The organism is Sphingomonas sp. TF3, assembly GCF_003985085.1.
Lineage (GTDB): Bacteria > Pseudomonadota > Alphaproteobacteria > Sphingomonadales > Sphingomonadaceae > Sphingomonas.
Map to the genome: position 1 here is coordinate 1 of NZ_RWKS01000006.1, position 56,632 is coordinate 56,632.

The 56,632-nt window shown below is 64.3% G+C and carries 56 protein-coding genes, 1 tRNA gene, 1 other RNA gene and 1 pseudogene (1 of these 59 cut by a window edge); 45 read left to right on the forward strand and 14 right to left on the reverse strand.

The genetic code is table 11. The features are described from left to right. The 3 genes from EJC47_RS06460 to EJC47_RS06470 form a co-directional block, all read left to right on the forward strand. Nucleotides 1–428 (forward strand): EAL domain-containing protein (locus tag EJC47_RS06460; protein ID WP_148110545.1); only part of this gene is annotated, 428 nt, incomplete at its 5' end. 71 nt (nt 429–499) lie between these two features. After that, complete coding sequence (locus EJC47_RS06465; protein ID WP_260591493.1) at nt 500–2,953, forward strand: ATP-binding protein; 2,454 nt, start codon at nt 500–502, stop codon at nt 2,951–2,953. A gap of 63 nt (nt 2,954–3,016) precedes the next feature. Continuing rightward, the gene (locus EJC47_RS06470) at nt 3,017–3,406 is read left to right on the forward strand and encodes a response regulator (RefSeq protein ID WP_033962951.1); all 390 of its coding nucleotides are present in this window, start codon (nt 3,017–3,019) and stop codon (nt 3,404–3,406) included. Nucleotides 3,407–3,508: 102 nt separating this feature from the next. Here the strand turns inward: EJC47_RS06470 and EJC47_RS06475 are convergent, their stop codons facing one another. Beyond that, entirely contained in the window at nt 3,509–4,249 is a 741-nt protein-coding gene (locus tag EJC47_RS06475; protein ID WP_052191946.1) for a Crp/Fnr family transcriptional regulator, read from the reverse strand. Nucleotides 4,250–4,301: 52 nt separating this feature from the next. On the opposite strand from EJC47_RS06475, the pseudogene EJC47_RS21550 reads away from it, so the two are divergent. The 8 genes and pseudogenes from EJC47_RS21550 to EJC47_RS06510 form a co-directional block, all read left to right on the forward strand. Further along, a pseudogene (locus EJC47_RS21550) lies at nt 4,302–4,640 on the forward strand (toll/interleukin-1 receptor domain-containing protein); the annotation flags it as partial. A gap of 78 nt (nt 4,641–4,718) precedes the next feature. Beyond that, nucleotides 4,719–5,381: a hypothetical protein gene (locus EJC47_RS21555; protein ID WP_409574477.1), complete on the forward strand. Its 663-nt coding sequence runs from the start codon at nt 4,719–4,721 to the stop codon at nt 5,379–5,381. Between the two features lie 156 nt (nt 5,382–5,537). Next, nucleotides 5,538–6,338 carry a hypothetical protein gene (locus EJC47_RS06485; protein WP_126846204.1) on the forward strand — a complete coding sequence of 267 codons (801 nt, stop codon included), beginning with the start codon at nt 5,538–5,540 and terminating at the stop codon, nt 6,336–6,338. Nucleotides 6,339–6,356: 18 nt separating this feature from the next. Further along, nucleotides 6,357–6,755: a hypothetical protein gene (locus tag EJC47_RS06490; protein ID WP_033962950.1), complete on the forward strand. Its 399-nt coding sequence runs from the start codon at nt 6,357–6,359 to the stop codon at nt 6,753–6,755. Nucleotides 6,756–6,769: 14 nt separating this feature from the next. Then, nucleotides 6,770–8,569 carry an adenylate/guanylate cyclase domain-containing protein gene (locus EJC47_RS06495; protein ID WP_126846206.1) on the forward strand — a complete coding sequence of 600 codons (1,800 nt, stop codon included), beginning with the start codon at nt 6,770–6,772 and terminating at the stop codon, nt 8,567–8,569. Nucleotides 8,570–8,797: 228 nt separating this feature from the next. After that, a complete protein-coding gene (locus EJC47_RS06500) occupies nt 8,798–9,415 on the forward strand; it encodes a hypothetical protein (RefSeq protein ID WP_126846208.1) in 618 nt (205 codons plus the stop codon). 38 nt (nt 9,416–9,453) lie between these two features. After that, a complete protein-coding gene (locus EJC47_RS06505; protein ID WP_126846210.1) occupies nt 9,454–9,936 on the forward strand; it encodes a hypothetical protein in 483 nt (160 codons plus the stop codon). A gap of 196 nt (nt 9,937–10,132) precedes the next feature. After that, complete coding sequence (locus tag EJC47_RS06510) at nt 10,133–11,293, forward strand: hypothetical protein (RefSeq protein ID WP_137902275.1); 1,161 nt, start codon at nt 10,133–10,135, stop codon at nt 11,291–11,293. Nucleotides 11,294–11,328: 35 nt separating this feature from the next. On the opposite strand, the gene EJC47_RS06515 is transcribed toward EJC47_RS06510, so the two are convergent. Further along, entirely contained in the window at nt 11,329–12,702 is a 1,374-nt protein-coding gene (locus tag EJC47_RS06515; RefSeq protein WP_260591494.1) for a S1 family peptidase, read from the reverse strand. A gap of 41 nt (nt 12,703–12,743) precedes the next feature. After that, nucleotides 12,744–13,850 (reverse strand): alanine dehydrogenase, encoded by a 1,107-nt coding sequence (gene ald / locus EJC47_RS06520; protein WP_033962942.1) that lies wholly within the window; start codon nt 13,848–13,850, stop codon nt 12,744–12,746. Between the two features lie 127 nt (nt 13,851–13,977). Between ald and EJC47_RS06525 the strand changes: the two genes are divergently transcribed. From EJC47_RS06525 to trxB, 6 genes are all read left to right on the forward strand, one after another. Continuing rightward, nucleotides 13,978–14,418, forward strand: coding sequence for an Lrp/AsnC family transcriptional regulator (locus EJC47_RS06525; protein WP_033962939.1), 441 nt, complete (start codon nt 13,978–13,980; stop codon nt 14,416–14,418). Nucleotides 14,419–14,552: 134 nt separating this feature from the next. Further along, a complete protein-coding gene (locus tag EJC47_RS06530) occupies nt 14,553–16,487 on the forward strand; it encodes a potassium transporter Kup (RefSeq protein WP_033962934.1) in 1,935 nt (644 codons plus the stop codon). Then, nucleotides 16,484–16,993: a 2'-5' RNA ligase family protein gene (locus EJC47_RS06535; RefSeq protein WP_033962932.1), complete on the forward strand. Its 510-nt coding sequence runs from the start codon at nt 16,484–16,486 to the stop codon at nt 16,991–16,993. Before EJC47_RS06530 ends, EJC47_RS06535 begins: the two co-directional genes overlap by 4 nt. 57 nt (nt 16,994–17,050) lie before the next feature. Next, nucleotides 17,051–17,127: transfer RNA gene (locus EJC47_RS06540), tRNA-Met, on the forward strand. A 110-nt stretch (nt 17,128–17,237) separates the two neighbouring features. Continuing rightward, complete coding sequence (locus tag EJC47_RS06545; RefSeq protein WP_126846214.1) at nt 17,238–17,618, forward strand: VOC family protein; 381 nt, start codon at nt 17,238–17,240, stop codon at nt 17,616–17,618. A gap of 103 nt (nt 17,619–17,721) precedes the next feature. Continuing rightward, nucleotides 17,722–18,690: a thioredoxin-disulfide reductase gene (trxB, locus tag EJC47_RS06550; RefSeq protein WP_126846216.1), complete on the forward strand. Its 969-nt coding sequence runs from the start codon at nt 17,722–17,724 to the stop codon at nt 18,688–18,690. A 10-nt stretch (nt 18,691–18,700) separates the two neighbouring features. Here trxB and EJC47_RS06555 read toward each other — a convergent pair whose 3' ends face one another. Genes EJC47_RS06555 through EJC47_RS06565 form a run of 3 tightly spaced genes read right to left on the reverse strand, consistent with a single transcriptional unit; the run spans nt 18,701 to nt 20,508 of the window. Then, nucleotides 18,701–19,495 (reverse strand): hydrolase 1, exosortase A system-associated, encoded by a 795-nt coding sequence (locus EJC47_RS06555; protein WP_033962929.1) that lies wholly within the window; start codon nt 19,493–19,495, stop codon nt 18,701–18,703. Further along, a complete protein-coding gene (locus EJC47_RS06560) occupies nt 19,483–20,217 on the reverse strand; it encodes a hypothetical protein (protein ID WP_126846218.1) in 735 nt (244 codons plus the stop codon). The genes EJC47_RS06555 and EJC47_RS06560 overlap by 13 nt, the downstream gene beginning before the upstream one ends. An 18-nt stretch (nt 20,218–20,235) precedes the next feature. Further along, on the reverse strand, nt 20,236–20,508 hold the full coding sequence (locus EJC47_RS06565; protein ID WP_033962926.1) for an acyl carrier protein: 273 nt from the start codon (nt 20,506–20,508) through the stop codon (nt 20,236–20,238). 115 nt (nt 20,509–20,623) lie between these two features. Here EJC47_RS06565 and EJC47_RS06570 point away from each other — a divergent pair, with 115 nt between their 5' ends. The 12 genes from EJC47_RS06570 (at nt 20,624) to EJC47_RS06625 (ending at nt 36,127) form a co-directional block, all read left to right on the forward strand. Then, a complete protein-coding gene (locus tag EJC47_RS06570; protein ID WP_185867578.1) occupies nt 20,624–22,123 on the forward strand; it encodes an acyl-CoA ligase (AMP-forming), exosortase A system-associated in 1,500 nt (499 codons plus the stop codon). Beyond that, nucleotides 22,120–23,352, forward strand: coding sequence for a pyridoxal-dependent decarboxylase, exosortase A system-associated (locus EJC47_RS06575; protein WP_126846220.1), 1,233 nt, complete (start codon nt 22,120–22,122; stop codon nt 23,350–23,352). Before EJC47_RS06570 ends, EJC47_RS06575 begins: the two co-directional genes overlap by 4 nt. A 105-nt stretch (nt 23,353–23,457) precedes the next feature. Next, nucleotides 23,458–24,102 (forward strand): XrtA/PEP-CTERM system exopolysaccharide export protein, encoded by a 645-nt coding sequence (locus EJC47_RS06580; RefSeq protein WP_126846222.1) that lies wholly within the window; start codon nt 23,458–23,460, stop codon nt 24,100–24,102. Between the two features lie 14 nt (nt 24,103–24,116). Then, the gene (locus tag EJC47_RS06585; RefSeq protein ID WP_126846224.1) at nt 24,117–25,631 is read left to right on the forward strand and encodes an XrtA system polysaccharide chain length determinant; all 1,515 of its coding nucleotides are present in this window, start codon (nt 24,117–24,119) and stop codon (nt 25,629–25,631) included. Further along, a complete protein-coding gene (locus EJC47_RS06590; protein WP_185867579.1) occupies nt 25,628–26,581 on the forward strand; it encodes an AAA family ATPase in 954 nt (317 codons plus the stop codon). The genes EJC47_RS06585 and EJC47_RS06590 overlap by 4 nt, the downstream gene beginning before the upstream one ends. After that, nucleotides 26,578–28,194 (forward strand): hypothetical protein, encoded by a 1,617-nt coding sequence (locus tag EJC47_RS06595; protein ID WP_126846226.1) that lies wholly within the window; start codon nt 26,578–26,580, stop codon nt 28,192–28,194. Before EJC47_RS06590 ends, EJC47_RS06595 begins: the two co-directional genes overlap by 4 nt. 38 nt (nt 28,195–28,232) lie before the next feature. Then, nucleotides 28,233–29,534, forward strand: a complete 1,302-nt coding sequence (locus EJC47_RS06600; protein WP_126846228.1) for an AAA family ATPase — start codon at nt 28,233–28,235, stop codon at nt 29,532–29,534. A 4-nt stretch (nt 29,535–29,538) separates the two neighbouring features. Then, nucleotides 29,539–30,393: an XrtA system polysaccharide deacetylase gene (locus EJC47_RS06605; protein ID WP_126846230.1), complete on the forward strand. Its 855-nt coding sequence runs from the start codon at nt 29,539–29,541 to the stop codon at nt 30,391–30,393. Beyond that, entirely contained in the window at nt 30,390–31,463 is a 1,074-nt protein-coding gene (locus tag EJC47_RS06610) for a FemAB family XrtA/PEP-CTERM system-associated protein (RefSeq protein WP_126846233.1), read from the forward strand. The genes EJC47_RS06605 and EJC47_RS06610 overlap by 4 nt, the downstream gene beginning before the upstream one ends. Beyond that, nucleotides 31,463–32,674, forward strand: coding sequence for a TIGR03087 family PEP-CTERM/XrtA system glycosyltransferase (locus tag EJC47_RS06615; protein ID WP_126846235.1), 1,212 nt, complete (start codon nt 31,463–31,465; stop codon nt 32,672–32,674). The genes EJC47_RS06610 and EJC47_RS06615 overlap by 1 nt, the downstream gene beginning before the upstream one ends. Nucleotides 32,675–32,678: 4 nt before the next feature. After that, the gene (gene xrtA, locus EJC47_RS06620) at nt 32,679–34,235 is read left to right on the forward strand and encodes an exosortase A (protein WP_260591495.1); all 1,557 of its coding nucleotides are present in this window, start codon (nt 32,679–32,681) and stop codon (nt 34,233–34,235) included. After that, a complete protein-coding gene (locus tag EJC47_RS06625) occupies nt 34,235–36,127 on the forward strand; it encodes an XrtA/PEP-CTERM system amidotransferase (protein ID WP_126846238.1) in 1,893 nt (630 codons plus the stop codon). Before xrtA ends, EJC47_RS06625 begins: the two co-directional genes overlap by 1 nt. 170 nt (nt 36,128–36,297) lie before the next feature. Here EJC47_RS06625 and EJC47_RS06630 read toward each other — a convergent pair whose 3' ends face one another. The 4 genes from EJC47_RS06630 to EJC47_RS06645 all read right to left on the reverse strand — a co-directional run bounded on the left by EJC47_RS06630 (nt 36,298) and on the right by EJC47_RS06645 (nt 40,232). After that, the gene (locus tag EJC47_RS06630) at nt 36,298–36,723 is read right to left on the reverse strand and encodes an MAPEG family protein (RefSeq protein ID WP_126846240.1); all 426 of its coding nucleotides are present in this window, start codon (nt 36,721–36,723) and stop codon (nt 36,298–36,300) included. A 74-nt stretch (nt 36,724–36,797) separates the two neighbouring features. Continuing rightward, nucleotides 36,798–37,781: an alpha/beta hydrolase gene (locus EJC47_RS06635; protein ID WP_126846242.1), complete on the reverse strand. Its 984-nt coding sequence runs from the start codon at nt 37,779–37,781 to the stop codon at nt 36,798–36,800. 38 nt (nt 37,782–37,819) lie between these two features. Further along, the gene (locus tag EJC47_RS06640) at nt 37,820–38,869 is read right to left on the reverse strand and encodes a 1,9-bis(guanidino)-5-aza-nonane synthase (RefSeq protein ID WP_126846244.1); all 1,050 of its coding nucleotides are present in this window, start codon (nt 38,867–38,869) and stop codon (nt 37,820–37,822) included. Between the two features lie 142 nt (nt 38,870–39,011). Beyond that, complete coding sequence (locus EJC47_RS06645) at nt 39,012–40,232, reverse strand: type III PLP-dependent enzyme (protein WP_126846246.1); 1,221 nt, start codon at nt 40,230–40,232, stop codon at nt 39,012–39,014. A 138-nt stretch (nt 40,233–40,370) separates the two neighbouring features. Here EJC47_RS06645 and EJC47_RS06650 point away from each other — a divergent pair, with 138 nt between their 5' ends. Beyond that, nucleotides 40,371–41,339 (forward strand): threonine ammonia-lyase, encoded by a 969-nt coding sequence (locus EJC47_RS06650; protein WP_260591496.1) that lies wholly within the window; start codon nt 40,371–40,373, stop codon nt 41,337–41,339. A gap of 105 nt (nt 41,340–41,444) precedes the next feature. Further along, nucleotides 41,445–41,612, forward strand: a complete 168-nt coding sequence (locus EJC47_RS20980) for a hypothetical protein (protein ID WP_185867594.1) — start codon at nt 41,445–41,447, stop codon at nt 41,610–41,612. A gap of 42 nt (nt 41,613–41,654) precedes the next feature. Here the strand turns inward: EJC47_RS20980 and EJC47_RS06655 are convergent, their stop codons facing one another. Further along, nucleotides 41,655–42,311, reverse strand: a complete 657-nt coding sequence (locus tag EJC47_RS06655; RefSeq protein ID WP_010402947.1) for an alpha/beta hydrolase — start codon at nt 42,309–42,311, stop codon at nt 41,655–41,657. Nucleotides 42,312–42,443: 132 nt separating this feature from the next. Between EJC47_RS06655 and EJC47_RS06660 the strand changes: the two genes are divergently transcribed. The 11 genes from EJC47_RS06660 (at nt 42,444) to EJC47_RS06710 (ending at nt 50,871) form a co-directional block, all read left to right on the forward strand. Further along, nucleotides 42,444–43,517, forward strand: a complete 1,074-nt coding sequence (locus EJC47_RS06660) for a cysteine desulfurase family protein (protein ID WP_126846506.1) — start codon at nt 42,444–42,446, stop codon at nt 43,515–43,517. Then, nucleotides 43,514–44,605, forward strand: a complete 1,092-nt coding sequence (locus EJC47_RS06665) for a cysteine desulfurase family protein (protein WP_126846248.1) — start codon at nt 43,514–43,516, stop codon at nt 44,603–44,605. The genes EJC47_RS06660 and EJC47_RS06665 overlap by 4 nt, the downstream gene beginning before the upstream one ends. Further along, entirely contained in the window at nt 44,602–44,934 is a 333-nt protein-coding gene (locus EJC47_RS06670; protein ID WP_126846250.1) for a 2Fe-2S iron-sulfur cluster-binding protein, read from the forward strand. Before EJC47_RS06665 ends, EJC47_RS06670 begins: the two co-directional genes overlap by 4 nt. Nucleotides 44,935–44,980: 46 nt before the next feature. Next, a complete protein-coding gene (locus EJC47_RS06675) occupies nt 44,981–45,202 on the forward strand; it encodes a hypothetical protein (protein WP_126846252.1) in 222 nt (73 codons plus the stop codon). A 62-nt stretch (nt 45,203–45,264) separates the two neighbouring features. After that, an RNA gene (ffs, locus tag EJC47_RS06680) (signal recognition particle sRNA small type) lies at nt 45,265–45,362 on the forward strand. 278 nt (nt 45,363–45,640) lie between these two features. Next, nucleotides 45,641–47,158, forward strand: coding sequence for an ABC1 kinase family protein (locus EJC47_RS06685; RefSeq protein ID WP_126846508.1), 1,518 nt, complete (start codon nt 45,641–45,643; stop codon nt 47,156–47,158). Nucleotides 47,159–47,266: 108 nt separating this feature from the next. After that, on the forward strand, nt 47,267–47,683 hold the full coding sequence (locus tag EJC47_RS06690) for a hypothetical protein (RefSeq protein WP_126846254.1): 417 nt from the start codon (nt 47,267–47,269) through the stop codon (nt 47,681–47,683). Nucleotides 47,684–47,782: 99 nt separating this feature from the next. Continuing rightward, nucleotides 47,783–48,253 carry a hypothetical protein gene (locus EJC47_RS06695; protein WP_126846257.1) on the forward strand — a complete coding sequence of 157 codons (471 nt, stop codon included), beginning with the start codon at nt 47,783–47,785 and terminating at the stop codon, nt 48,251–48,253. 278 nt (nt 48,254–48,531) lie between these two features. After that, the gene (locus tag EJC47_RS06700) at nt 48,532–50,232 is read left to right on the forward strand and encodes a DNA polymerase III subunit gamma/tau (protein WP_126846259.1); all 1,701 of its coding nucleotides are present in this window, start codon (nt 48,532–48,534) and stop codon (nt 50,230–50,232) included. Next, nucleotides 50,229–50,552 (forward strand): YbaB/EbfC family nucleoid-associated protein, encoded by a 324-nt coding sequence (locus EJC47_RS06705; RefSeq protein ID WP_033963779.1) that lies wholly within the window; start codon nt 50,229–50,231, stop codon nt 50,550–50,552. The genes EJC47_RS06700 and EJC47_RS06705 overlap by 4 nt, the downstream gene beginning before the upstream one ends. Before the next feature lie 70 nt (nt 50,553–50,622). Next, entirely contained in the window at nt 50,623–50,871 is a 249-nt protein-coding gene (locus EJC47_RS06710) for a hypothetical protein (protein ID WP_033963780.1), read from the forward strand. Nucleotides 50,872–50,874: 3 nt separating this feature from the next. On the opposite strand, the gene mtgA is transcribed toward EJC47_RS06710, so the two are convergent. The 3 genes from mtgA to EJC47_RS06725 all read right to left on the reverse strand — a co-directional run bounded on the left by mtgA (nt 50,875) and on the right by EJC47_RS06725 (nt 53,611). Then, the gene (gene mtgA, locus EJC47_RS06715; protein WP_260591497.1) at nt 50,875–51,636 is read right to left on the reverse strand and encodes a monofunctional biosynthetic peptidoglycan transglycosylase; all 762 of its coding nucleotides are present in this window, start codon (nt 51,634–51,636) and stop codon (nt 50,875–50,877) included. A 61-nt stretch (nt 51,637–51,697) separates the two neighbouring features. Next, on the reverse strand, nt 51,698–52,603 hold the full coding sequence (rpoH, locus tag EJC47_RS06720) for an RNA polymerase sigma factor RpoH (RefSeq protein WP_033963781.1): 906 nt from the start codon (nt 52,601–52,603) through the stop codon (nt 51,698–51,700). A gap of 57 nt (nt 52,604–52,660) precedes the next feature. Further along, nucleotides 52,661–53,611 carry an RluA family pseudouridine synthase gene (locus EJC47_RS06725; protein ID WP_126846261.1) on the reverse strand — a complete coding sequence of 317 codons (951 nt, stop codon included), beginning with the start codon at nt 53,609–53,611 and terminating at the stop codon, nt 52,661–52,663. A gap of 16 nt (nt 53,612–53,627) precedes the next feature. Here EJC47_RS06725 and EJC47_RS06730 point away from each other — a divergent pair, with 16 nt between their 5' ends. The 3 genes from EJC47_RS06730 to EJC47_RS06740 form a co-directional block, all read left to right on the forward strand. Continuing rightward, nucleotides 53,628–54,038, forward strand: a complete 411-nt coding sequence (locus tag EJC47_RS06730; protein WP_126846263.1) for a M67 family metallopeptidase — start codon at nt 53,628–53,630, stop codon at nt 54,036–54,038. Between the two features lie 86 nt (nt 54,039–54,124). Beyond that, nucleotides 54,125–54,769, forward strand: a complete 645-nt coding sequence (locus tag EJC47_RS06735) for a histidine phosphotransferase family protein (protein ID WP_126846265.1) — start codon at nt 54,125–54,127, stop codon at nt 54,767–54,769. Nucleotides 54,770–54,822: 53 nt separating this feature from the next. Then, nucleotides 54,823–56,632: the 5' portion of a chemotaxis protein CheA gene (locus EJC47_RS06740; protein WP_126846267.1), read on the forward strand. It continues 479 nt past the right edge of the window; only the first 1,810 of its 2,289 coding nucleotides appear in the window; its start codon is at nt 54,823–54,825; its stop codon lies off the right edge, out of view.

The following is a 56,632-nucleotide window of genomic DNA, read 5'->3' on the forward strand; positions in this document are numbered from 1 at the left end:
ATCCCGAATGCGCGATCTCCAATCTTCAGATTTTTGCAGATCGCGGTATCGTCATTGCGATCGACGATTACGGTGCCGGCTTGTCCTCGCTTGCCTATCTCAAGCAGCTCCCTGCACGCGAACTCAAGATCGACAAGATGTTCGTGCTTCAGCTGACCAGCAGCAATCGTGACCCGCTGATCGTACGCTCCACCATCGATCTCGCCCATGCTCTGGATATGGAAGTGACGGCGGAGGGCGTGGAGACCCAGGCAGCGATGGCGCTGCTTTCGGTCATGGGGTGTGACATGGTGCAGGGATATTTGATCAGCCGCCCGATATCGATCGATGCCTTTCGGTGTTTCCTGCACGAATATCGCGCGCGCCCCGCAGAGGATGACCGGCAATCGATGTTTAAGCGGCCTGCTACGTTTTGGAAAAGCGCTTAAGAACGCGATTTTCGGTCAGTTAGTGCGAATTTAAGGACTGTTCTGACAGTAAGGGTGCGATGAGGCACCTTATGTTCCGTTTGATCCTGGCGCTATCCCTGATGGCGGTCGGCGCGTGGGAGCTCGATCGGCCGGCCGTTGCGCAGAGCTTGGCGCAATGGGATGTCCGCTACGACGCGCTGGTGGCGGACGCCAAGGCACAAATGTTCGGCGACCCGTTGATCGCGATTGAACGCGCGAGAGCGGCGGAGGGCGTCGCGTCGCATCTCGCGATGGCGCGGCGCAATACGGCCGTGGCGACCGCGCAATGGCTTCAGGGCGAAGCATATCTGCGCCTGAACGACACAGCGCGGGCGGAGCCGCTCATCGAACGCGCGATTTCACTTGTCGCGAAACCCGCTTCGCCAACAAAACTCTATGGCGATCTATTGCTGTCGCGTGGCGGCTTGAGGTTGGCAAAAGCAGATGTCGCGGGGGCTCTGTCGGCGTATCAACAGGCGCATAACATCTTTCGAGATATTGGCGACGCGCGCAGCCGCGCTATCGCCATCGTCAGTATCGGTTTTCTCTACCAGGAGGCCGGTGACTTTAAAACGGCTCTACGATATTTTGATCAGTCGGCCGATATATATCACGGAGACCAGCGGCTTCTATTTTCTATTTATACGAACCGCGGCATTTGCTTGATGGATTTCAATAAAATTATCCAGGCGCAAACTGCCTTTCGAAAGGCGCTGGCGCTGGCGCACGATTTGAAAATGCCGGCACTGGAGGCGAATACGCTTCGGAATATCGCGCGGGCGCAATTGTTCGCGGGTCAGCGCGCGGCCGCCGAGCACAGCATCGCGCTTGGGTTACAAGCCGATCGTGGAACGGATGCCGCAACCTCCCGCAATCATTTCCTGGTGTTGTCGGCTTGGGCAGCGCGATTGCGCGGTAACCTTGCCGAGGCCCAACGTCTGATTGAGCGGGCTTTCGTCAACGTCGATGGGAACACTTCGACGCTCGACCTGCGCGAGGGCCATCTGGTCGCATACGACATTTACAAAAAGACCCACAATCAAGCTCAGGCGTTGGTCCATCTGGAAGCTCTGAAAGAAGTCGACGATAAAACCTCCAAGCTCGCCGCGTCTGCCAATACCGCGCTCGCCGCTGCTCGGTTCGATTTTGCGAACCAGGAACTGAAAATTGAGAAGCTGAAGCGCGCGCAGTTGCTCCGCAACATCGAAGATGCCCGAAACCGCGCACGCACCCAGCAAACGATCTTTGGCGGGCTCGCCGTGGCGACCGTCATCATCGTGTCGATGCTTGCCTTTGGCTTGGTCACGATCCGTCGCAGCCGCAACGAAGTCCGAGCTGCAAACGTCGATTTGGCAAAAACCAACGAAGCGCTTGGCCGGGCATTGGCCGCCAAGACGGAGTTCCTTGCGACGACCAGTCATGAAATTCGCACGCCGCTCAACGGGATCCTGGGCATGACTCAGGTTATGCTGGCCGATCGCGGCCTGGAGGAACACCTGCGCGACCGGATTGGCGTGGTTCACAGTGCCGGCGTGACGATGCGGGCGCTGGTGGATGACATTCTCGATGTCGCGAAGATGGAGACGGGCAACCTTACGATCGAACATGTGCCCTTTGACCTCAAGGGCATGTTGCGCGACGTTTCGCGGCTTTGGGAAGAGCAGGCGCGGGGGAAGGGGCTGGATTTTGTTCTCGATCTCCAATCTTGCCCCGAGTTCATCGAAGGCGATCCGGCAAGGATGCGGCAAATTGCCTTCAATCTGCTCTCTAACGCCCTGAAATTTACCGAGAGCGGCCAGATCACCGTCCGCGCCGCCGCCGAGGGGACGACCCTCCGGATCGGTGTCAGCGACACGGGGATCGGTATCCCAGCGGAGAAAATTGGCATTATCTTCGAATCGTTTCGTCAAGTCGATGCCGGCACGACGCGCAAATATGGCGGTACCGGGCTTGGGTTGACCATCTGTCAGAACCTCGCCCGTGCAATGGGCGGCGATGTGACCGTGGAGAGCGTGCCGGGTGCAGGTACGACGTTCACGCTTTCGCTGCCATTGGCGCTGGCAGCGGCTCCGACGATCGAGACGGCCTCGGCCGCTGCCACGCCGGAAGCGTTGCTGATCCTCGATCGCAATCCGATCTCGCGCAGTATGTTGCGCGCAGTCCTGGAAGCGCGCGCGGGCACGGTGCTGTTTGCAGCAAGCGTGGAGGAAGCGGTCGCCCGGATCGCGCAAGGCGGGGTCACCCGTGTTCTGATCGACGATGCGACAGTGCAGGCGGAGAGCGATGTCGACCTGGGCCTGGCGGCGCTGGGGGCGACCGGGGCGGTCACGACGTTGCTATGGCGCGCGCCGGATATCGAAGATTGCACACGCTTTGCGTCGGCGGGTATTGACCGCGTCATTGCCAAGCCTATCGCGGGTGCGGCGCTGGCGGCCGCGATGTTTGGAAATGCCGCGCCATCGGACGTTTCCGCATCGGAGGTGCTTGTAACGCAAGCGGCATGAAACGATAGAGATGCACACCATGGCGTATTTTTACTCTCGTGATTCCGTAGTGGAGTGCTCCCGGTGAACATTCTGTTCATCGAAGATGACCCGATGAATCGGCGCGTCGTGAAGGACATGCTCGATGTCGCTGGTGCGACGATGACCGGTGCGGAGAGCGGAGAAATTGGACTGGCGCTGATCGAGGCGCAGGATTTCGAGATCGTCCTGCTCGATTTACGGATGCCCGGTATGGACGGGTTTGAAACACTGCGGCGCATCCGTGCGCGCGGCGATGCCAAGGCGCATCTCCCGATCATCGTGGTGACTGCGGACACAGCGGTGGATTTGCGCGAGCGTTGCCTTGCACAAGGGGCAGACGAAGTGTTGTTCAAGCCCGTGGCGATGGATTCCCTCTTCGATGCGATCGGCCGAATGTTGGCCAAGGGCGCGGGCGACGGGATGATTGGATGACCTCAGCCGTCCCGTCCGGTTCGCTACAAAAGGGGAGCGGTCGGGACGCTGAACAGGCCGGAAGCTAAAGGTGGGCGCAGTGATGCGCGGTGCGAGCCGAGGTTATTCGGACAGCGACGCGTCCCCGCCCTGGCGCTCGATTTCCGCAGCGAGCGCGGATACGGCAGCGATTACGACATCCTTGCCGGTCCGGGCAATCAGGCCGAGCGCGGACAACCTCGCAAACTCCCGGCTGACGACTTCGCGTTGCGTTCCCACCAATACCGCCATCTCGGCATGTGTTGGAATGCCGATAATGCGGGCCCTGTCCTGCGCCACGCCGCTCGCCCGGGCCATCCGTAGCAATTCCATTTGCAGGCGGCACGGTGCCGGTATCGCACCCAGTCGGAAAACCTGGGCGCTGAGGCTGCGGACCATTGCGGTGAGATCTTCCAGCAGAGCTTGGGTGAAGCCCGGGCAGTCGGACAAAAGCGTTTTGACCAGCGTCTGGGGCAGCCGCCCGATCTCCGCCACGGTCAAAGCGAAGACGTTGGCCGATCGAGGTGCTCCGTCGATGGCGGCCAACTCCCCGAAATGCGCGCCCACTTCCAATCGGCGATATCCGATTTCACGACCGGCACGGGAAAACTGGTTCGCCAGCAAAGTTCCTGCAGCAACGATATAGACGTCTTCGCCAGGTTCCTGTGCCCGCACGACCTGCTCACCACGTTGATAGATCCGCCACACGGTGTGCGCGGCGACATGCGCGCGCTCTGCGCGACTCATGTGGCGGAACAGCGCGCAACGGTCCACAGCCGCTACTGCGGCTGGCGAGATTTGTTTTGATCCACCAACATCTTGCATCAAACGCTCAATGCCCTAGGCATTTCGCGTTGGCCAGCCGGGGGGCGAGTACGTGGCACAGTCTGGATCTTATATAGCGTTTATCAGTTACAGCCATAGCGATCGGTATTGGGCCGAGTGGCTGCACCGCACGCTGGAACGATACAGACCGCCGCGCCACATCGGCGCGGATTTGAATAAACCGACCCGCCTGCGTCCGATATTTCGCGACCAGGCGGAACTGTCGGCCGGGCCAGATCTTGGCGACTCGATCCGAAGCGCGCTGGATCGCTCTTCTCATTTGATTTTGTTGTGTTCTCCGTCGGCACTTGCGTCGCGTTGGGTCAATGCGGAATTGGCCCATTTTCTCACCACGCACTCGGTGGATCGCGTTCTGTGCGTGCTTGTCGGCGATTCGCAGCCCGGAAAGTCCCTGTTGGAGTGCCTCCCGGAGGGATTGCGCGAGGCTCTGCCTGTCGGACAGGAGCCCTTGGCCGCCGATTTGCGTGTTGGCGGGGACGGGCGACGGCTGGCCCGGTTGAAACTCGCGGCAGGACTGCTGGGCGTTGGGCTCGACCTCCTGGTACAGCGCGACGCGCGGCGGCGCACGCGCCTGATGATGGCGATTACCGCGGCTGCAGTGTCGCTGAGCGTTGCCTTTGGCGGGCTCGCGCTTGCCGCGATCGATGCCCGGCGGCTGGCTCAGCGCCAAGCCGCCGAAAGCGAGGATCTGGTCGCCTTCATGCTCGGCGATCTGCGCGGCAAGCTGGAGCCGGTGGGGCGACTGGACGTGCTCGACGGGGTTGGCCGCAAAGTGCTCGATCACTATGCCCGCATCGACGATGACCGTCTGGACGACCCTGCGCTGGCCCAGCAAGCAAAGGCGTTGACGCTGCTCGGTTCGATTCGCGTCAAACGTGCGGACTTGCCTGGTGCCGAACAGGCCTTTGCGAGCGCGGCGGCCACATCGGCGCGGCTGGTCGCGCGTGCGCCGCACGATGGCACCCGCCTGTTCGACCATGCGCAGAACGTATATTGGCTGGCGTTCGTGCAGTGGAAGCTGGATCACGTCGCAGCGGCTGAACGCGGCTTTGCGGAATATGCCCGGCTTGCCGATATGCTGGTGCAGATCGACCCCAAGCGTGCGGACTAGCGACTGGAGCCTGCCTATGCGCGGAGCAACCTGGGCACCCTCCTTCTGGAGCAAGGGCGTTATGCCGATGCGCTCGCCGCCTTTGAGGTGGCACGCTCCGGGTTTAAGAGTGCCAGCCAGAAGGCTCCGGGAGACAGTGATCGCCTGGCGGATCTGGTGGATGCACAAAACTGGGTTGCGGACGCGCAATTTCTTCTGGGGAATTTGCGGGAGGCCTATGTCGAACGCGCGACCGCCTCGACGATCCTGCACACCCAGTTCGCGAGCGATTCGGCAAACCGGCCTTTGGAAGAAAAGGTGTTTATTGCCGATATTGCCCTGGCGCGACGGGCGCTCGACCTTGGAAAACTGGACGAGAGTGCCGCGGTGCTGGGGCAGGCGCGGACAGGCCTCGCCAAGCTGGTCGCGTTTGATTCGGGCAATGCGGTGTGGCTGGGGGACACGGCGCTCGCCGATCTCGATGCAGTGGATTTGGCGCTTGCCAAGGGAGACCTTCCGGCGGCTCGCGCGGCGCACGCCGCCGCCCGGCAACGGATTGCCCGGCTGCGTTTGACCGGTGGGACAACCTGGCGCTGGAAGCCGCTGATCGAAGGGCGGTGGCGGCGCCAGGAGATCGAACTTTCGCAACGCTCGGGCGACCCCGACAGCGCCTTGCGGGCGGCCGCTTCCCTTTTGGCGGAGGTAACGGCGCACCCGCTCCGCAAACAACCGGGACAAGTCGCGATGCTGGTTGGCTTTGCGCGGCTCGCACGCGGGGAAGCAGATCTTGCAGTCGCAGCCTTAGCTCCGCTTGAATCGGTTTTGCCACCTGAAGGGCGCGATACGCTTGCTCGCGCATGGTTGAAACGTGGCGACGCGGAGCATGCGCAGAAAACCGTTCGAAGTCTTTACGCCTCGGGCTATCGGCGGCCAGATTTTCTTGCCTTTTGGAAGAAATCGGTTTTAAATGACAGTTAGTGACGACGGGGGATCATTATGACTCAAGTTTGGCCTGCACTGACAGCAGAAATTGTTATCGGAATCGATTCGACTTACAATTTTATGAATTATATCGATCCGGAAAACCCGGTTCCGCTGGTTCTGGCGGTCGATGAGCCAACCACCATCATATTTTCCCTGAAAGACGATCTCATTACATCCGGTTGGACGTTTCAGGATCGCCCTTTCGTTGTCGGTGCCGACTACAGTATAAATTTCTCCAGCTATAGCTGGCTTGATAACAGTGTTGGGGATGTTGCTGCCCCGAAGACGAAATTTCGCTTGGTTTTCCAATGTGCACGGCTTGGCGTGTATGAATATAGCTTGATGTTCGTCGATAGCCACGGCCAAAAAATCGGCCTCGATCCCAAGATTGAAAACGGTGGGGGTCAGTAAGACCGCTGCCGCCATTGCGTGATGCAGGAGTTGAGGATGCTCGTCTCGCCGCGCTGATCCGTCGCGGCGAGCATCTTGCTGCGTATGATCTGGCCTATCGACGCATCGAGCGCGATGGCGTTTCTCCAGCAATTGCGCATGCTGCGGTTCTCTGTCTGGCGCGATCCGGAGCGACCGATTTTGCGCGGCTTGAATATGCCCGCTGGCGCCTGGGTGGCGATCCGGACGATGCGGAGGCCGCGACGCTTGGTGCGCGCCTTCTAAAAGACGTCGCCCTGGCTTCGTCGGGGGCGCGACGCCGGGCTTTTGCGCGCGCGTCGGCTCTGCGGTACGCGGCAAGCGACGCGCGCCACGGCGGTCTATACAGCGCGATCAACGTTGCCACGATGAGTCTGATCGCGGGGGACAGGGATCGCGCGCGCCAGGCCGCCGAAAAGGTGCTGTCCAGCACGGTGGTCGAAGGGGACGCAACCGAATCTTATTATGCCCTCGCAAGCCGCGCAGAGGCGCAGGTCCTGCTTGGCGCGCCCGAGGCGGCGGCGGAAACGCTGGCGCAGGCAATCGCACGGTCGCCGCAGGATTATACCGCGCACGCATCGACCCTCGGGCAGATCGATATCATTTTGCAGGAGCTGGGTGCTCCCAACACATGGCTTGCCCCGCTGCGCCCGCCGCGCGTTGCGCATTTTACGGGGCGCATCTTCAACTTGCCAGAATCTCGCGATCAACCAACAGATCCGAGCGCGCGCCGGACCGAGGCACTGGCTGCGGAAATGCAGGGCGTGTTGCGCACGAACCGCGTCGGTTTCGCTTATGGGGGGCTGGCTGCCGGAGCGGACATTTTATGGGCTGAGGCGTTGGTTGCCTGCGGCGCAGAACTGCATGTGGTGTTGCCTACCTCTGTCGGCTCCTTCGTCGCAAATTCGGTTGCGCCCTTTGGGCAAGGCTGGGTCCGTCGCTTCGAGGCATGTCTTGCTTGCGCTCAGTCGGTTCGACTTGCGACCAAGGATCCATATGCCGGCGACGATCAGGTGTTCACCTATTCGAGCCAGTTTGCGATCGGTTGTGCCATCCTTCGCGCCGAGGCTTTGGCGACCGAAGCGGTCCAACTCGCGGTTTCTGGCGGAGACGCGCAATCCAACGTAGCTGCCGATCTGGCATATTGGGCCGCAGCACCGCGGCGGCAGGTCATCCTGACGCTCGATCGGGCACCCCTTCGAGTGGCTCCGCGCGCTCAGACTGCGCATCCGCCGACGGTGATGAAGGCGATGCTGTTTGTTGACGTGCGGGGTTTCGGCAGCTTGCGAGATGATCAGATTCCGGCGTTCTTCGGCGTTGTAATGGCGCAAATCGCGCAGGCGGTGGCGACGCTGGCGCGTAAGCCCGAACATATCGAGACATGGGGGGACGGGGTGTTCCTGGTGTTCGACCAGCCGGCCGATGCAGCGGAGGCGGCGTTGGCGATCCTGGCGGCGCACCGGCGACTGAACTTGCGCGCGCGTGGATTGCCGCGCTGGCTCGCGTTGCGCATCGGCGGGCATTACGGACCGGTCCACCTGCTGATGAATCCGATCCTGGGAAACCAGGCGGTGGTGGGCTCGCACGTCGTCGTTGCGGCCCGGATCGAACCGAATGTCGCGCCGGGATCGGTCTATGTCAGCGAAGCCTTTGCCGGGGCCCTTGCCACGTTCCATGCGGATCGCTTCCGATGCGGCTATGTTGGGCGGACCAAGGCTCGGCGCGACTTTGAACCCCTTTCGATCTTCAATGTCGTGCGCCGAGAGTGTCCCGATATGCGGAGCTGTGCGAGATAGCTTCGCGACCTGTGTGTTTTTTCACATCCTTTCGCGGCCGTAATGGGCACGGAAATCAAGAAGATCGCGTATTCTTCGAACGGCTGATTGTCCGGACGAGGGAAGGGGTTCCGACATGGATAATTCGCCCGATGCCTCTGTTCCTGGTCGACGGGTCGCGTTCTTCGCGGTTCCGCAGCGTGAAGGCTGCGGGCGCTCGGCGGTCGAGTGGCGATTTGGGGAAGCGCGGTGGCGATAGAGCTGAATTTCGTCAATAACTCCAACGATGCGAACAAGTCCGCCGTTGTTCTTTTCCAGAAGAACCTTGCGAGCACGCCGGACGACGCGCCGATCGCCTGGAAGGTGATTGCGGACTGTGCGCCGGGCCGAACACATCGTTTTATTTTCCCCACTGCCATAGAAGTCGTCGCAACCGATGAAGCCGGGGTGCCGACCGGTCCGGTGTCGGGCTGGGACGCGCAATATTTTGTGGTCGGCCACAATAGCTCCGACTGTGCGGTTGCGCTGGGGGCTGCGGAAGCCGCACCTGGCGAAGTTCATGTTCGCAACGCGTTACCGTATGCCCGTATTACCGCCAATGTCTTACGCGATGGCCGACTGCTCGCCATCAAGGCAGGCGTTCAGCCGCAGCAGATGGCGGTCTTCCAGCTCAAGCCGTCGCTGTGGGTGGGTACGGCGTCGGCGGTTTCGGAAGGGCAAGCGATCGATCCGCAAATGCTTTCCACCGTTAAAACTGAACTGTCCTTGCTCGGCTTGGCCAGCGCGGACATTGTGATGAGCGGCGGCGGCGGCGATGCCACTTCCACCCCGTTTCGCTTTTCCCTGCAAAACGTCGTCATGGCTTGAGTGGCGATGCAGGATCCTCGGGCGGAAAGGGATTGTCGTTGCTTCGCAACATGACCCGCTTCTGGACCGCCAACGACGGTCGCCTCGTATTCGAAATCATTTTCGACCGTGCGTGGCGCGCGGGGGATCTCGATCCGCCCGCTGTCGCGATTGTGCGATGTGCCTCGTCGCTCGACGAGCGCCACGAGGTCGCGATTTACGAAGATCGGCCAAGCTGGTTCGCCGTCGACTTCTCATCGGGCTACCATGTTCACGGCACGCTGCGGCAAATGGGGGACGTTTTGATCGAGGGGACGCCGTGTCTCACGATTTTTGCCGACATCCATTATCGGCAGCCAGGGCACGAACACCTGTTCCATTTTGACGGCGGCATGGTCGCCTGCCCAAGTGCTGCGCTGAATGAGCAGGGTACGCGTCACCGGCGGTATCCGGGGGAAGGTCGACCAGCATTCGCAGACTCGCGTCGCGGAGACGCCAAAACAGTGTCTTCTGCCAAAAATCCGCGGTTCCAATCCATATGACAATATATGTCGAAGTACGTTGGTAGATTTAATAATGTGATTTTGGGTATTTCAAATGCATTATAGTGATGTTCAATTTGTGTCGTACGTTGCAAATACGGTTGGATCCGATCCCGGCGGGGACGATTTTCAGAATATAGCCTTGGATGGCACTTCTCTCGATGTTGAGGCGCGATGCGCGTTGATGGCGCGTGCTATGGAAACCGCGCGTGAGGCGCTGGCTGCGACGTCGTCGTCGTGCGCGGGACCGGTGCTCAAAGTCTTCATGGCACCTGAATGTTTCTTCTACAGCCCGCGGCAGGCCTATCGAACGGACGATGTCCAGCGCACGATCGCGCGGTTGCAAGCGATAGCCGCGGGCGGTGAGTGGTCGGACTGGATTTTCAGCTTCGGCACGATCGTCGGCACCTCCGCGCCAACGGTCAACGGCGCGCCAGGTGCATTCTACAATTTCGCCTTGATCCAGGAAGGGGGCGGTGCCGGTGCCGGGCCGGCTGGCGCTCGTATCCTGGCAAAACCGCTGATCCGCCGCACGGAAGCGGACGTGGGCGATCACCGTGCAGGCGGGGAGGCGACCAAAGGACTGCCGAAAGGGCCGCGAGAGCAGCAGCTCTCTGTTTATGACGGAGCCGGAATTTTCACAATGCGGGGGCTGACTTGGGCGGCGGACGTCTGTCAGGACGCGTCGCGTGGCCTGGTGGTTCGTGCGCCGCAATTGCCGGGGGAGCCGCAGGTTCAGATTCAGTTGCATCCTTCGGCGGGGTCGAGGGTTTCGCCGGATGGGATTGTCGCGGTCCCGGGCGGATTCGTGTTCAATGTCGACGGGGCAGGGCAAGACACGGTATTGCGGCAGGTCGGCACCCCGGATCCGATCGCGCCATGCGTACGTGTCGGGGTCTCCGACGATGTTCTGGCGCTGTCGGCGGAGACGATAGCGGTCGATCGTCTCTATCCGCAGGGGCCGGGCGAGATCGTTATTTTCGATCCGCAGCCGCTTCCGCCAGCGACCGATGTTCAAGGCATGCGGCAGAGCCTGCTGTGGCGCGCAAGCGACAGTTACCAGTTTGTTTTCGATCTAATCTATGACGAATATGGCCGCTTCTCGACCATCCTGGTCGCGCCTCGTCGCCTGCCGATCGATATGTTCCATGGGAACAGCTATTTTCTGCCGCTCGACATCGCGACCTGCGACCCTCTCGATCAGCAGGTCGAGATCACCATGTACCTCGGCGGCGGTCGCGATGGCTATGATTTCGCGCTGTGGTGCAAGATCGCGGTCCCGGGATTTGTGTTCGAGGGGGTAGCGTTTCAGTTCGGTCTGGATTGGGCCGGTCCCGCACCGCAGACCATCTGGTGACGATGGGGGCCGCCCGGCCGGTTCGTGAAACGGCGTTATCGCTCGCCCGCCGGGTCGTAGCCGCCAGGCATTGTGCCAGCGGGGCTGCTGACGGGGACGTCGGGAGCCGGTAGCGGTTGGATCAGGGGTGGCACCTTCAGCAATTGCCAGCCCGGCGGTAGATAGTCGACCGACATATAGAAATAGAAGACGCAAGAGCCGTCGCCGCGATAGCTCGCGCCCTTCAGCACGCCGAGCGCGGTGGTGCCGCTGAATACGGGCGATCCGCTATCGCCGCCCTTGCAGGTCGGGCCGGCGACGGTGACCCAGGTCGGAAGGCACGCCCCGCCGCACAGATCCCCCGCCGGGGCGAAGTCGGTCAGTTGCACCAACGCGCAGCTATAGCCCGTGCGTTCCCCGCGGTGGCAGACGAAATCGCCCGCGCGCGTGCTGGCGCGCCCGCGCTCGCCGGTAACAGGGCGAAGACGGGTGCGCGCCGTATCGGCATAGAAGGTCGGGGGTAGCGGCGCGTCGGCGGCATTGATCTGCACGTCGCGATAGCCCCAGCCCCATTGGCCGACAAAGGGCAGCGGTGTCGAACCCGCCTGCGGATCGCGATAGACCAGGTCGTCGACGCAGTGCGCGGCGGTGGTGACACCGTAGCGGATGCCGTCGGTAACCGTGAAACCCGTCGTACAGAGATACCGCCGCCCATCGGCCGGGCTGACGCCCTCGACTCGCGAGCCGCCTTCGGGCGCGAGATTGACATCGACATGGTTGAGCACGCGGACCTGAACCGGCACCCCCGCAATCGCTTCCAGTCGGGTCTTGAGCGCGGCGGTGCCTGCAGGTGCGTCGGCGCTGCCGATCAGGATCGCGAGTTCGCCCGTGCGCGGATCGAGTCCCATGCCCGGCGGCGTCCGCAGCGCGGCGCGCAACGCCGCTTGATGGTTGGTCATCGCCCAGATGACCTGCTCGCGGGTGACGCGTGCGCCGGTGCGAAAGACGATCGGCAGCGTGATGCCGCCCGCAATGATGCTCTGCGCGGGAACCGGTGTCGCGCCGGTCAGCGAGACCAGGATGCGATACGCCGGGCGGTGTTCGATCGCGATGCCGGCCAATCGGTCGCGATAGTGCTCGGCGATCGCGTCGGTCACGGGGATGCTTGCATTTTGCGCGGTGAGACGTGCGATCGCTTCGGGTTGGGATACGCCGAACTGCCGCGCATATTCGGCAGCATCCTCGGCCATCGCCTCCGCCTCGGTCTCGAGCCGCGCCGTGACGGCGAGCGGTGCTGGCGGGGCCGCGACAGTCGGCACCGCGACGGGCTGCACGGCCCGATCGGCAGGACCGGGGGCGGGGGGAACGGCTTGCGCGCGGGCCTCGATCGGTGACAGGATCAGCGCGGCGGCAAGGAAAAGGATACGCACCAAAGCGCGATACCAGCTTTGCCCGGCCGCCGCGAGCGGTCTCAGTGTGTCCAGGCTTCGAACGGCAAGGCGAGCGCTTCGGCGACCGCCTGATGGCGGATTTTGCCGCCGGACACGTTCAGACCATTGGCGAGGTGCGGGTCGGCCGCCATCGCCGCTTCCGCTCCGTGCGCGGCGAGCTTCAGCACGAACGGCAGCGTGGCATTGTTGAGCGCGAAGGCCGAGGTGCGTGCGACCGCGCCCGGCATGTTGGCGACGCAATAATGGATGACGCCGTCGACTTCGAACACCGGGTTTTCATGCGTGGTGGCATGGCTGGTTTCGAAGCAACCGCCTTGGTCGATCGCGATGTCGACCATCACCGCGCCGCGCTTCATCGTCTTGACCATGTCGCGCGTCACCAGCTTGGGCGCTGCAGCCCCGGGCACCAGCACCGCGCCGATCACCAGATGTGCGTTCTTCACCGCTGCCGCGATCGCGGCCTTGCTGGCGTAAGCGGTCTTGATCTGGCTGCCGAAGAACATATCGAGCTCGGCCAAGCGTGCGTTCGATATGTCGTAGATGGTGACGTCGGCGCGCATGCCGACCGCCATTTGCGCGGCGTTGACGCCCGACACACCGCCGCCGAGAATCGCTACCTTGGCCGGGGCCACACCCGGCACGCCGCCGAGCAGGATGCCGCGACCGCCTTGTTCCTTTTCGAGATAATGCGCGCCGACTTGCACCGCCATGCGCCCGGCCACTTCGGACATCGGCTTGAGCAGCGGGAGCGACCGATCGTTGGCGGTGACCGTCTCATAGGCGATGCAGGTCGCACCCGAGCGCATCAGCCCTTCGGCCTGCGGCTTGTCGGCGGCGAGATGGAGGTAGGTGAACAGCAAATGGCGCGGCTCCAGCAACGCGATTTCGCTCGGCTGCGGTTCCTTGACCTTCACGATCATGTCCGACTGCGCGAAAACGCTGGCGGCGTCGGGCAGGATCGTCGCGCCCGCCGCGACATAGTCGGCATCGCTGAAATCGATGCCGAGGCCCGCGCCGGTCTGCACCGCTACGCTGTGACCGGCGGCAACAAGCTCGGCCACCGATGGTGGGGTCAGGCCGACACGATACTCATGATTCTTGATTTCCTTGGGTACGCCGATCCGCATCTATCTTCTCCTTGTTGGGGGCAGTGTACAGGAGGCGTGGCGTAATGTGCTTGCAAAGATCGCGCGTTCGGCTGCAGAAATGCAATGCTGTTGCGAAGCAGCGCATTTGTACACAATATGATCCCATATGGACAGTATTGACCGCAACATCGTCGCGCAGCTCGGCCTGGAATCGGGCCTCACCAGTGAGGAGCTAGGCGCAAGAGTCGGCCTGTCGCCATCCGCCGCGCACCGCCGGGTGAAGGCGCTGGAGCAGCACGGGATGATTCTTGGCTATCGCGCGCGGCTGTCGCGCGCGGCGCGGGGCAACCCCTCGACGGTGTTTGTGTCGGTTACGCTCACCGATCAGCGGCAGGCGACGATGCTGGCGTTCGAACAGGCGCTCGCGCAGACCACCCAAGTCGGCGAAGCCCATCTGATGAGCGGCGAATCGGACTATTTGCTCAAGGTGCTGGTGCGTGAAGACGACAGCTACGAGCGAATCCACCGCGAAGTGCTCTCGACCCTGCCCGGCGTGCATCGGCTGGTGACACAGTTCACCATTCGTACATTGGCGAGCGAGGAATGATGTACGTTTGGCCGTGGCGCGTGCCGTTGCGGGGGGCGGGGACGCGTGCTATTGCGCCGCACCATTGGGGCGTTTGAACAAGTGCCGTCATCCATGATTTCTCGATATGACATCCGGGCAAGAACAGCCTTCGCGTGAGCACTGATCAGGCCAGCGCGGGCAATTTGCCTGCTGCACCCGACTCGGTTGACGTCGGGCTTCACCCACACGGCAGAGACGGCGTCGCCAAGCTTGCGCTTGGTGCGATCGGCATCGTGTTCGGCGATATCGGCACCAGCCCGATCTACGCCTTCCGCGAGACGTTTTCCGGCCATCACAAGCTCGCGCTCGATACTGTCCACATCATGGGGGTGGTCAGCCTGATCTTCTGGTCGATGATGATCGTGGTGACCTTCAAATATGTCACCGTCATCATGCGTGCCGACAATAAAGGGGAGGGCGGCAGCCTAGCCCTGCTGGCGCTGGTCAACGGCCGCACCAAGAACAAGCGCTGGTCGCGCGGGATCGTGCTGCTTGGTGTGTTCGCCACGGCGCTGTTCTACGGCGATTCGATGATTACCCCGGCCGTGTCGGTGTTGTCGGCGATCGAGGGCGTCGCGATCGCGTCGCCTGGGCTCGGCAAGTTGGTGCTGCCGCTGGCAATGGCGATCATCATCGGTCTGTTCTCGATCCAGCGCAGCGGAACCGCGCGCGTTGGGCTGTTTTTCGGGCCCATCATGCTGCTATATTTCGCGGTGATAGCGACGCTTGGTCTCATCAGCATCGCGCATACCCCGCAAATCCTGTGGGCGTTCTCGCCGCATTACGCGCTGGAATTCTTCGCGCTCGATCCGGCGCGCGCCTTTTTGGCGCTGGGCTCGGTGGTGCTGGCGGTGACGGGCGCGGAAGCGCTCTACGCCGATATGGGGCATTTCGGCCGCAACCCGATCCGGGTGTCGTGGCTGTTTGTCGTGCTGCCGGCGCTGATGTTGAATTATATGGGCCAGGGTGCGTTGCTGTCGCGCATGGGGACGGCGGCGTTGGAAAGTCCGTTCTATCTGCTCGCGTCCGAGCATTTGCGGCTGCCGCTGGTGGCGCTGGCGACGGCGGCGGCGGTGATTGCGTCGCAAGCGGTGATTTCGGGCGCGTTTTCGGTGACGCAGCAAGCAATCCAGCTCGGCTTTGTGCCGCGGCTGCGGATCGAGCATACCAGCGCGGCGACGGCGGGGCAGATCTACATTCCGCTGGTCAATTGGCTGCTCGGCGTGATGGTGCTGTTGCTCGTCATCTTCTTCCGCACCTCGTCCAACCTCACCTCGGCTTATGGCATCGCGGTTACGGGGGCGATGTTGATCGACACCTGCCTACTGACGGTGGTGCTGTTCCGCCTGTGGAACTGGCCGGTTTATTATTCGGTTCCACTGCTTTCGCTGTTCTTCATCGTCGACGGTGCCTATTTTACTGCCAACCTGACCAAGGTGCCATCGGGCGGCTGGTTCCCGCTGCTGGTCGGCTTCATCATCTTCACCATCCTGACGACCTGGTCGAAGGGGCGGCAATTGATGATCGACCGGATGCGCGAATCGGCGATGCCGATCAAAATCTTCATCCAGTCCGCCGCCACCTCGGCCACGCGCGTGCCGGGCACGGCGGTGTTTATGACCGCCTCGCCCGAGGGCGTGCCGCACGCGTTGCTGCACAACCTCAAACACAACAAGGTGCTGCACGAGCGGATCATCCTGCTCACCGTCAAGATCGCGGACGTGCCCTATATCGCCGAGGGCGAGCGCTGCTCGCTGGAGGATCTGGGCGCGGGCTTTCATCGCATGATCCTGCGCTATGGTTTTATCGATGAGCCCGACGTGCCGCTGGCGCTCGCCAATGTGCATCGTTGCGGCGCTGATTTCCGGATGATCGACACCAGCTTCTTCCTGGCGCGGCAGAGCCTGTTGCCGTCGTCGCATCCGGGGATGATGATCTGGCGCGAAAAGCTGTTCGCATGGATGCTCCGCAATGCCGAGAGCGCGATGGAGTTCTTCCGCTTGCCGACCAATCGCGTAGTCGAGCTGGGCAGCCAGCTCGAGATTTGAGCCAGGTCGCGCCCATCATCGTCACCGCGCTGTTCGGACGCAGCGATGCGGCGTGGTTCGACGATTTGCGGACGCGCCATTTTCCGCCCGAACGCAATCAGCTGTCGGCGCATCTGACGATGTTCCATCATCTTGCGCCAAGCCTAGAGCGCGAGCTGAAGCAGCGTTTGGCAGGAGAAACGCGGCAGGTGGCGGCCCCGGATGCGCGAATCGCCGGCGTGATGTCGCTCGGCGGTGGGGTGGCCTTCCGAATCGACTGTCCGTCGCTGGAGGATATCCGCGATCGCCTGGCCGATGCCTTTGCTCCGGTGCTGACGCCGCAGGACCGCGCGCCGTGGCGTCCGCATGTGACCGTGCAGAACAAGGTCGACCCGCCCGTCGCCAAGGCCTTGCAGGCCGAATTGTCGCGCGATTTCCGTCCGCGGCCCGTTCGAATCGCGGGGTTGGCGGCATGGTGGTATCGTGGTGGCCCGTGGGAAATGCTGTCGCGCCATATGTTCGCTTGACCGCTTCGCCGCGCATTCCTATAGCCCGCGCCTCGCGAGTGATTAGCGCCTGCGCATGGCGAAGTAGCTCAGTTGGTTAGAGCACGGGAATCATAATCCTGGGGTCGGGGGTTCAAGTCCCTCCTTCGCTACCACTCGCGACCTATTCCGCCTCGATCGATGATTTCCCAACCGGAACGAATGCGCTAGCTGCAGCCGTGACGCCGCCGATCAAGCGCGGCGCAGCCTGGGAAAGGGAGCAGCTATGTTTAGCCACATCATGATCGGATCGAATGATCTCGAGGCATCGCGTAAATTCTACGATGCCACGCTCGGCGCACTGGGTGCGCGGGCGGGTTCCGACAATCACGGTCGTATTTTCTATATGCACAATGGCGGGATTTTGCTGGTCACCAAGCCGATCAACGGCGAACCTGCATGCCACGCCAATGGCGGCACGATCGGGTTCGCGGCATCCTCGCCGGAGCAGGCCGACGCGTGGCATGCGGCGGGCGTCGCCGCCGGTGGTACGCCGATCGAGGACGATCCGGGTATCCGCGAAAACGGTGGGATGAAGCTCTATCTCGCATATCTGCGGGATCCCGCAGGCAACAAGGTCTGCGCGATGTATCGCTACGCTGCCTGATGTTGGCGGTGACGGGCCTCTTGCGCACCGTTATCGATCCACCATGTTGCCAGTCGGCCCGTCGCTGCCCTAGAGGCGGCGGGCCGACAGGACGAAAGCGACCATGACCACCCACAAGACGCGCATGTTGATTCTGGGCTCCGGCCCGGCCGGCCTTTCCGCTGCCATTTATGGCGCGCGGGCCGGCATGAAGCCGATTCTCGTGCAGGGCATCCAGCCCGGCGGCCAGTTGATGACCACCACCGATGTGGAAAATTACCCCGGCTTCGCCGACGTCATCCAGGGGCCCTGGCTGATGGAGCAGATGCAGAAGCAGGCCGAGCATGTCGGGACGACCCTGATGTACGACACCGTGGTGGAGGTCGATTTCAGCCAGCGTCCGTTCCGCCTGGTCGGCGATAGCGGTGACATTTACGAAGGCGATGTGCTCATTATCGCGACGGGCGCACAGGCCAAGTGGCTTGGGCTCGACAGCGAAGACGCGCTGAAAGGCAAGGGCGTCAGCGCGTGCGCGACGTGCGACGGCTTCTTCTATCGCGGCAAGAAGGTTGCGGTGATCGGCGGTGGAAACACTGCGGTCGAGGAAGCGCTGTACCTCACCAACCATTCGCCCGACGTGACGCTAATCCATCGTCGCGATTCATTCCGCGCCGAGAAGATTCTTCAGGAGCGGCTGTTCGCGCACAAGGGCATCACGGTCCTGTGGAACAAGGAAGTCGCCGAATTCGTCGACGGTGGCGGCACTGCCGGGCTCGTCGCGCTGGAACTGATCGACACCGTGACGGGCGAGCGGTCGCGTCTGGAGACCGAGGGCGGGTTCGTCGCGATCGGCCATCATCCGGCGACCGAATTGTTCCGCGGGCATTTGAAGCTGGATGCCGATCATTACATCTGGGTCGAGACGGGCTCGACACGCACCAGCGTGCCCGGGGTGTTCGCCTGCGGCGACGTTATGGACAAAGTGTACCGGCAGGCGGTCACGGCGGCTGGCACGGGCTGCATGGCGGCGCTGGACGCCGAGCGCTTCCTTGCCGAGGCCGAGTTCGAAATGGTGGCCGAGGCGGCGGAGTAAGGCTCTCCGCTCAGGCCGTTTTGGCCGGGCGGGACAGCGCCGCGACGATCTGCTGCTCCAGCCACTCCGCGTCGTGGGGGTGGGCGAAGCTGTGGCTGGCGGTCTCACAGACGTGGATCGACAGCGGCAGTTTGCTGGCGCGGGCGGCTTCGGCAAAGGCAAGCGCGGTGTTGTCGTGGCGCGCGAGGAGGATCGTGGTGCAACCACGCCATGCGGCAAGCGCGCCGAACAGCTCCATTGCGAGTGGGTTGGCAACCTTGGTTTGATTGCGAGCAATTTTCCTCAAGCCATTGAATAAGTATCGAAGATTTACGCCTCCGCGAGCCAGTCGGACCCACTCCCGCGGATTTTTGAGCTTGGTCGCATAGTGCGCGCGGATCGCCGCGGCAGGAGGAAGGGCGTCGTTCTGTTCGATCAGCCACGGATTGGCGAGGATCAGCGCATCGATCCCCGCTGACGCCCCGAATAGCGCGAGCGCGGTGGCCGCATCGCAATTGCCGAAGGCCACCAACCGTTCGACTCCGGTTGCCGCGCGGAAGGCGGTGGCGGCGCTGGCGATGTCGAGGCCCGAGGTGCGGAATCCGTTATTGTCGCCGGTCGAGTCGCCAATGCCGCGCCGGTCGAAGCGGAACACCGGCACCCCGCGCGCGGCGAGTCGCTGCGCGAGCAACGCCATGCCACGATGCGCGCCGATGCGGATTTCATTGCCACCCGATACAATGAGCAGCCCGGTCTCGCCCGTCGCGGTGTCGAGCGTGCCAACCAGCGTTTCGCCCGCGCACGCGAAGGCCGTTACCGTTCGCATGCGGCGATCCAGTCGGCGATGTCGTCGGCAAGCAACTGGGCGAGGGGCAAATCGTTACCTGGCTCCGCGCGTCGCCACAGCGGTGTGCCGGGAACATGGCGGTCGGCAGCCGCAGGATCGGTGTCGAGCCGGACAGTGCGTACTATGCCGCCGTCTTCGGATGTCCACGGGGTATAGCGCGAAAGGTCGGTCAGCAGTGCGGTGGAGATCAGGTTGCCGGCGATTTCGACCGGAGGGGCCGGCTGGTCGTCGGGTGCTTTCGGGTCGAAATACCAGTCCGTCTCCGCCAGCTTGATATGCGGCTGCGACGCCTGCTTGATCCGCTTCAGGTCGCGCAGCAGGCTGGGGCCGTTCTGCGGCGCGAAATGCCAGCGTCCGTCGAGCAAGGCCAGCTTGTCGAGCAGCGCACCACTGCGCAGTGCCACGCCATAACATCGACGATCGGCATTCCACGCGTCTTTGATCGCGCAATCGAATCCGTCGGCAATGTCGAGAATGCTGCAGCGTTCCAGCGGCAGCAGGCTCTCCCCCTGGCCGGGAAGATCGGGGAGCATCGCCGCCAACCCGCGCGCCGCCAATGCGCGGCAGATAGCACCCGCAAAGGCGCGCAGCCGATTGGCTTCCTCGAACAGCGGCAAGGCAATCGCGACGATTGGCCCGTTGTCAGGCCCGAAGCGCAGCATGGCCTCGCGGCCGCCGCTTGCCTGATACGAATCGATCAAGCGGCGCTCATCGGCTGGCTATCGCCGGATCTTGGCGGCGACGAACCGGACCAGTGCGCCGAAACTCTCCAGCATTTCGCCATCGACTTCGTCATCCTCGATCAGGATCCCGAGCCGCTCCTCGATTTCGGTCAACAGCCCGGCGACCGCCATCGAATCCAGCTCGGGCATTGCGCCGAACAGGGGCGTGTCGGCGTTCAGCGTTGCCGTGCGAGCCTCGCTCAGGCCCAGCACGTCGCGCAAGGTTGCGCGGAGCGTGGCGTCGATACGATCATAGTCTTCAGAAATCACTGCGCGCCCCAATTTGTGGGTTATGGTGCGTTGCGATAGTGACTGGGGGGCAAGATGCCAAGTGTGCCCCGCCGCCAGCCTCTTCACAGCCCGGCGGTGGCGGCTATCAAGGGGCATGATCGCGCTCGACCCCTTCCCATATCCAATCGATACGTTGCCGTTGCGGGGCAGCGCGGGCGACCCAGCGCTTGTCGACCGACAGGGAACTCTGGATTTCGCCGGGCTGGAGCGGCTTGTCGGTCAAGTCGCGGCGTGGCTGGCGGGTCAGGGATATGCGCCGGGAGCGCGCGTGGCGAGCTGGTTGCCCAAGACGCGGTTTGCCTGCGTGCTGCCGATGGCGGCCCCGCGCGCGGGGCTGGTGCATGTGCCGATCAACCCGATGCTCAAGCGCGCGCAGGTCGCGCATATTCTGGCGGATAGCGGCGCGGTCGCGCTGGTGACCCAGATCGGGCGGAGCGCGACACTGGAACAGGATGATATTTCAGAGAATTGCGAGGTTATTCTCGAAGAAAATGTAAGTCTCGATGCGGTACTATCGGCCAGCAACGGCGATCCGGACACACTGGCGGCGATCCTTTATACCTCGGGATCGACCGGGCGGCCGAAGGGCGTGATGCTTAGCCACGCCAATCTGTGGTTGGGCGCGATCAGCGTCGCGCAGTATCTGAAGCTGGCCCCTGCCGACCGCGTGCTCGGCGTGCTGCCGCTCAGTTTCGATTATGGACAGAACCAGCTCTTTTCGACCTGGGCGGCGGGTGCGAGCTACGTGCCGCTCGACTATCTGGTCGCCAAAGACGTCGTGAAGGCAGTCGATCGCTTTGCACCCACGACACTGGCAGGGGTTCCGCCTTTGTGGGTGCAATTGCTGGAGATTGAGTGGCCACAAAGCACGGCAAATCATTTGAAACGTTTGACGAATTCTGGCGGCGCGTTGACCGCTCCGCTCGTCCACGGGTTGCGCGCGCGCTTTCCGCAGGCGGACCTGTATCCAATGTACGGGCTGACCGAGGCGTTTCGCTCCACCTATTTATCGCCCGAATTGGTGGACGCGCATCCCGATTCGATCGGGCGGGCGATCCCTTTTGCCGAGATCATGGTCGTGCGGCCTGATGGCAGCCCGGCAGCCGCGGGGGAGCCGGGCGAGCTCGTCCATGCCGGGCCACTCGTCGCGCAAGGGTATTGGCACGATGCCCAGCGGACCGCCGAGCGCTTCCGTCCCGCACCGGCATGGGCGCAATCGGGCGGGCTGGCGGTCTGGTCGGGCGATACGGTGGTGCGCGATGAAGACGGCCTGCTTCGCTTTGTCGGACGCGAGGACGAGATGATCAAAAGCGCGGGCAACCGCATCAGCCCGACCGAAATCGAGGAAGCGGTGGTGGCGGGCGGCGAAACGGCGGAGGCGGTGGCGCTGGGCGTGCCGGATGCACGGCTTGGGCAGGCGATCGTCGTAGTCGCGCGTGGAGACGGCACGCACGAGGCCGCCCTGCGCGCGCGGCTGCGGCGCGATTTGCCGAGTTTCCAGCAGCCGACACGCTATGAATGGCGCGCCGAGCTGCCACGCAATGCGAATGGCAAACTCGACCGCGCGGCGCTGAAAGCGGAGATGACGTCATGAAGCCGATGGGCACGATTCCGCGGGATTTCCAGGTCAATCCGCTGCAGATTGGCGGACGGGATGCGGCGCATTGGGCTGCTGTCGCCGGAGACACGCCGCTGTTCGTGTACGACATGGCGGTGGTGCGGGACCGCATTGCGCGGTTTCGCGCGGCCTTTTCCTCGGTCGACCTGCATTATGCGATCAAGGCCAATCCCTTCGCCCCGCTGCTTGCCGCCATGGCACCGCTGGTCGATGGCCTCGATGTCGCCTCGGGAGGGGAGTTGGCGCTGGCGCTGGCGGTGAAGCCGGGCGCACGCATCAGCTTCGCAGGACCGGGCAAGCGTGATGACGAACTGGTATTCGCGATCCGCTCCGGCGTAACGATCAATCTCGAATCTGCGGGCGAAGCGGCGCGCGCGCTGGCGATTGGCGAACGGCACGGGCTTACGCCGCGACTCGCGATCCGGGTGAACCCGGAGCTCGAATTGCGGGGGTCGGGAATGCGGATGGGCGGGCGCGCCTCGCCTTTCGGTATCGACGCCGACCGCGCCGCCGCCGTGGCTAGGCACGTGATCGATGCCGGGGCGGACTGGCGGGGTTTCCACATCTTCGCCGGATCGCAGGCGCTCGATCCGCAGGCGATCATCGAAACGCAGGCCGAAACGCTGGCGCTGGCGGGTAGACTGGCCGACGCGGTGGGCGTGATGCCACCGCTGGTCAATCTCGGCGGCGGCTTTGGCATTCCCTATTTCCCGGGCGAAGTGCCGCTGGAGGTTGGGATCATCGGAAACGCCCTTGCCGAGGGGCTGGAAAACCGTGCGCCAGGCCTGAAAGACACCCGCTTCGCGATCGAACTGGGCCGCTGGCTGGTTGGCGAAGCGGGCGTGTATCTGACACGCGTTGTCGACCGTAAGGAGAGCCGAGGCGAGACCTTCCTCGTCACGGATGGCGGCATGAACCATCAATTGGCGGCCTCCGGCAATCTCGGGACGGTGGTAAAGCGCAATTATCCCGTCACCATCGCCACCGCCGCGCCAAATGCGCCGACCGAAACCGTCAGTGTCGTCGGCCCGCTATGCACCCCGCTTGACCGGTTGGCGGACCGCGTCACGCTGCCGGTCGCCGATGTCGGCGATCTGGTCGCAGTGTTCATGGCGGGCGCTTATGGACTGTCGGCCAGCCCGTTTGCGTTTCTTGGGCACACCCAGCCGCACGAGCTGCTGGTGGGCCAAAGCGAGCATTCCTAACGCAATTTTCACCTCTTTCGTCTCATAGCGGCACGATAGCCGTGAACCTGCCACCGCGACGTCAGACGTGACGTTATCGGCAGCACCTCGCGGCGGGAGGTTTGCATGGCGCGGTTTTACAGGTCTTTTCGAGGTTTGCTCGGTGTCGGCGTTGCTGCGTTGACGCTCGGCTCGTGTGCCAGCGGGGGGCGTCCCGAACTGCCCCAGGCGTCGTTCGTCGCCACGCAGGAGCAGCCGGGGGAAGAATATGTCATCGGCCCCCTCGACCAGCTCAGCATCTTCGTATGGCGCAACCCCGAACTGTCGGCAAAGGTCCAGGTGCGGCCCGATGGCCGGATCACTACGCCCCTGATCAGCGACATGCCGGCGGTCGGCAAGACGCCGCGGATGCTCGCCGACGATATGAAGATTGCGCTGGGCGAATATATCAAGGATCCGATCGTCTCGGTCATCGTCGAGAATTTCTCGGGTACGTTCAGCCAGCAAGTGCGGATCGTCGGCGCGACCGCGAAGCCCGCCTCGATCCCGTACCGCGCCAACATGACGCTGCTCGACGCGATGATCTCGGTCGGCGGTCTCAGCGAATATGCGGCGGGTAACCGCGCGAAGCTGGTCCGCTACAATCGCGAAACGGGCAAGCAGGTCGAATATAACATCAAGCTGTCGAGCTTGCTCAAGGATGGCGACAGCCGCGCCAACGTCCGGCTTGAGCCGGGGGATGTGATCATCATCCCGCAGAGCATGTTCTGAGCACGGACCGGCGGATGAACGGCTTGCTCGATGAAATACGGGTCGCGCTCCATACGATCTGGATGCGCCGGTGGATCGCGCTGGCGGTTGCCTGGGGCATCGCTGTGCTCGGCTGGGCGGTGGTCGCGCAAATCCCCAACAGCTATGAATCGCGCGCCCGCGTGTCGGTGCAGATGAACACGATCCTGCCCAACGCGGTCGGCATCACCCCTGCCGACCAGCAGAAGGACATGGACATGATCCGCCAGACGCTGACCAGTGCGGTCAGTCTGGAGAAGGTGGTACGCGGCACTGACCTTGCGAATACGGTGAAGACCGATCGCGACGTGGCCGATCGCGTCGCCGGCCTGGCCAAGGCGATCAAAATCACCGCGCAGCAGGACAATCTGTTCGAAATCGTCGCGACCGGCTCCAGCCCCAAGGTTACCCGGCAAGTCGTGCAGAAGCTGATCGACCTGTTTGTCGAACAGAATCTGTCGGGCGACCGTGACGAGACGAGCACGAGCCTCAAATTCCTCGATGCCCAGCTCGAGCAGCGCCAGAAGCAACTCGCCGATGCCGATGCAAAGCGCGCCGATTTCCAGAACCACTATCTCGGCAGCTTGCCGGGTAGCGGATCGCTGACCGATCGTATGGGGGCTGCCCGGACCGCGATGGCGCAAGTCGAGAGCGACCTTGCCGCTGCGCAATCCAGCCTGGCGGCGGTGAACGGCCAGATGGCGGGCGTTCCCGCCAGCGTCGCCGGGGCCGCAAGTGCGGCGGGTGTCGGCCCGGCGCGGGCGCGGCTCAATGCGATCCAGGGCCAGCTCGCCGATGTGCGCGCGCGGGGCTATACCGAAAACCATCCCGACGTGATCGCGCTGCGCAGCCAATTGGCCGCAGCGCAAGCGGCGGCGCGCGGCGAACCCGTATCGGCTGGGGCCGCGTCCGCCACCAATCCGGCGTATCTTTCGTTGCGGTCGATTCAGGCGGACAAGCAGGCCCAGGTTGCCGCGCTGAACGCACGCAGGGCGCAACTCCAGCGCGATCTCGATACGATCACCGCAAAGCTCGCCGGGGATCCCGGCGTCGCCGCGCAGCAATCCAAGATCGACAATGATTATCAGGTGCTGAAGGACGGCTATGCCAAGCTGCTGGCCGATCGCGAAGCGATCAAGCTGCGCGGACAAGCGCAAAGCCAGACCGATTCGATCAAGTTCAGCGTCATCGATCCGCCAACGGCACCACGCGTTCCGACTGCGCCGAACCGGCCCCTGCTGCTGACCGGCGTGCTGATCGCAGCGCTTGGCGGCGGCGTGGCGGCGGCGTTTGTGCTCGGGCAGTTGAAGACCACCTTCGCCACCGCCGCCCGGCTCGAAAAGGCAACCGGAATGCCCGTGCTCGGCTCGATTGGCGAGATGGTCACGGCGGCGCAGACGGCCGCGCGGCGGCGGATGTTGCTCTATTATGGCGGCGGTGTTGCCGGGCTTGGCGTGGCCTATGTGGCGCTGCTGGGCGTGGAAATGCTGCAGCGGGGGTTGGCGGCATGAGCGACCTGACGCCCCGCAAAGTTCGCCCGTCGCTGCTGGAACGCGCTGCTGCGACCTATGATTTCAAGGCGGATGCACGCGCGCCCTATGCTTTGCCAGCGGCCGATCATCCGATCCCGGCGATCGGTGCCGCAGAGCCGCGCGCCGATCTGCCCCCTGCGCAGCCAAAGCCCGCGCGACCGGTTGCGCCGCAGGGGCATCTTGCGGGTGCCGCCACGATCAACCGCGTCCTGTTGGCCGAGCGCGGCTTGCTCGTGCCCGGGGCCGCAGTCGGGGCGCTGGCGGAGGAGTTCCGCCTGGTAAAGCGGCAATTGCTGGCGACCGCGCGCAGCGTGAGCAAGAGCGATGCCGAGCTTTCGCGCCTGATGCTGGTCAGTTCGGCGCGGCCGAATGACGGTAAAACCTATTGCGCGGTCAACCTCGCGCTTTCGCTGGCGGCCGAGCGCGACCTCGAAGTGCTGCTGATCGATGCCGACTTCGCCAAGCCCGATGTGATGGCGCAATTCGGCCTCGCCGAACAGGCGGGGCTGCTGGATGCGCTCGCCGACCCGAGCATCGATGTCGAAGCCTGTGTCGTGCGGACGGATATTCCCCATCTGAGCTTGCTGCCGTGTGGCACGCGAACGCCCGCTGATACCGAACTCGTCGCCAGCGCGCGCACCGGAACGTTGATCACGCAACTGCTCACCGCCGATCCAAAACGCCTGCTGATCTTCGATTCTCCGCCCGTGCTCGCGGCATCGCCGGCAAGCGTGCTGGCGGCGCAGGTCGGGCAGATCATGCTCGTCGTCCGGGCCGACCGCACCAGCGAAAGCGATCTGCGCGAGGCTATAAACCTGCTCGATTCGTGCGAGCATATTCAGCTTCTGCTCAACGCCGTGGCGCTGACGCCCGGCGGACGCCGCTTTGGCGATTATTATGGATATGGCCAGGAAGAGGACGCCCTATGACGCGCCCGATCTCAACTTTGTCCCGTGCGCTCGGCGCAGGGATCATTGCCGTGCTTTCGACCGCACCCGCGCATGCGGAAGAGCGCAAGCGCTCGATCACGCCCTATATCGAAATCGGGCAAGTCGTAACCGCTGACCTCAAGAATGACGATGTGCTGACCTATTCGACGGTCGCCGCAGGGGTTGATGCGTCGGTCCAGACCCAGCGCACGCAACTCCAGGTGAGCTACCGCTACGAGCGGCGCTTTTCGTACAGCAAGAAGGTCGGCGACGACGATGTGCATAGCGGCCTGGCACGGGCGAGCGTGCGTGTCGCGCCCGGCGTGACGCTGGAGGGCGGTGCGATTGCCACGCGAGTCCGCTCCGACATTCGCGGTGCTGCTCCGGGGAATCTGGCCGGGAATGTCGACAATATCAGCCAGGTCTATTCGGCCTATGTCGGCCCGACCGTCGCCAGCCATGTCGGCCCGGTCGGTGTAGCGGCAAGCTATCGCTTCGGTTTCACCAAGGCGGAAGCGCCAGGGGCGACCGGCGTTGCCCCGGGCAGCCCGAAGCTCGACGTGTTCGACACCTCGCAGAGCCATGTCTTTAACGCGAGCGCTGGCGTGAAGGCGGGGGCGGTGCTGCCGGTCGGCGTCAATGTTTCGGCGGGCTATGAGCGCGATACCGCAGGGCAGCTCGACCAGAAATATGAAAGCAAGGTGGCGCGGGGCGATCTCGTCCTGCCGGTTCTGCCCACGCTCGCGGTGACGGGCGGGGCAGGCTATGAAAAGATCACGGTCAGCCAGCAGGATCCTTTGCGGGATGCGAATGGGGTGCCGGTCACCGACAGCCGCGGCCGCTTCCAGACCGATCCCGCATCGCCGACACGCATCGCCTATCAGACCGACGGATTGATCTATGATGCTGGCGTCATCTGGCGGCCAAGCCCGCGCACCACGCTGCAGGCGCGGGCCGGACGGCGCTATGGCGGGATGACCTATACCGGCTCGTTCAGCTATGCCGCTTCGCAGGCGATCGGCATCCAGATCGGCGTGTACGACAGCGTGGACACGTTCGGACGGCAATTGCGCGAGGGAATCTCCAACTTGCCGACCAGCTTCATCGATCAACGCGACGCCTTTGCGCAGCAATTCAGCGGCTGCACCTTTGGCACGAGCAGCGCCGCGGCGGGCGGATGCCTGAATGGCGTGTTCCAGTCGATCTCGACTGCGGCCTATCGGGCGCGCGGTGTCGATGCGGTCATTGCGGCCAAGCGTGGACCGCTCAGCTTCGGGGTTGGCGCGGGCTATGCCCAGCGGCGCTTTTACGCGCCTAGCGGCACCGGCTTCAGCATCGACGGCGTAACCGACGACAGCTATTACGCCCAGGCCTATGTGAGTGCCCCGATCAATCGCAATTCGGGTGTGAGCGGCAATATCTTCGCCAATTATTACGAAAGCGGTATCTCGGCGGCTCCAGGTGTCTTCAGCACCGGGGCGACCGCTTTATACTATCACAACTTCGGTCGTATCGCGACCACCGCGTCGGCTGGCCTCTATTCCTTCAATCAAAAAGGGACGGAAGACCAATTGTCGGCGCAGGGACAAGTTGGGATGCGGTATCAATTCTGAAACGCATCGGCGGCTATGCCGATTGCGAGGACGACATTATGTACGACGATCATTATGGTTTGACCGGCCGCCCGTTTCAGTTGACGCCTGACCCGCGTTTCTGGTTCGATACGGCCACGCATCGCAAGGCGATGGCGTATCTGGGCTATGGTCTTGCCCAGGGCGAGGGGTTCATCGTCATCACCGGCGATGTCGGCGCGGGCAAGACCACGCTTGTCGGCCATTTGATGGATACGATCGATCCAACGCGGCTACACGTCATCAAGATCGTTTCGACGCAGATCGAAGCCGATGATTTGTTGCGGATGGTCGCAACCGGGCTCGAGGTTGACAGCACGGGGCTGACCAAGGCGCAATTGCTGGTGGCGATCGAGCGCGGGCTGCATGCGACCGCACGCGCCGGGCGACGCACCTTGCTGATCGTGGACGAAGCGCAGGCGCTCCCGGTGTCGAGCCTCGAAGAATTGCGCATGCTCTCGAATTTCCAGACCGGCGGGCACGCGCTGCTGCAGATCTTCCTGCTGGGGCAACCCGAATTTCGCGAGCGGCTGCATGGGTCTGACCGGCTTGAGCAATTGCGCCAGCGCGTGATCGCGATGCACCATCTCGATCCGATGGAGCCCGAAGAGGTCGAGCCCTATATGCGCCATCGTCTGTCGGTGGTCGGCTGGCAGGGACGCCCGCATTTTACGCCCGATGCGTTTGCCGCGCTCTATAGCGGTTCGGATGGCGTACCGCGCCGCCTGAACCAATTGGCCGGACGCGTAATGCTGTACGGCGCGATCGAACAGCTCGATACGATCGATGCGCACGCGGTGGCGGCAGTGGTGGCGGATATCGCAGGCGACATGCCGGGGGTGAAGCCGATCGTTGTGCCGGAGCCGCCTGCGGCTGCGCCGGTGGCTCCGGTGATTGAGATGCCCGCGCCGGAGGAGCCCACCCCGGAGATGCCCGCGCCGGAGGAGCCCACCCCGGAGGTGCCCGCGCCGGAGGAGCCCGTTGCCAGCCCCCCGCCGCTGGATGAGCCCGTTCCCGAGGCACGCCCGCTTCCGATCTTAAACGCCCAACCCACAGCGGATCCGCGCCCGATCCGTGCACTGCGAGAGGAGGCGGCGGAGGTCGCCGCACCGCAACCGGCCGCTGTTGCACCGGAGCCGGTGGTTGCAGACGCACCCGAGCCTGCGCTCCCCACCGATGCCGATCTTGTGGCCCGCGTCGCGATGCTTGAGGCGCGGGTTGATGAGCAGGATGTCGCGCTTCGCCGCGTTCTCAAGCTGTTGGTCGACTGGGCCGAGGGAGAGCATATGCCTGCCCCACATCTCCACACGTCGAGGGACTGAGCCAATGCGTCATGCCCTTTCGGTCGATGTCGAAGACTGGTTCCAGGTCGGAGCCTTTGAAGCCGTGATTGACCGTGCCGACTGGGATACGCTCCTTCCGCGCGTTGAGGGCAATACCGACGCGGTCCTCGCACTGTTTGCCGAGAGTGGGGTGAAGGCGACCTTTTTTACGCTGGGTTGGGTCGCCGCCCGCTATCCCGGGCTGATCCGCCGGATCGTCGATGCAGGTCATGAACTGGCGAGTCACGGTTGGGCGCACGACCGCGTGTTCACGATGGATGCCGCGAAATTTCGCGCCGATCTCGCCCGCGCGCGGGGCACGCTGGAAGATGCGGGTGGCGTTGCTGTCACCGGGTATCGGGCACCGAGCTTTTCCATTGATGCGCGTACGCCGTGGGCGCACTGTGTCCTGGCGGAGGAGGGCTATGCCTATTCCTCCAGCGTCGCTCCGTTGCGGCACGATCACTATGGCTGGCCGGAAGCCCCGCGTTACGCTTTTCGGCCCCTCGCCGATGCGGATCTGGTGGAACTTCCGGTGACCGTCGCCCAGTTTGGTAACCGTCGGACGGCGACCGGCGGTGGCTTCTTCCGCCTGCTGCCCGCAGCACTGACCGACCTTGCGGTGCGCCAGGTTACGGCGGCGGGGCAGCCGGCGATCTTCTACTTTCATCCGTGGGAAATCGACCCCGGCCAGCCGCGCGTCGCCAATGCTCCTTTGCGGTCCAAACTGCGTCATTACAGCCGCCTTGGGGCGATGGCTGGAAAGATACGCGGGCTGATTGCTCGGCATGACTGGGGGCGGATGGACGCCATCGTCCGCGATTTGCCCTCGGTCCACCCCCTTGGGGTGGCGGCATGACGATCCAGCCCCTGTCCCCGTTGCTCGCGCTACGATCCGTCGATTTGCAGGATGCCGACGACCGTCAGCGCGTCGACAGCTATGTGCGGAGCCATCCGCAGGGAACGCCCTTCCATCTGCCCGCGTGGAGCGTGGCAGTCGCGCAAGGGTGCGGCCAGATCAGCCATACCTTGGTTGCCGAGCGCGCCGACGGATCAATCGCGGGTCTGCTGCCGCTAACCGAAGTGCGCTCGCGGTTGTTCGGCAAGGCACTGGTGTCCAACGGGTTCGCGGTTGGCGGCGGTATCCTGGCGGATAACCCTGCGGCGGTAGCGGCGCTGGCCGATGCCGGATGGTCGCTGGCGCAGCGGTTGCACTGTCCCACTCTCGAATTGCGCGGTGGGGCAATGCCCGAGGGGCCGTGGGATTTCGACGATCACAGCTATCTCGGTTTCGTGCGACCGCTGGCGGAGAGCGACGCGGCCGAACTCGCCGCCATTCCGCGCAAGCAACGCGCCGAGGTGCGCAAGGCGCTTGAGAACGACCTTGACGTCGCGGTCGGGCGCGAGGCGGGCGACCTGCGCGCGCACTACGCGGTCTATGCGGAATCGGTCCGCAATCTGGGAACGCCGGTTTTCCCGGCGCGGCTGTTCCGCTCAGTATTGGACCAGTTCGGAGATGCCGCCGACATCGTTACAATCCGGTCCGAAGGGCGCGCGGTGGCAAGCGTCCTCAGCCTCTATTTCAATGGAACGGTCTATCCCTATTGGGGTGGTGGCACCCACGCGGCGCGGGGTTTGCGCGCGAACGACCGAATGTATTTCGCGCTTATGGCCCATGCCCGCGCGCGCGGGTGCATGCATTTCGACTTTGGGCGCTCCAAGGTCGGGACCGGCCCGGCCGCGTATAAAAAGAACTGGGGTTTCGACGGCGTCCCATTGCTGTATGGTAAACGCGCGGTGACCGGGGAGCCATCGCGCGACATCAATCCTTTGAACCCGCGCTACGCCCAAAAGGTCGCGATGTGGAAAAAGCTGCCATTGGTGGTCGCTAACCTGCTTGGACCGCACATCTCCAAAGGCCTTGGTTAATGGGTGACATTCTCTTCCTCGGGCATCGCGTGCCGTATCCGCCCGACCGGGGGGACAAGATCCGTGGCTTTCACATCCTGAAGCATCTGGCGGCGCGCAAGCGCGTGCATCTGATCGCCTTTGCCGACGACACGCGGGACATGAAGCGCAAGAGCGGCCTGTCGAAGCTGACGGGCAATCGCTCGATCATCTGGCGCTCGAAATCGCGGCTAACGTCCGCATTCCAGGCGTTGTTGGCGCGCAAGCCGGTTTCGCTGACCGCGTTTGACAACGCCTCGTTGCGCGCCGCGGTCGACAATCTGCTGTCGCGGCATTCGATTGACACGATCTACGTTTTTTCGAGCCAAATGGCGCAGTATCTTCCAGCACGGCCGCGGCAGAAGGTGGTCATGGATTTTGTCGACATGGATTCGGCGAAGTTCGATGCCTATGCCAAGGGTTCGGGCGGAATCACGCGCTGGTTCATGAAGCGCGAAGCGCGGCTGCTCTTCCAGCATGAGCGTGCGGTCGCGCAGCGTGCGGATGCCAGTCTGTTCGTCAGCGAGGCCGAAGCGCAACTGTTCCGCGACCGGACGGGAGCCGAGCGCGTCCATGTCGTGGAGAACGGCATCGACACCGAATTTTTCGATCCGACCGCGCAGTTCAAGCGGATCGACACGACCGATGCGCTGATCGTGTTTACCGGGCAAATGGACTATCGCCCCAACATCGAAGCCGTCACCTGGTTTGTAGAGACGATCCTGCCGCACATTCGCGTGCGGTTTCCGCATGCCCGCTTTGCCATTGTCGGACGCGCACCGACCGATGCGGTCAAGGCGTTGGCCAAGCAGCCGGGGGTGATCGTGACCGGGGAAGTGGCCGACGTGCGCGGTTGGATCGCCGCCGCCTCGGTCGTCGTCGCGCCGCTGAAGCTCGCGCGCGGCATCCAGAACAAAGTGCTGGAAGCGATGGCGATGGCACGTCCGGTCGTGGCCTCCAGAGCGGCAGCGGAAGGGATCGATCATGCCGGAACGATCCACATTGGCGAAACCGTCGGCGAGATTGCCGAGGAAGTCATCGCCATCTTGAACGATCCTGTGCGGGGTGCGGAGATCGGTCGCGACGCGCGGGCGCAGGTGCAGGCGCGCTATAGCTGGGAGGCGCGGCTGGCGCCGCTCGATGCGATCCTGGGGATCAGCGTGAAGGCATCCCCGCGCCGCAGCGCGGCCTGAACGCATGACGCTGCCGCTTGGGATACGTGTCCAGCCGGGACTGCTGGCCGGTGATGGATATGCAGCGCCGGGGCAGGTGTGGCGGCGGCAAACGGCGCTGCTCGGTATCGTCAGTGTCGCGATCCTCTTGCTGTTCGGCAGCGATGTCCGCGCGCTCGCGACGCTGTGGTGGACCAGCACCACCTTCGGGCATTGTCTGTTCATTGCGCCTGTAGTGGCATGGCTTGTTTGGCAACGCCGCGCCGGGCTGGCCGAGCTCACCCCCGTCGCCTGGGCACCGGGCTTGGCGCTGGTCGCGCTGGGCGGCTTTGGGTGGCTGCTGGGCGATGCCGGCGGCGTGGCGCTTGCCCGGCATCTCGGCATTGTGCTGATGTTGCAGGGCGCGGTGGTGACCTTGCTTGGGCCCAATGTCGCGCGCGCGCTGCTGTTTCCGCTGGCTTATGCGCTGTTCCTGGTGCCGTTTGGCGAAGGGCTGGAGGGGCCGCTTCAAACCGCGACGGTCGCCATCACGATGCCGCTGCTGCATCTGTTCGGCGTGCCCGCTGAGGTCGATGGCGTGCTGATCACCATCCCCAATGGCTATTTCGAAGTGGCCGAGGCGTGCTCCGGCGCGAAGTTCGTGATCGCGATGATCGCGTATGGCGTCCTCGTCGCCAATGTCTGTTTCGTGTCCTGGAGCAGGCGCGCGGTCTTCATGGTGGTGGCGCTGGTGGTGCCGGTGTTGGCGAACGGCGTCCGGGCGTTCGGGACGATCTATGCCGCCTATCTCACCTCGGTCGAGCGCGCGACCGGGTTTGACCATATCGTCTATGGCTGGCTGTTCTTCGCGGTGGTGATGGCAGCGGTGCTGGCGCTCGGCTGGCGCTGGTTTGACCGTGCGCCCGATGCCCCGCTGTTCGACCCGGCCGCGCTGCAAAGGGTGCCGCGCTACCGCCTGGATGCGCCATTGGCAGCGGTGCTGGTGCTGGCGCTGGCCGCGCTGTTCCCGGCCTGGTCGGCGGCGATTGCCGGGCGCGCGCAGACGCTGCCTGAGCGGATTGCCCTGCCTGAGGTCCCGGGCTGGCACCGCGTCGCGCTGAGCGCGCGTGCGCCGTGGGCACCCAATTATCCGGGTGCAGACCATTTTCTGTTCGGTCGCTACGGCAATGCGAAGGGCGATCAGGTCGATCTGGCGATCGCCGTTTATGGCAGTCAGCATGAGGGCAAAGAGGTGGTCGCGTTCGGCGTGGGCGCGCTGCGGGAGGATGATGTGTGGGTGCGCGTGGCCGATCTTCCCGATCTGGCGCGCGGATCGGCGATGCGTATCACCGCGCCGGGGCCGGTCGAGCGGCAAGTGGTCACCTGGTATCGCGTTGGGGATACGCTGACCTACAAGGGGCCCGTGGTGAAGCTGGAAACACTGAAGGCCAAGATGCTCGGTGGCCCGCAGCGCGCGGTCGCGGTGCATATCTCCGCTGAGGCGGTGCCGGGGCATGATCCGCGCGCGGCGATGGCAGGGTTTGTCGCGGCGCTGGGGCCGATCGAGCGGCTGGCCGATCGCAGCGCGGGAATGATCAACTGATGTGCGGGATTGCTGGTCTCTATTATCCCGCGACGCCAAAGCCGGTCGATCCCGCGCGGATCGCGGCGATGGCGGCTGCGCAGGCGCATCGCGGGCCCGACGGATCGGGCGTGTGGACCGCGCCTGGGGTGGGGCTGGGCCATCGGCGCTTGTCGATCATCGATGTCGCGGGATCGCCGCAGCCAATGGCGAGCGCCGATGGCGCGCTGACCGTCACATATAATGGCGAGATCTATAATTTCGCGGCCCTGCGCGCGGAGTTGCAGGCGCTGGGGGCGGTGTTCGTAACCGCGGGCGATACCGAGGTGCTGCTCCACGGCTGGGCGGCCTGGGGCCCGGCGCTGCTCGATCGGCTGAACGGGATGTTCGCCTTCGCGCTGCACGATGCGCGGCGGCAATGCCTGTTTCTCGCGCGCGACCGGCTCGGCGTGAAGCCGCTGCATTATGTCGAGCTGTCTGATGGCGGGCTCGCTTTTGCGTCTGAATTGAAGGGCCTGCTCGCGCATCCGCTGTTGCGGCGCGCGCCCGATCTTCGCGCGGTCGAGGATTATCTGGCGTTTGGCTATGTGCCCGACGACACCTGCCTCGTCGCGGGCGTGAAGAAGCTGCCCGCCGGGCACAGCTTGCTGATCGAGCGCGGCAAACCGGTGCCTGCGCCGTCGCGCTGGTGGGATGTGGACTTCTCCCGCCGCGCGACGGGATCGGCGAAGGCGCTTGAGGAAGAGTTGGTCGCGCTGCTGCGCGACGCGGTTACCTCGCGCATGGTGTCGGATGTGCCGCTGGGCGCGTTCCTGTCGGGCGGAGTCGATAGCTCGGCGGTGGTGGCGCTGATGGCGGAGGCGTCGCGCGGCGCGGTGCGCACTTGCACGATCGGGTTTGACGAGAACAGCCTCGACGAGCGCCGCTATGCCGATGTGATCGCCGAGCGTTTTGCCACACAACACCGCGAGCGCGTGGTCGCAGCGGACGATTTCTCGCTGATCGATACGCTGGTCCATGCCTTTGACGAACCCTTTGCCGATGCGTCAGCGCTGGCGACGTACCGGGTGTGCGAACTGGCGCGCGAGGATGTGACGGTGGCTTTGTCGGGAGACGGGGCCGACGAAGCCTTTGCCGGATACCGCCGCTACAAGTTCCAGGCAGCCGAGGAGCGCGTGCGCGCGATGGTGCCGGCGTCGATCCGCTCGAACCTGTTCGGCACGCTGGGGCGCTGGTATCCCAAGGCCGATTGGGCACCGCGCCCGCTCCGCGCCAAGACGACGCTGCTTGCGCTCGCCGAGGATGGCGCGGAGGGCTATGCCCGTTCGGTCGGGGTGACCACGCCCGCTTTACGCGCGGCGCTGTTGACCGATCACGCGCGCACCGCGCTCGGCGGGCATCGCGCCGAGGATCGTTATGTCCGCTCAATGCGCGATGCCCCGGCGCGCGATGCGCTCGACCGCGCGCAATATGCCGATTTCCAGCATTGGTTGCCCGGTGACATTCTGACCAAGGCCGACCGCACCAGTATGGCAGTCGGGCTGGAGGCGCGCGAGCCGCTGCTCGACTATCGCCTGGTCGAGTTCGCCGCCAGGCTGCCCGCCGACATGCGGTTGCGTGGCGGGCAGGGGAAGTGGCTGCTCAAAAAGGCGATGGAACGCTATTTGCCGCGCGATATCCTGTATCGCCCGAAAATGGGCTTTGTCACGCCGATCAGCGCCTGGTTTCGCGATGCGCTAGCGGATGAGGCAGCGGCGCTCGCTACGTCGCGTGTACTGGTGGGGTCGGGCTGGTTCGATCCCGGCGTGATCGCCCGACTGGCGGCTGACCATCGTGCCGGGCGAGCAGAGCATGGGCGCACGCTCTGGCAATTGGTGATGCTGGACCGCGCGATGGCGCGGCTGTTCGGCTGAGCCCACCGCGCCGGTCAATCCTCCCCGGCACGGGGAGGGGGACCATGAGCATTTAGCGAATGGTGGTGGGGGCGTGCCACAAACACTCCGCCCGGCGGAGGCCCCCTCCACCCTTTTGCCGAAGGGGCAAAAGGGTCCCCCTCCCCGTGCCGGGGAGGATCCGAAGAGCGTCAGAACACCGCCATCGCCGCGTGGAGCGTCAACGCGATCAGCGCCAGGGACGCGCCGAGGAAGAGCAGGAAACGCACCGACACCTTGTTGACCTTTGCCTGCCACACGCTGTGGGCAATGCGCAGCGCCACATAGGCCCAGGCGATCCACGCATTGACCCCGTTGCCGGTACCCGTCAGCGCAATCACCCCGCAGACGGCGTAAAACAGCGTCGGCTGTTCCATCAGATGATTGTGATTGTGCGCCACCCACTGGATCTTGGGCGGCAGGCGGCCGTCGGCGTCGGCCGCCTTTGTGCCGACAAGTTTGGTGATGTCGACCCCTGATGCCCGCATCGCTGGGAGACGCGTGGCGAGCATCCATACCAGCATCACCAGCGTCCACGCGATGAGCACGACGACGGGCTTCAGGATCTCGCTATGCATTGGTCATCTTCCCCTATTTTATGGGACCGTGCCCGAAATAGTCCGGGCTCGCAATAATGGCGATGCGGCACGCCCTAAGGTCGCGGCAGTGCCGTACTCCAGCGCGAGAACAGTTCGGGCCAATCGAGACCCGGTGATCCTGCGGCCAGATGCAGCGCGCCGAAGCCATGTCCACCATGCTGGAACAGATGGGCCTCCACCGGCACCCGCTCGATCCGCGCACGGTCCAGCATCAGCAGCGATTGCGCGATCGGCACGACACCGTCATCCATCGCATGGGCGAGGAACAGCGGCGGTGCGCTGGAATCGAGGCGGTGCGCCGGATCGTAGCGATCGAGCAACGCGGCGGACGGCTTGGGCCCCAGCAGGCCGTTGACGGGGGCTGCCGGATCGAAGCCGGCGGTCTGGAACGATGTCACCGCATATATCAATCCGGCGAAATCGGGCCGGGCGGACACGTGGTCGGCGTGGTCGACAGGCGTATAGACGGGGTCGGCATGGCCGACGGCGAGCATTCCGGCGAGGTGCCCCCCGGCGGAGAAGCCGATCGTACCCAGCCGCGCCGGGTCGATGCCATAGCGTGTCGCATTGGCGCGGATCAGCCGCATCGCGCGCTGCGCATCCTGCAGCGGCACATCCTCGCGCTTGGCCCAGCCTTCCCCGGGCAAGCGATAGGCGAGCACGAACACGGTAATCCCGCGCGCATTGAGGACGCGCGCGACGTCGATGCCTTCATTGCTGACCGATACGAAGCCGTAGCCACCGCCAGGGATCGACAGAACCGCGCGCCCGTCCGGCCGTTCCGGGCGGAATACGCCAACCGTAGGCACGGCGATGCCGCGCAGCCACAATTCCTTGCCCTGATAGCCATCAAAGCTCGGGGCGGGGATGGGTAAAGTGGCGGGCGCACCCGGCGCCTTGCCGGACCACAGCGGAAAGGATTCGGCTGGCGGCCATGTCGGTGTGGCCGTCGAGTCCGCTGATTGCGCAAGGGCGACGCTGGGCATCCCCAGCGTCGCCCCAACGGCACCTGCCAATACCAACCGTCTGTCCAACATTGCCGCTCTCCTATGGATTCGCGGCGACGTTAGCGGGTTCAGTCGAAGCTCGCACCCCAGCGACGCTTGGTGCGGGTCTTCCACAGGCCGCGATGATAGGCGTCCGATGCCAGCAACGGCATGACCGAACCGGCTTCGGCGAACACCATCTGTTCGATGCCGGTGTTGACCTTGCCCCACGAGGCCGCTTCCTGCAGCGTCGAGGACGAGCAGGCACCGTCGCGCACGTCGGCGACGGTGATCTGCACGGCGTACTTGTGGACCTGCACGTCGTCATGGCCGAGGATTTCGGCGCACACCACGGTGTCCTGGATGAAGTTCTTGGGCACGCCGCCGCCGATCATCAGCAAGCCGGTGGTGCCGGCCTTGATCTTGATGTCGGTTAGTTCGCGGAAATCGGCGATCGCGTCGAGCACCATGTACGGCTTGCCCTCCTTGGCGCGGTCGACCTGATGCTTGACCAGACCGAAGCCAGCCGAGGAGTCGACGAACGCCGGGCAGAAGATCGGCACGTCATGCTCGTAAGCGAGCTTGACCAGGCTGTTGTCCTTCTTGCCGTTCTCAACGAGATATTTGCCCATCTCGCGGATGAACTCGCGGCTCGAATACGGGCGCGGTTCGAGGCTGTTGGCGATTTCGAGGATCGTGTGGTCGCAATCCTGGAGCTGCTCTTCGTCGATGTACGTGTCGTAGATACGGTCGATCAGCAGCGAACGCAGCGTGTCGTCATCCGGCACTTCGAGCGCCTGATAATGCTTGTGGCCAAGGCCTTCGAAGAAATCCATGTCGACGATCGACGCGCCCGTCGCGACCACGCCGTCGATCATGTTGTTGCGCAGCAGCTCAGCATAGAGATCCATGCAGCCACCCGCCGAGGTCGACCCGGCGATGACGAGGAAGATCGAGCAATCGGGATCGGCGAGCATCTGGTTGTAGATGTCGGTCGCGCGGCCGAGATCGCGGCTGGTGAAGCTCATCTTCTTCATCGCGTCGACGATCGGGCGCGCGTCGAACTTGGTGATGTCGATATGCTCGACGGTGGTCGAGAGCAGCTCGGCCTTGCGGTTGGTGTTGAGGACTTCGGTCATGATCTTCTCCAAATTCCCCTCCCGCTTGCGGGAGGGGTTAGGGGAGGGCCGACGGTCCGCATCCCCAATAGCAAAATGCCCTCCCCCGACCCCTCCCGCAGAGCGGGAGGGGAGGAGGTCAGGCGATAGTGATAGCGCTGTGTTACAGCGTGACGACGTTCGAGGCGACCTCTGGCATGTCCTCGCCGTAGAGCGAGACCATCGGTTCGTCGGCGACGATCACCGTCTCGTCCGATCCGAAGCCATTGAAGGCCGTGCGCATGGCCGAACCGTAAGCACCGAGCATCCCGATTTCGAGATAGTCGCCTGCCTTCACGTCTGCCGGCAGATAGAACGGGCCTGCCATATGGTCCATGTCGTCGCAGGTCGGGCCGTAGAAGCTGAACGCCATGTCCTTCGAGCGGCTTTCCGGCTCGCGCAGCAATTCGACCGGGAAACGCCAGCCGATGTGCGCGGCATCGAACAACGCGCCATAAGCCCCGTCGTTGATGTACAGCTCGTCACCACGGCGCTTTTCGACGCGCACCACGATCGAGCTATATTCGGCGCACAAGGCACGGCCGGGCTCGCACCATAGCTCGGACGAATAGCTGACCGGCAGCGATTCGAACGCACGGTGGATCGTCTCGAAATAGCGCTCGAGCGGGGGCGGCTCCATGCCCGGATAGGACGAGGGGAACCCGCCGCCGACATCGATCACGTCGACCGTCACCGCTGCATCGACGATGGCGGCGCGAACGCGCTCCATCGCATTGGCATAGGCTTCGGGCGTCATCGCCTGGCTGCCGACATGGAAGCAGATGCCAAGCGCATCCGCTGCCTGACGCGCGCGGAACAGCAGTTCCTTGGTCTCACCCGGTGCCGCACCGAATTTCGACGCGAGGCTCAGCTTGCTATGTTCCGACGACACGCGAAGGCGGACGCACAGCGTCAGGTCTTCGGCGTGATCGGTCGCTTCGACGATCTTCTCCAGCTCTTCCACGCTGTCGAGAGAAAACGTCTTCACGCCATAGTCGAAATAAGCCGAGCGGATCGCTTCGGGTGCCTTGACCGGGTGCATGAAGCACAGGGTCGCTTCCGGCAGCGTTTCCGCAACCAGACGCACTTCCGCGATCGACGCGACGTCGAAATGGGTGATGCCCGAATCCCACAGAATCTGCAGGAGAGCGGGAGACGGATTCGCCTTCACGGCATACATCGAACGACCCGGGAACTTCTCTGCGAAGAACCGGGCCGCACGCGATGCCGCATGCGGACGAACCAGCGTGACCGGCTGAACCGGCCGCTGCTTAGCGATGTCGATACCAGTGTTGGTAATCGAAGGGGTGGTCGCTAACCCCAGCGCGCGATGATGCTTGTGCAACTCAAGGGACCTCCAAGTGGCTTGCGCCTACGGTGAAAAAAGCTGCCTTGCGGTTGGAAGTCCCATGGGGCAGCGGATGGGCGAGATAGGGTCGCGTTTTTGCATTGTAAAGCGGTTTTGCGTCCACGGAGATAATTGGTGACAATTTTAAGACAGCCGACGCGGGCAGGGGTGCGCGATGCCGCCGCAAAAGTAGCTGCAGTGGTGCCGCCGACACCGCTTTTCGTAGTGGAAATTCATGGTGTTAGCGTCGCTTTCAAGGCCGAGTGCCTGCAGCCGATCGGCGCATTCAAACTGCGCGGGGCATGGCACCGATTGACGGCGATCGAACCCGCGGAGCGGGGAAAAGGCGTGGTGGCTTTCTCCTCGGGGAATCACGCGCAGGGAGTCGCGTGGGCGGCGCGGCGGCTTGCCATGCCCGCGACAATCGTGATGCCGGCTGACGCGCCCAAGGCCAAGCGCGAGGGGACGCTTGCGCTCGGCGCGGAGGTAGTGAGCTATGACCGCGCGACCGAGAGCCGCGAGAAGATCGCCGCACGCCTGGCCGAGGCGCGCGGCGCGGTACTGGTGCCGAGCTTCGACGATCCCTGGGTGATCGAGGGGCAAGGCAGCGCTGGGATCGAGGCGGCGGCGCAAATGGCGGTACGCGGTTTGGGAACGCCGAGTCGCGTGCTCGTGCCATGTGGTGGTGGCGGGTTGGCGGCGGGGCTTACGCTGGCCTTGCCCGAGGCGACGATCACGGTCGTGGAACCGGAAGGGTGGGACGACATGCGCCGCTCGCTGGAGGCGGGCTGGATCGAGCCCGTCGGCGAGTCACCACCGCCGACCGCGTGCGATGCGTTGCAAACGTTACGGGTCTCTATGCTGACCTTTGACGTCCTATCCCGCCGGGGGGCGACCGGGGTGGCGGTCAGCGAGGCCGAGATCCGCACAGCGCAGCGCTGGGCGGCGGAGAAGTTGCGGCTGGTGGTGGAACCGGGCGGCGCGGTCGGCCTGGCGGCGATCCTGGCGGGCAAGGTGCCGGTTGAGCCGGGACTTTTGGTGATCCTGTCGGGCGGGAATGTGGATCTGGCGGCTTATGGCGCGGTGCTGGCGGGCAAGGACTGAGAGCATCCGTTCGCCCTGAGCCTGTCGAAGGGGCCTGGCCAAACACGCAGCGCTGGTGGATGTCAGTGCTTCGACAAGCTCAGCACGAACGGAAAGAGAGGCGCTGTGACCGCTCTAGAAAACCTCGCACCCGCGCTCGCCATGCTCGCCGCGTTCGCCTGCCTCATCGGGGGCGTGGCGCTGATCGCCAAGGGGCAGAACCGACAAAAAGGCGTGCTGATGCTGGTAATGGCGGCGGTGCTGGTGGGCAACGTCGTGATCTGGACGCTGTAAGGCTGACCCCGCGCCGCCTGACACGGCAGCGCGGGGGGCGGATCACTTTATCGGCGAGTTGGGGTCGAGCCGCATATCGAGATATTTGTCCACGCTGCCCATCAGCTGCGGCATTTCATGCTCGAAGAAATGGTTCGCCTTGGGGATGGTGTCGTGGTGGATGGTGATGTGCTTCTGCGTGCGCAGCTTGTCGACCAGCTTCTGCGTCGCGAGCGGGGGCGAGACTTCGTCATTCTCGGCCTGGATAATGATGCCGCTCGCAGGACACGGCGCGAGGAAGGTGAAGTCGTACATGTTGGCAGGCGGCGCGACCGAGATGAAGCCGCGGATTTCCGGGCGGCGCATCAGCAATTGCATGCCGATCCACGCGCCGAAGCTAACGCCGGCGATCCAGGTGGTCGAGGCTTCGGGGTGGAAGCTCTGCACCCAATCGAGCGCGCTGGCGGCATCCGACAGCTCGCCGACGCCATTGTCGAAGGTGCCCTGGCTCTTGCCGACGCCACGGAAATTGAAGCGCAGCGTCGCGAAACCGCGGCGCTGGAAGGTCTTGTAGAGTTCCATCACGATATGGTTGTTCATCGTGCCGCCGGCTTGCGGATGCGGATGGAGGATCATCGCGACGGGCGCGCGCGGGCGAGGAGCTGGCGCGAAACGACCTTCGAGACGACCATCGGGGCCGGGAAAAATGACTTCTGGCATCGGACCTGCTGACGGCAAAGGAATAGGGCTCCGTGCCCAAGGCTTGGGCAGGATGGATTGCGCGCTATATAGGCTCGCACCCGCAACGCGCAATCATTGCCGAAGGTTGACATCATTTTGCCCGAATCCCCGATCCGCGAGCGGCTGTATCTCGATCATGCTGCGACCACGCCGATGCGCCCCGTCGCGATCGCGGCGGTGGAGGCGGGGATGCGAGCCTGGGCCAATCCGTCCTCGCCGCATGCCGAGGGCCGCGCGGCGCGGGCGAAGCTGGAACAGGCGCGCGCGGCGATTGCCGCCGCTTATGGCTGGCCGGGCGAGACGATCCTGACCAGCGGCGCGAGCGAGTCGGTGGCGATCGCGTTGTCGCGCAGCGGGGCGGAGCGACGGCTGATCTCGGCGGTCGAGCATGATGCGGTGATACGCGCCGGGCACGATGCGGGCGTTTTGCCGGTGGATACGCAGGGGCTGCTCGATCTCGATGCGCTGGTGGCGCTGCTGGCGGGGCCGCGCCCGATCGTGGCGGTGCAGTGGTGCAATAGCGAAACGGGCGTGCGGCAGCCGATCGCGGCGATTGCCGAGCTTACCCATGCGGCGGGCGGATTGCTGCTGGTCGATGCGGCGCAAATGCCCGCCGGGGCCGATCCAGAGGTGATCGAACGCGCCGATTTCATTGCCATTTCGGGGCATAAGCGCGGCGGGCCGGTGGGGATTGGCGCGTTGTTGGTGCGCGAGTTGGCGACGCTGACGCCGACGGGCGGGCAGGAACGCGGGTATCGCGCGGGGACCGAGAATCTGCCAGGAGCGCTCGGCTTCGCAGCCGCACTGGCCGAGCCCGAGGATGTGGTACGGCAGGTGCCGCTGCGCGCGCGGCTCGACGATGCGATTGCGCGCTCGGGTGGCGAGGTGGTCGCCACAGCCGCGCCGCGTCATCCCGCGATCGGGTCGTACCGGATGCCGGGGCTCGCCGCCGCGACACAGCTTATCCGCTTCGACATGGCGGGGATTGCGGTGTCGGCGGGCAGCGCGTGTTCGTCGGGCAGCATGAAGCCGAGCCATGTGCTGGGGGCGATGGGGTGGAGCGTGGAAGCTTCGCGCGAGGTGGTTCGCGTGAGTTTCGGGCGCGATACCGGCGCGGAGGATGTCGAGCGGTTCATCACCGAATGGCGCAATGTCGCGCGCTCTGCCCGCGCGTTTGCGGCATGATCTACCTCGATTATCAGGCGACCACGCCGCTCGCGCCCGAAGCGCTCGAGGCGATGTTGCCATGGCTGCGCGACCAGCATGCCAACCCGCATTCGGCGCATGCCGCCGGGCGCAAGGCCAAGGCGGTGGTGGAGCTGGCGCGCGATCAGGTGGCCGCGCTGCTGCCGCCGGGCGGGACGCTCGCTTTCACCAGCGGCGCGACCGAGGCGCTCAATTGGGCGATCAAGGGGCTGGGCGGCCCGGTGGTGACGCTGGCGAGCGAACATGCCGCCGTGCTCGATACGGTCGCGGCGCTGCGCTCGGGCGGACAGGAGGTGACGGTGCTGCCGGTCGGGGCGGACGGGCTGGTCGATCTCGATCAGGCGCGCGCGGCGATCGTGCCGGGGACGAAACTGGTAGCGGCGATGCTGGTCAATAACGAAATCGGCGTGATCCAGCCAATCGCCGCGCTGGCCGAAATCGCCCATGCCGCAGGCGCATTGCTGCTGTGCGACGCAGTGCAGGGCTATGGGCGGGTCGACATACCGGCGACATGCGATCTGGTCGCGGTGTCGGGGCACAAGATTTACGGGCCCAAGGGCATCGGGGCCTTGTGGGTGCGCGACGGGGTTGCGCCCGCGCCGTTATTGCATGGTGGCGGGCAGGAGGCCCTCGGTCGGTCCGGCACGCTGTCGCCCGCTTTATGCGCCGGGTTCGGGACGGCGGCGGCGCTGATGGCAGTGCGGCGCGACGCGGATGCGGCGCAGGTCGAGCGACTTTGGACGCTCGCCATCGAACGCTTCGGTCCCGGCTGGTCCATCAACGGTTCGAGCGACCAGCGCTATCGCGGCAACCTCAACGTCCGGCGCGATGGGCTCGACGTGGCACGGCTGATGTCCGCCTTACGCGACGTCGCTTTCTCGGCCGGCTCGGCCTGTGCCAGTGGATCGGGCCGGGCCAGCCATGTTCTTCGTGCGATCGGCCTCACCGAGAGGCAGGCCCGTTCGAGCGTTCGCCTGGGCTTCGGGCGCTATACCACGGAAGCCGAATTGACCGAGGCGATCGACCGCCTCATGCTTGCCGCCAATGCCCAAAGGATCGCCGCATGACCCATGTCCGCTTCATCGGCACCGACGGCACCATTCGCGAGGTTGACGCCGCGCCAGGCGCGCGCCTGCTCGAAGTCGCGCAAGCCGATGGCCAGCCGCTGGAGGGCACCTGCGAGGGGCAGATGGCCTGCTCGACCTGCCACGTCATCGTCGACGTCGGCGATTTCGACAAATTGCCAGCGCCGACCGAGGACGAGGAGGATATGCTCGATCTCGCCGCGGGTGCGACGCGCACCAGTCGGCTGGCGTGCCAGATTGTACTCAGGGCGGATCTCGACGGGTTGACGGTGCGCATTCCCGGCGAAGTGCGGAACATGCAGGGCCGTTGATCATTTGCCTGTGGTGCCACCTCGGCACGGTACAGGAGATGATCCCATGAAATTCGCAGCCCTGATCTCGGCCGGTCTGATCGCCGCTGCCGCCATGGCCCCCGCCAGCGCGAGCGCGCAGGTCGAGCGCCATCATGATCGCCGCGTCGAACGCACCGTTGTCCATACCGAGCGCAACCGTGACTGGCGTCCGCACACCCGCAAAGTGTGCCGCACGGTCTATCGTCATCACCAGCGCATGCGCACCTGCCGGACGGTGCGCCGCTAAGCGCCGGTTTCGACTTCGGTCGAGACAGGCTTGATCCTTTCGCCCGACCCCGCCATAGGCAGCGCGGGAGTCGGGCGGACGTGGTCGTCGCCAACCTGGTCAGATCCGGAAGGAAGCAGCCACAACGATTTCGCCGCGGGTCGTTCCGGCTCCCACCGCGCAGCGCGCATGTACGCAGCAAAGCTGCGCACAAGACGCGCCAGCGCGGCCGGCGGGCAAGGCCCGACCGACGACCCGGCTTTGCCGGGGCGGCTCCCTCCTTTTATGAGCGGTGCGCTTCTGGCTGCCCCCCTCCACCCTTCGCTGAATGCTCAGGGTCCCAGTTTTGGGTTGACCATGCCCCGCATGGTCAAGGGTCGTCCTGGGGGACGATCCGACCCAAAACTCCGTGCCGGGGAGGATTTTTATAGTGTCGGTGGAGGCTTTCGCATGGCCATGATGATCAAAACCTTGCTGGTCGCCGGACGCGACCGCCAGCGGCTGAGCGAAATCGTCCAGATCGCATCGCGCTTCGGCCTTGGCATCCTGCTCGCGCGCTTCGGCCTGGAGCGGGCCACTGCCGCTGAGGCGTTGACGGACGAACCGCAAACGCTGCCGCGACGCACCCGCCAGGCACTGGAAGAATTGGGGCCGACCTTCGTCAAGCTCGGGCAAATTCTGGCGACGCGCGGGGATTTGCTGACGCCCGAATGGGTGGCCGAGCTCGAACACCTCCACAGCAGCGCACCGACCCTGCCGTTCGAGACGCTGCGGCCCGCCGTCGAAGCCGTGCTGGGGCAAGCGCCGGAAACCGCGTTCGCCGTCTTCGACCCGCTGCCGCTCGCCGCTGCTTCGATGGCGCAAGTCCACCGGGCGAAACTGAGCGACGGGACGCAGGTGGTGCTCAAGATCCGCCGCCCCGATATCCGTCCGCGCATGGAGGCGGATTTGCGGTTGATCGCCGAACTGGCGGCGCTGGCGGAAACGAGCAGCGCCGAAGCGCGGCGTTTTCGTCCGCGCGAACTGGTGCGGCAATTGGCGCAAGCGGTGCTGGAGGAGCTCGATTTTACCAGCGAGGGGCGCAATGCCGATCGCCTGCGCGCCGATTTCGCGCAGGATCCGCGCGTCGTCATCCCCGAAATCCATTGGCAATGGACCTCCGAAACGCTGCTGGTGATGGATTTCATCGAGGGCGTGCCGCCGCGCGAAGCGGCGACCTTGCGGGCGGCCGGGCTCGAGCCTGCGGTGATCGCCGCGCTCGGCGCCGATGTCGTGCTCGACATGGTGATGATCAACGGGCGCTTTCACGGCGACCCGCATCCCGGCAATTTGCTGTGCCTGCCGGGCAACCGCATCGCTTTGCTCGATCTGGGGATGATCGGGCATGTGTCGCCACGGCGGCGCGAGGAAGTGATCGCGTTCGTGCAATCCCTGTCCTCGGCCGATCCCGAGCAATTGGCGGACGTATTCGGCGCGTGGAGTGCGGGCAGCGGTGTCGCGCAGGATCGCACGCAGGCAGCGGCCGAGCGGCTGATCGCGCGGCATGGCGGCGGGCCGATCAAACTGAGCGCGTTCGTGGCGGATTTGCTGCCGTTGCTGCGCGATGAAGGCATGACGATGCCGCCCGACCTGCTGCTGATGTTCAAGGCGCTGATGACGATCGACGGGGTGCTGCAGGCGATCGAACCCGATTTCGATTTGGCGAGCGCGATGCAGCGCGCGTCGCTGCGCATGGCGCGCGCGCGGCTTTCGCCCGACCATTGGGCACCGGTGCTGCAAGCGCTCGCATGGGAGCTGAGCAAGATCGGCGGGGATGCGCCGCGACTGGTGCGCGCGGTGATCCGGCGGCTGGAGCAGGAGCCGGTGGACGCGCCGCATGCCGATCCGTCTCGCGCGATTATGACCGGCGCGCGGTGGATTGCGGGGGCGATCCTGGCGGGTGCGGTGGTGCTTGCGGTTGCGATGGTGCTGGGCTGAGGGGCCGTTCGACGAAATGGCTTTGCAGGGGTGTTTCAGATGCAGGAAGCGTTGGTCGCCCGCTTATGAGTAATAGCAGACTTGGCTGCGGTAGGTTACGCTTGGGTCATGAAGACGCTCGTTCTCGTATGTTTCCTTCTCGCTGGATGCGAGGCCGCTCGCGCCCCTGTTCCAACAAACCCGTTCAGTGAGACTGAAGCACGTTCAGCAAAAGAGCCTAAGCCGAGTGTTCGCCTTGTGAATGAAGTCGAGGAGCGAGTTCGGCAACTGCCTTGCGTTGGGGACTTAAGCGACTGGAATCGTGACTACAGGTATGATCTTCGCGGTTCAAAGATCGACACGACGATGGTTTTCTTTGTCCTCATTGAGGGTGATGACAAATCGAAGAGGAAAATCAGCCAGCCCCACGATTCCTATGATGTGCCCTCAGGAAAATACCGTTTGGTGGCAGGAGTTTTCGACACGACAGCGAAGACAGTTAAGGTCGAGGAATGTGGTGAACTCGTTGAGGGACCGACAACATAAACTCTGCTATCGGGCGAAAAAGCAGCACATCCGTTGTCGCCCACTTCCGGGCATTCGCTATTCCATGCAACTTCCCCGAAAGCAGACGTGGAGCAATGGATGACGAGGCGCGAGATCGTTCGGATGGCGGGTGCAATGGTCGCTGTCGCTGCGCTGGCTAATGGGTGTTCGCAGGGGCAAGCGCCCTTCAGAACGGTCCAGCTTTGCCTCGCTAGCCCGCAGGAGGTCCCTGCTTTCGTCAACGTCATGAACGCCATCGCTCAACAGCATCAGATGGAGTTCACGGATCGAAGTGGTCAAACCGAGGCTGAGCTACGCTCAATCAAGAACAAATACGTGCAGATTGCGCATCCACATGTGAACATCGGCGCGGACCGGAACGGAGACTTCAGCTTTGGGGCGGGTAACTTAGGCCTGCCTACGCGGCAGATGGCGATCGGGTTCAACGGTCATGATACGGCGGCAGCGCGAGAATTCGCGAACGCTGCGGTGGCTGAGCTATCGAAACGGTGGCGGATCATCGAAGTGCCCCAGGACCGTGGCGCTCTTCCGCTTCCAAATTGTGGGTAGGATTCGATTAACGTCCGCTTGTCGCCCCGTCACACGGAAAGCCGTCAGTCCGCTCTCCACCACAAGCAGACATGGCTGTCCCACAGCGATGCGATCTGACAAAGTCGTGGCGGTTCTTTCAGGGCGTTCACGACTGACCTTCCGCGCATGGCGCGCGCGCAGGCCGGGCGTGGGGGCAGCCCTTGGGGCACCTGACACAAAACCCGCATCTCCAGCCCGCACCCATCGCCCAACCAACCCTTCGACAATTCCCGCCGCTGCCCCTAGATAGGGCAGCAATGTCCGACTCCCTGTATCCCGCTGACGAGACCCCCGGCTTCGACCTGGGCGAACCGCCTGCTCCGGCGAAGAGCGATGCGTACCGCGTGCTTGCGCGCAAATATCGGCCGCAGACCTTTGCCGAGCTGATCGGCCAGGATGCGATGGTCACCACGCTCGGCAATGCGATCCGGCGTGGGCGGCTGGCGCATGCGTTTTTGCTGACCGGCGTGCGCGGGGTCGGCAAGACCTCGACCGCGCGTTTGCTCGCCAAGGCGCTCAACTGCATCGGGCCGGACGGGCAGGGTGGTCCGACGATCAACCCGTGCGGCGTGTGCGAGCCGTGCGTCGGCATTGCCGAGGGGCGGCATATCGACGTGATCGAGATGGACGCCGCCAGCCATACCGGCGTCGACGACATGCGTGCGGTGATCGATGCCTCGCGGATGACGGCGTTCGTCGCGCGCTACAAGATCTACATCATCGACGAAGTCCATATGCTGTCGAAGAACGCGTTCAACGCGCTGCTGAAGACGCTGGAGGAACCGGCCGAGGGCGTGAAGTTCGTGCTGGCGACGACCGAGGTGAACAAGGTGCCGGTGACGGTGCTGTCGCGCTGCCAGCGCTTCGATTTGCGGCGCATTCCGGCGGATTTGCTGGCCGAACATTTCGCGCGCGTGGTCGCGGCCGAGGGTGTCGAGGCCGAGCCCGAGGCGCTGGGGCTGATCGCGCGCGCGGCGGAAGGGTCTGCGCGCGACGGGCTGTCGATCCTCGACCAGGCGATCGCCCATGCCGATATGGATGGCGGCGCGGTGAGCGCGGGCGCGGTGCGCGATATGCTGGGGCTCTCCGATCGTGGCGCGATCCGCGATTTGATGACGCTGTTGCTTTCGGGCGACGGGATCGGCGCGCTGGCGGCGCTGCGGCGGCAATATGACCTTGGGGTCGATCCGCTTGGCGTGCTGCGCGGGCTGCTGGAGACCGTTCACGCCACCACCCTGGTCAAGCTCGGCGCGGCGCAGGAAGCCGGGCAAGCGACCGAGGAGCGCGAGGCGTTGCTGGGCTGGGCGTCGTCGCTGTCCTTCGCCGCATTGCACCGGCTGTGGCAGTTGCTGCTCAAGGGCCATGACGAAGTCGCACGCGCGGCGATGCCGATCGAGGCGTGCGAAATGGCGCTGCTGCGGCTGGTCCATGCCTCGACCTTGCCCGATCCGGGCGACCTGGCGCGCATGATCAGCAATGGCGTGCCGCTTGGCACCCCGTCGCCGGCCCCTGCAGCACCGGCGGCGCTTCCGGCGGCTGCTCCCGAAGCGGTGGTGACCGATCAGGACATGCCCCGCTCGATCAGCCAGATCGTTGCTTTGCTGGAGGGCGCGGGCGAGCTCGCTCTGGCGTCGCGCGTGGTGCACCACGCCAGCATCGTCAGCCTCGATGGCAGCGATCTTGTGTTGAGCTCGGCGCGACCGATTTCCCCCGATCTGGTCGCTGAATTGGCGCTCACGCTGAAGCGCGTTACCGGGCGCGGCTGGAAAGTGACGACCGCGCCGACGCCAGGCGCGCCGACGGTGCGCGAGGCCGAGGCGGCCCAGCGCGAGGCGTTCAAGGCCGAAATTCTGGCGGTGCCGGTGATCGCCGCCGCGCTGGAGGCGTTTCCCGACGCCGAAGTTCCCGAAACCGAAATCGACCGCCTGCTGGCGGCGAAACGGAGTGTAACCGCATGAAAAGCATCGAAGACATCATGGCCATGGCGCAAAACGTCCAGGCCGAACTGACCAAGGCGCAGGACGGGCTCGACAAGATCGAGGTCGAGGGCGTCGCGGGCGGTGGTTTGGTCAAGGTGCGCGCCTCGGCCAAGGGGCGGATCATCGGCATCGACATCGACGAATCGTTGTTGCAACCGAGCGAAAAGCAAATCGTCGAGGATCTCGTCGTCGCCGCGTTCAACGACGCCAAGGCCAAGGCCGATGCAGCGTCGGGTGCCGAAATGGCCAAGATGACCAGCGGCATCCCGCTGCCGCCGGGGTTCAAGCTGCCGTTCTGATCGCGGTGCGATAACGGAACGATCGCCCGTGCAACCCGTTCAACCCTGCAGATAAAAGCAGGAGGATAGCATGAGCGAGCAAGTAACCGAGACGCCCCATACCACTGTGATCGAACGTCGCAGCGGCGGCGGGGCCGCGATCTTCATCGGCATTGTTCTGTTGATCGCGGTCGCGGTCGGTGCCTTCTATCTCTTCAACAAGAGCCAGAACGACAACGCCCGTACCGATGCGATTGCGGGCGCTGCCAAGGACGTCGGCGACAGCGCGAAGAAGGTCGGCGACAGCGCCTCCAAGGCAGCCGACGACGCGACCAAATAAGGCCTAGCGCAGGCAGCGATCCAGCCCGTCGTTGCGGACGACGCCCACCCGGCGGGTGATGGCGTTGCCGTGGCGGCGGGTAAAGCCACGGGGCGCGATCGCGGCGCGTTTCTTGGGCAGCGGCAGGACGGCGGCGATGCGGCCCGCTTCGTCAGGCGTCAAATGCGACGCGTCATGGCCGAAATACCGCCGTGACGCTGCGTCGACGCCATAGGTGCCAATGCCGGTCTCGGCGACGTTCAGATACACTTCCATGATGCGGCGCTTGCCCCAGATGTTCTCGATCAGGACGGTGAAATACGCCTCCAGCGCCTTGCGGGCATAGCCGCCGCCCTGGATCAGGAAGACGTTCTTGGCAGTCTGCTGGCTGATCGTCGATCCACCGCGAATGCGCCCGCCGCGGGCATTGCGGGCATAGGCCGTTTCGATCGCCTGCAGATCAAACCCATTGTGCAAACAGAAGCGCGAATCTTCGCCCGCAATCGCGGCACGCGCCATATTGGGGTCGATCTGGGACAGCGGACGCCAGGATTTGTCGATGCCGTGGCCACCCAGCGCATCGCCAACCATCGTCAGCGTAATCGGTGGCGGCACGAAGCGATACAATAGGACCATGAAGACCGACAGGATCACGAACGCGACAACGGCGCGTACGGCCCAGCCCAGCACCCGTCCGACCAGACCACGTTTCCGGCGAGGGCGCTCACGCTGGTTCAGCTGAGGTTGCGGCACATTCGTTCCGACATTGACGTTCCCCGGCTCCATTACATGCTCCCGCAGCATTCCGTAGCGCGGGAGCATTGTCGAGGAAAGGAACGCGCTGCGCTCAGGCGGCGACCAGCATCCGATTGTCGCCGGCGATGCGCATCATCGCCTTTTGCAGCTTTTCAAAGGCGCGAACCTCGATCTGGCGAACCCGCTCGCGCGAGACGCCATAGACCTGGCTCAGTTCCTCGAGCGTCTTGGGCTCGTCGGTCAGGCGACGCTCGGTCAGGATGAACTTCTCGCGCTCATTGAGATCGTCCATCGCTGCGGTCAGCATTTCGTGGCGAACGTCGGCTTCCTGCGCCTCGGCGACCACGGAGTCCTGCAAGGGCGAGTCGTCGGCAAGCCAATCCTGCCACTGGCCTTCGCCATCCTCGCGCATCGGCACGTTGAGCGAGGTGTCGCCGCCCATTGCCATGCGGCGGTTCATGCTGGTGACTTCCTCCTCGGTCACGCCGAGATCCTTGGCGATCTTGGCGAGATGTTCGGGGGAAAGGTCACCATCCTCGAACGCGTCGAGCTTGGACTTCATCCGGCGCAGGTTGAAGAACAGCTTCTTCTGCGCGGCGGTGGTGCCCATTTTTACCAGGCTCCACGAGCGCAGGATAAATTCCTGGATCGAGGCGCGGATCCACCACATCGCATACGTGGCAAGGCGGAAGCCGCGATCGGCCTCGAACTTCTTAACGCCTTGCATCAGGCCGATATTGCCCTCCGAGATCAGCTCGGACACGGGCAGGCCATAGCCGCGATAGCCCATCGCGATCTTCGCCACGAGGCGAAGGTGCGAGGTGACCAACTGCGCGGCGGCGTCGGTGTCGCCATGTTCCTCAAAGCGCTTGGCGAGCATATATTCCTGCTCGGGCGCGAGGATCGGAAATTTCTTGATCTCCGACAGGTAGCGATTGAGGCTCGCCTCGCCGCCAAGGGCGGGGATCGTCGCGGGGACGTTGCTGCGGGCTGCCATGATCGTGTCTCCCTTTATCGAAGCTGGAACATGCCCAAGGCACACGCCAGCCGAAAGCTATACAAACAGTCTATAGAACAGTTCCTGCATGTCGGCAGGCATTTCGCTATCGAACGCCAAAGCGTTACTTGTCACCGGATGAATGAACCCCAAACGGGCGGCGTGCAACGCCTGGCGGCGGAAACCCAAGGTTTCCAAAGTGGCTTTGTGGGCCTGCTTTGTTCTACCGTAAACCGGGTCGCCGAGCAAGGGGTGCCCGAGCGAGGCCATATGCACCCGGACCTGGTGCGTGCGACCCGTCTCCAGTCGGCATTCAACCAGTGCGGCGTCCCTTAAGCGTTCGATCGTGGTGAAATGCGTCACCGCGCGCTTGCCGCCCGGGACGATCGCGATTTTCTTGCGGTTGGAGGGCGATCGCGCGAGCGGGGCGTCGACCGTGCCCGCGGGCGGAGCAGGCTGCCCCGACACGATCGCCTTGTAACGCCGGTCGATGCTATGGTCGTGAAATTGCTTCGCCAAGCCCTCATGCGCGCGATCGGTCTTGGCGGCGACCATCAGGCCCGACGTGTCCTTGTCGATGCGGTGGACGATCCCGGGCCGGGCGACGCCGCCAATCCCGGAGAGGTTGCCCGCGCAATGGTGGAGCAGCGCGTTGACCAAGGTGCCGTCGGCATTCCCCGCCGCCGGATGGACGACCAGCCCGGCCTGTTTGTCGATCACGATCAGCTCGTCGTCTTCAAAGACGACGTTAAGCGCGATGTCCTGCGCTTCGTTATGCGATGGCGTGGGGGCGGGGACTGCGACCAGATACAGGCCACCGGCAATCGCCTTGCCCGATGGATCGTTGGCGACATGACCGCGCGGGTCGGTGACGGCACCGCTTGCGATCAATGCCTTCAGCCGTTCGCGCGAAACATCGGGCAGCGCGTCGGCCAGCGCGCGGTCGAGGCGCAAACCCTGCGCAGTCGCGGAAACCCGTGCTTCAAGAGTGGCAACCCCCCGGTTCATGGACTAGAATCTGGGCATGACGTTGGAGATTTCAAGCACTCTGCTGGCCCGATTGCTAAACGAGGCCGCAAATGCGCCCGAACAGGAGGTGTGCGGCCTGCTCTTCGGCACGGCGGAACGGCTTGATGCGGTGCGACCGTGCCGCAATGTTGCAGCCGAGCCGGACCGGGCTTTCGAGATCGATCCTGCGGCGTTGATCGCGGCGCATCGGGCCACGCGCGACGGTGGGCCGGCGATTATCGGATGCTACCATTCGCACCCCAATGGGGCCGCAACTCCCTCCGCCCGCGACGCGGCGGCCGCCGCGCCCGATGGTGCGCTGTGGATCATCATCGCGGGTCCGCAGGTGGCGTGTTACCGTGCGGTTTGCGATGGTGCGTATGTCGGACGGTTCGACCCCGTGCCCTATCGGATCGAGACAGCCTGACGCCAACTAAGGACACAGTGGCTTGCTTCCTCCGCCGTGCATCGCCAGAAGAGCGATCAAGTCATGATCCGAAAGCCAAATAACCAATGACGATCAGCGCCGCCGATTTCGCAAGCTTGCTGTGCTCGCGCCTCTGCCACGATTTGCTGAGCCCGGTGGGTGCTCTCAATAACGGACTGGAACTGCTCGCCGATGAGCATGATCCGGAAATGCGGGCACGCTGTCTGGAGTTGTTGAGCGACAGCGCCAAGGCGTCGGCCAACAAGCTGAAATTTTTTCGTCTCGCCTTCGGCGCAGCGGGTGGTTTCGGCGAGTCGGTCGATTCGCGCGAAGCGCGCGCGGCGATTGAGGGGCTGTTTGGCGAGGGCCACAAGGTCAAGCTCGGCTGGATGGTCGAGGATGCGACGCTCCCCAAGCCGGCGATCAAGGTGTTGCTCAACCTGGCGCTCATCGCCGGCGATGCGCTGGTGCGCGGCGGGCAGCTCGATGTGGGCGCGGAGAGCAATGACGGCCAGGTCGAGATCGTGGTGCGAGCCGATGGCCCGCGCATCGTGCTCGACGCCGAAATGCGCGCAGCCTTGACCGGGACGCAGGGCGAAGCCGTCATCACCCCGCGTGCGGCGGCCGCGTATCTTGTCCAGGCTTTGGTCGCCGAGGGCGGCGGGATCGTGCAGGTTTCCGATCCTGAGGATTCGGTGCTGCTGTTCGGCGCGGTCTTCAAGGCAGGATAACTCTGCCTTAACCACTGTTCGGCCATGACCGCTGTAGCGCTACGCGGGGGCCCATGGACGATCTCTTACAGGAATTCATCGCCGAGACGCGCGAGACGCTTGAAGCGCTCTCGGGCGAGATCGTCGCATGGGAATCCGCGCCGGACGATCGCGACCGGCTGGATGCGATTTTTCGGTTCGTCCACACGGTCAAGGGCAGTTGCGGTTTTCTCGATTTGCCCCGGCTCGCGCGGCTTAGCCACGCGGCCGAGGATGTGCTGGCGGCGGTGCGTTCGGGCGAGCGCACGCCGGACACCCGCCTCGTCAACGCTGTGCTCGCGATCGTCGACCGGATTGGCGAGATCGTGGAGGCGATCGACGCCGGGCATGCGCTGGACGATTCGGGCGAAGACCTGCTGATCGCTGCGCTCGATACGGGTGCCGAAATGGCAGTGCCGCAGTCGGCCGTGACACCCCGGTCCCCCAGCCGCAGCGTCCGCCTCAACGTCGATTTGCTCGACCGGATGATGAGCGGCATGTCCGACATGGTGCTGGCGCGCAATGAGCTGGCCCGGCGCGTGCGCGACGGAGGTGCCAATCCTGTCGTCGAGGCTGCGCTCGAGCGGCTTTCGCTGACTGTCGCCGAAATGCGCGACACGGTGACGCGTACGCGGATGCAGAAGATCGACGCGTTGTTCTCTGCGTTGCCGCGGATGGTGCGCGACACCGCGACCGAACTTGGTAAATCGGTGGCGCTGCATATCGAAGGCAGTGACGTCGAACTCGACCGCGAGATGATCGAGATGATGCGCGATCCGCTCGTCCACATCGTCCGCAATTCGATCGACCACGGCATCGAAGCGCCGGCGCTGCGCCGCGCCCTGGGCAAGCGCGAAAATGGCTGGCTGAACGTGGCCGCGCGGCAGTCGGGCAATCAGATTGTCATCGAGATCGCCGACGATGGCCAGGGCGTCGACACCGATCGGCTCGTCGCGAAGGTCGCGAGCGCGGGGTTGCGAAGCGACGCGCAATTGCGGGCGATGAGCGAGCAGGCAAAGCTCGATTTGATTTTCGAACCCGGTCTTTCGACCAAGGATATGGCGACCGCCATATCCGGGCGCGGCGTCGGGATGGACGTGGTGCGCGCCAATGTCGAACAGATTGGTGGCCGTATCGAACTGCGCAACACCCCCGGCAGGGGCTTGCGAATCGCCATCCACGTGCCGCTCACGCTGTCGATCATGTCCACCATCGGTGTGGGTGTGCGCGACCAGCGCTTCGCCATTTCGCGCCAGGTGATCGAGGAAATCGTGCGGGTGGGCGGCGATATGATCCGCATCGACCGCATCGGCGACACGTTGAGCGCGACCGTTCGCGACCGGCGCATGCCCCTGATCGATCTTGGCGATCTGCTCGGGTTCGGGCCGCGGCCCCCGCTGATGTTGGTGATCGTCAGCGCATCGGGCGGCAGCTACGCCCTCGCCGTTGACTCGGTGCTCGATCATGAGGAACTCGTCATCAAGCCCGCAGCACCGGCGATCATGGCGACGGGCGTCTATGCGGGGCAGACTCTGCCCGACAGCGGCCTGCCGATGCTGATGCTGGATTGCGCTGGTATCGCGCATGTTGCGGGCCTGGTCTTCGGGCGTGAGGCGATGGTCGAGGAGGTCGAGGCCGAAGCCGTAGTGCCCGGCGTGCAGGCGCTGTTGTTCGACGACCTTGACGGTGTGCGCCGGGCGCTGCCGCTGTCGGTGATCGACCGGGTCGAACCCGTTCCGGCGGCGGCGATCCGTTTTTCGGCGGGGCGTTTGCGGTTGTCGGTGGAGGGGGCAATCATCCCGCTCGTTGCACTGGGCGAATGGGCGGCACGCCCCACGGTGTCGG

Coding starts and splice junctions, on each gene's coding strand:
- EJC47_RS06465 (WP_260591493.1), top strand. CDS start 500: ATGTTCCGTTTGATCCTGGCGCTATCCCTGATGGCGGTCGGCGCGTGG.
- EJC47_RS06475 (WP_052191946.1), bottom strand. CDS start 4,249: ATGCAAGATGTTGGTGGATCAAAACAAATCTCGCCAGCCGCAGTAGCG.
- EJC47_RS06490 (WP_033962950.1), top strand. CDS start 6,357: ATGACTCAAGTTTGGCCTGCACTGACAGCAGAAATTGTTATCGGAATC.
- EJC47_RS06510 (WP_137902275.1), top strand. CDS start 10,133: ATGGAAACCGCGCGTGAGGCGCTGGCTGCGACGTCGTCGTCGTGCGCG.
- ald (WP_033962942.1), bottom strand. CDS start 13,850: ATGCGGATCGGCGTACCCAAGGAAATCAAGAATCATGAGTATCGTGTC.
- EJC47_RS06525 (WP_033962939.1), top strand. CDS start 13,978: ATGGACAGTATTGACCGCAACATCGTCGCGCAGCTCGGCCTGGAATCG.
- EJC47_RS06545 (WP_126846214.1), top strand. CDS start 17,238: ATGTTTAGCCACATCATGATCGGATCGAATGATCTCGAGGCATCGCGT.
- trxB (WP_126846216.1), top strand. CDS start 17,722: ATGACCACCCACAAGACGCGCATGTTGATTCTGGGCTCCGGCCCGGCC.
- EJC47_RS06555 (WP_033962929.1), bottom strand. CDS start 19,495: ATGCGAACGGTAACGGCCTTCGCGTGCGCGGGCGAAACGCTGGTTGGC.
- EJC47_RS06570 (WP_185867578.1), top strand. CDS start 20,624: ATGATCGCGCTCGACCCCTTCCCATATCCAATCGATACGTTGCCGTTG.
- EJC47_RS06575 (WP_126846220.1), top strand. CDS start 22,120: ATGAAGCCGATGGGCACGATTCCGCGGGATTTCCAGGTCAATCCGCTG.
- EJC47_RS06580 (WP_126846222.1), top strand. CDS start 23,458: ATGGCGCGGTTTTACAGGTCTTTTCGAGGTTTGCTCGGTGTCGGCGTT.
- EJC47_RS06585 (WP_126846224.1), top strand. CDS start 24,117: ATGAACGGCTTGCTCGATGAAATACGGGTCGCGCTCCATACGATCTGG.
- EJC47_RS06590 (WP_185867579.1), top strand. CDS start 25,628: ATGAGCGACCTGACGCCCCGCAAAGTTCGCCCGTCGCTGCTGGAACGC.
- EJC47_RS06595 (WP_126846226.1), top strand. CDS start 26,578: ATGACGCGCCCGATCTCAACTTTGTCCCGTGCGCTCGGCGCAGGGATC.
- EJC47_RS06600 (WP_126846228.1), top strand. CDS start 28,233: ATGTACGACGATCATTATGGTTTGACCGGCCGCCCGTTTCAGTTGACG.
- EJC47_RS06605 (WP_126846230.1), top strand. CDS start 29,539: ATGCGTCATGCCCTTTCGGTCGATGTCGAAGACTGGTTCCAGGTCGGA.
- EJC47_RS06610 (WP_126846233.1), top strand. CDS start 30,390: ATGACGATCCAGCCCCTGTCCCCGTTGCTCGCGCTACGATCCGTCGAT.
- EJC47_RS06615 (WP_126846235.1), top strand. CDS start 31,463: ATGGGTGACATTCTCTTCCTCGGGCATCGCGTGCCGTATCCGCCCGAC.
- xrtA (WP_260591495.1), top strand. CDS start 32,679: ATGACGCTGCCGCTTGGGATACGTGTCCAGCCGGGACTGCTGGCCGGT.
- EJC47_RS06625 (WP_126846238.1), top strand. CDS start 34,235: ATGTGCGGGATTGCTGGTCTCTATTATCCCGCGACGCCAAAGCCGGTC.
- EJC47_RS06630 (WP_126846240.1), bottom strand. CDS start 36,723: ATGCATAGCGAGATCCTGAAGCCCGTCGTCGTGCTCATCGCGTGGACG.
- EJC47_RS06635 (WP_126846242.1), bottom strand. CDS start 37,781: ATGTTGGACAGACGGTTGGTATTGGCAGGTGCCGTTGGGGCGACGCTG.
- EJC47_RS06640 (WP_126846244.1), bottom strand. CDS start 38,869: ATGACCGAAGTCCTCAACACCAACCGCAAGGCCGAGCTGCTCTCGACC.
- EJC47_RS06655 (WP_010402947.1), bottom strand. CDS start 42,311: ATGCCAGAAGTCATTTTTCCCGGCCCCGATGGTCGTCTCGAAGGTCGT.
- EJC47_RS06665 (WP_126846248.1), top strand. CDS start 43,514: ATGATCTACCTCGATTATCAGGCGACCACGCCGCTCGCGCCCGAAGCG.
- EJC47_RS06670 (WP_126846250.1), top strand. CDS start 44,602: ATGACCCATGTCCGCTTCATCGGCACCGACGGCACCATTCGCGAGGTT.
- EJC47_RS06675 (WP_126846252.1), top strand. CDS start 44,981: ATGAAATTCGCAGCCCTGATCTCGGCCGGTCTGATCGCCGCTGCCGCC.
- EJC47_RS06685 (WP_126846508.1), top strand. CDS start 45,641: ATGATCAAAACCTTGCTGGTCGCCGGACGCGACCGCCAGCGGCTGAGC.
- EJC47_RS06690 (WP_126846254.1), top strand. CDS start 47,267: ATGAAGACGCTCGTTCTCGTATGTTTCCTTCTCGCTGGATGCGAGGCC.
- EJC47_RS06695 (WP_126846257.1), top strand. CDS start 47,783: ATGACGAGGCGCGAGATCGTTCGGATGGCGGGTGCAATGGTCGCTGTC.
- EJC47_RS06700 (WP_126846259.1), top strand. CDS start 48,532: ATGTCCGACTCCCTGTATCCCGCTGACGAGACCCCCGGCTTCGACCTG.
- EJC47_RS06705 (WP_033963779.1), top strand. CDS start 50,229: ATGAAAAGCATCGAAGACATCATGGCCATGGCGCAAAACGTCCAGGCC.
- EJC47_RS06710 (WP_033963780.1), top strand. CDS start 50,623: ATGAGCGAGCAAGTAACCGAGACGCCCCATACCACTGTGATCGAACGT.
- mtgA (WP_260591497.1), bottom strand. CDS start 51,636: ATGGAGCCGGGGAACGTCAATGTCGGAACGAATGTGCCGCAACCTCAG.
- rpoH (WP_033963781.1), bottom strand. CDS start 52,603: ATGGCAGCCCGCAGCAACGTCCCCGCGACGATCCCCGCCCTTGGCGGC.
- EJC47_RS06725 (WP_126846261.1), bottom strand. CDS start 53,611: ATGAACCGGGGGGTTGCCACTCTTGAAGCACGGGTTTCCGCGACTGCG.
- EJC47_RS06730 (WP_126846263.1), top strand. CDS start 53,628: ATGACGTTGGAGATTTCAAGCACTCTGCTGGCCCGATTGCTAAACGAG.
- EJC47_RS06735 (WP_126846265.1), top strand. CDS start 54,125: ATGACGATCAGCGCCGCCGATTTCGCAAGCTTGCTGTGCTCGCGCCTC.